54 protein-coding genes and 1 pseudogene (2 of these 55 cut by a window edge) are annotated in these 57,671 nt (G+C 39.6%); 21 read left to right on the top strand and 34 right to left on the bottom strand.

The window, feature by feature from the left end:
• The 4 genes from P20429_RS17025 to P20429_RS17010 all read right to left on the bottom strand — a co-directional run.
• Positions 1-479, bottom strand: the 5' portion of a protein-coding gene (locus tag P20429_RS17025) for a cell wall metabolism sensor histidine kinase WalK (protein ID WP_007580487.1). 1,009 nt of this gene lie to the left of the window's left edge; the window shows 479 of its 1,488 coding nt (coding positions 1-479); it begins with the start codon at positions 477-479; the stop codon falls past the left edge of the window.
• Positions 480-489: 10 nt separating this feature from the next.
• Positions 490-1,215 carry a response regulator transcription factor gene (locus tag P20429_RS17020; RefSeq protein WP_007580488.1) on the bottom strand — a complete coding sequence of 242 codons (726 nt, stop codon included), beginning with the start codon at positions 1,213-1,215 and terminating at the stop codon, positions 490-492.
• A 62-nt stretch (positions 1,216-1,277) separates the two neighbouring features.
• Positions 1,278-2,012, bottom strand: a complete 735-nt coding sequence (locus P20429_RS17015) for a spondin domain-containing protein (protein WP_002962335.1) — start codon at positions 2,010-2,012, stop codon at positions 1,278-1,280.
• Positions 2,013-2,022: 10 nt separating this feature from the next.
• Complete coding sequence (locus P20429_RS17010; RefSeq protein WP_007580506.1) at positions 2,023-2,724, bottom strand: spondin domain-containing protein; 702 nt, start codon at positions 2,722-2,724, stop codon at positions 2,023-2,025.
• A 184-nt stretch (positions 2,725-2,908) separates the two neighbouring features.
• Here P20429_RS17010 and P20429_RS17005 point away from each other — a divergent pair, with 184 nt between their 5' ends.
• Both P20429_RS17005 and P20429_RS17000 read left to right on the top strand, forming a co-directional pair.
• Entirely contained in the window at positions 2,909-3,274 is a 366-nt protein-coding gene (locus P20429_RS17005) for a DUF4870 domain-containing protein (protein WP_007580507.1), read from the top strand.
• A gap of 228 nt (positions 3,275-3,502) precedes the next feature.
• On the top strand, positions 3,503-3,937 hold the full coding sequence (locus P20429_RS17000; protein WP_007580508.1) for a YqaA family protein: 435 nt from the start codon (positions 3,503-3,505) through the stop codon (positions 3,935-3,937).
• A gap of 17 nt (positions 3,938-3,954) precedes the next feature.
• On the opposite strand, the gene folX is transcribed toward P20429_RS17000, so the two are convergent.
• The 7 genes from folX to ycaO all read right to left on the bottom strand — a co-directional run bounded on the left by folX (position 3,955) and on the right by ycaO (position 12,648).
• Positions 3,955-4,311: a dihydroneopterin triphosphate 2'-epimerase gene (folX, locus tag P20429_RS16995; protein ID WP_007377309.1), complete on the bottom strand. Its 357-nt coding sequence runs from the start codon at positions 4,309-4,311 to the stop codon at positions 3,955-3,957.
• Between the two features lie 4 nt (positions 4,312-4,315).
• Positions 4,316-4,870 carry a GTP cyclohydrolase I FolE gene (folE, locus tag P20429_RS16990; RefSeq protein WP_002962341.1) on the bottom strand — a complete coding sequence of 185 codons (555 nt, stop codon included), beginning with the start codon at positions 4,868-4,870 and terminating at the stop codon, positions 4,316-4,318.
• A gap of 22 nt (positions 4,871-4,892) precedes the next feature.
• A complete protein-coding gene (gene folM / locus P20429_RS16985) occupies positions 4,893-5,612 on the bottom strand; it encodes a dihydromonapterin reductase (protein ID WP_007580509.1) in 720 nt (239 codons plus the stop codon).
• 225 nt (positions 5,613-5,837) lie between these two features.
• Positions 5,838-6,668, bottom strand: coding sequence for an ammonia-dependent NAD(+) synthetase (nadE, locus tag P20429_RS16980; RefSeq protein ID WP_007580510.1), 831 nt, complete (start codon positions 6,666-6,668; stop codon positions 5,838-5,840).
• Positions 6,669-6,736: 68 nt separating this feature from the next.
• Positions 6,737-7,366, bottom strand: coding sequence for a YceH family protein (locus tag P20429_RS16975; RefSeq protein WP_007580511.1), 630 nt, complete (start codon positions 7,364-7,366; stop codon positions 6,737-6,739).
• A gap of 43 nt (positions 7,367-7,409) precedes the next feature.
• The gene (locus P20429_RS16970) at positions 7,410-10,772 is read right to left on the bottom strand and encodes an ATP-binding protein (RefSeq protein ID WP_007580512.1); all 3,363 of its coding nucleotides are present in this window, start codon (positions 10,770-10,772) and stop codon (positions 7,410-7,412) included.
• A gap of 115 nt (positions 10,773-10,887) precedes the next feature.
• The gene (ycaO, locus tag P20429_RS16965; protein ID WP_007580513.1) at positions 10,888-12,648 is read right to left on the bottom strand and encodes a 30S ribosomal protein S12 methylthiotransferase accessory factor YcaO; all 1,761 of its coding nucleotides are present in this window, start codon (positions 12,646-12,648) and stop codon (positions 10,888-10,890) included.
• A 156-nt stretch (positions 12,649-12,804) separates the two neighbouring features.
• Here ycaO and P20429_RS16960 point away from each other — a divergent pair, with 156 nt between their 5' ends.
• The 4 genes from P20429_RS16960 to P20429_RS16945 all read left to right on the top strand — a co-directional run bounded on the left by P20429_RS16960 (position 12,805) and on the right by P20429_RS16945 (position 17,967).
• The gene (locus P20429_RS16960) at positions 12,805-15,090 is read left to right on the top strand and encodes a penicillin acylase family protein (protein ID WP_007580515.1); all 2,286 of its coding nucleotides are present in this window, start codon (positions 12,805-12,807) and stop codon (positions 15,088-15,090) included.
• 79 nt (positions 15,091-15,169) lie between these two features.
• Positions 15,170-16,018 carry an MBL fold metallo-hydrolase gene (locus P20429_RS16955; RefSeq protein ID WP_007580517.1) on the top strand — a complete coding sequence of 283 codons (849 nt, stop codon included), beginning with the start codon at positions 15,170-15,172 and terminating at the stop codon, positions 16,016-16,018.
• 99 nt (positions 16,019-16,117) lie between these two features.
• Positions 16,118-17,650, top strand: coding sequence for a bifunctional GNAT family N-acetyltransferase/carbon-nitrogen hydrolase family protein (locus P20429_RS16950; RefSeq protein ID WP_007580519.1), 1,533 nt, complete (start codon positions 16,118-16,120; stop codon positions 17,648-17,650).
• Positions 17,650-17,967, top strand: a complete 318-nt coding sequence (locus P20429_RS16945) for a multidrug efflux SMR transporter (protein ID WP_007580521.1) — start codon at positions 17,650-17,652, stop codon at positions 17,965-17,967. The genes P20429_RS16950 and P20429_RS16945 overlap by 1 nt, the downstream gene beginning before the upstream one ends.
• A gap of 70 nt (positions 17,968-18,037) precedes the next feature.
• Here P20429_RS16945 and P20429_RS16940 read toward each other — a convergent pair whose 3' ends face one another.
• On the bottom strand, positions 18,038-18,916 hold the full coding sequence (locus P20429_RS16940) for a DMT family transporter (protein ID WP_193371812.1): 879 nt from the start codon (positions 18,914-18,916) through the stop codon (positions 18,038-18,040).
• 239 nt (positions 18,917-19,155) lie between these two features.
• Between P20429_RS16940 and P20429_RS19130 the strand changes: the two are divergent.
• Positions 19,156-19,538, top strand: a pseudogene (locus P20429_RS19130) (MAPEG family protein).
• Positions 19,539-19,612: 74 nt separating this feature from the next.
• Here the strand turns inward: P20429_RS19130 and P20429_RS16935 are convergent.
• The 3 genes from P20429_RS16935 to P20429_RS16925 form a co-directional block, all read right to left on the bottom strand.
• The gene (locus tag P20429_RS16935; protein ID WP_007580529.1) at positions 19,613-20,824 is read right to left on the bottom strand and encodes a TonB family protein; all 1,212 of its coding nucleotides are present in this window, start codon (positions 20,822-20,824) and stop codon (positions 19,613-19,615) included.
• A 9-nt stretch (positions 20,825-20,833) separates the two neighbouring features.
• Positions 20,834-21,208: a BlaI/MecI/CopY family transcriptional regulator gene (locus P20429_RS16930; protein ID WP_007580531.1), complete on the bottom strand. Its 375-nt coding sequence runs from the start codon at positions 21,206-21,208 to the stop codon at positions 20,834-20,836.
• Between the two features lie 102 nt (positions 21,209-21,310).
• Positions 21,311-22,003, bottom strand: coding sequence for a pseudouridine synthase (locus tag P20429_RS16925; RefSeq protein WP_007580533.1), 693 nt, complete (start codon positions 22,001-22,003; stop codon positions 21,311-21,313).
• A gap of 109 nt (positions 22,004-22,112) precedes the next feature.
• Between P20429_RS16925 and P20429_RS16920 the strand changes: the two genes are divergently transcribed.
• Both P20429_RS16920 and P20429_RS16915 read left to right on the top strand, forming a co-directional pair.
• Positions 22,113-22,418, top strand: coding sequence for a DUF6482 family protein (locus tag P20429_RS16920; RefSeq protein WP_007580535.1), 306 nt, complete (start codon positions 22,113-22,115; stop codon positions 22,416-22,418).
• Between the two features lie 40 nt (positions 22,419-22,458).
• Entirely contained in the window at positions 22,459-22,866 is a 408-nt protein-coding gene (locus P20429_RS16915; RefSeq protein ID WP_007580537.1) for a GNAT family N-acetyltransferase, read from the top strand.
• Positions 22,867-22,876: 10 nt separating this feature from the next.
• Here P20429_RS16915 and P20429_RS16910 read toward each other — a convergent pair whose 3' ends face one another.
• The 8 genes from P20429_RS16910 to P20429_RS16875 all read right to left on the bottom strand — a co-directional run bounded on the left by P20429_RS16910 (position 22,877) and on the right by P20429_RS16875 (position 28,992).
• Complete coding sequence (locus P20429_RS16910) at positions 22,877-23,233, bottom strand: HopJ type III effector protein (protein ID WP_007580539.1); 357 nt, start codon at positions 23,231-23,233, stop codon at positions 22,877-22,879.
• A gap of 21 nt (positions 23,234-23,254) precedes the next feature.
• Positions 23,255-24,358, bottom strand: coding sequence for a retropepsin-like aspartic protease (locus P20429_RS16905; RefSeq protein WP_007580541.1), 1,104 nt, complete (start codon positions 24,356-24,358; stop codon positions 23,255-23,257).
• Between the two features lie 23 nt (positions 24,359-24,381).
• Positions 24,382-25,089 carry an HAD-IA family hydrolase gene (locus P20429_RS16900; RefSeq protein WP_007580543.1) on the bottom strand — a complete coding sequence of 236 codons (708 nt, stop codon included), beginning with the start codon at positions 25,087-25,089 and terminating at the stop codon, positions 24,382-24,384.
• Positions 25,090-25,099: 10 nt separating this feature from the next.
• Positions 25,100-26,044, bottom strand: a complete 945-nt coding sequence (locus P20429_RS16895; protein ID WP_007580545.1) for a tyrosine recombinase XerC — start codon at positions 26,042-26,044, stop codon at positions 25,100-25,102.
• Complete coding sequence (locus tag P20429_RS16890; RefSeq protein ID WP_007580547.1) at positions 26,041-26,652, bottom strand: DUF484 family protein; 612 nt, start codon at positions 26,650-26,652, stop codon at positions 26,041-26,043. The genes P20429_RS16895 and P20429_RS16890 overlap by 4 nt, the downstream gene beginning before the upstream one ends.
• On the bottom strand, positions 26,649-27,479 hold the full coding sequence (dapF, locus tag P20429_RS16885; RefSeq protein WP_007580548.1) for a diaminopimelate epimerase: 831 nt from the start codon (positions 27,477-27,479) through the stop codon (positions 26,649-26,651). Before dapF ends, P20429_RS16890 begins: the two co-directional genes overlap by 4 nt.
• Positions 27,480-27,543: 64 nt before the next feature.
• Positions 27,544-28,797: a diaminopimelate decarboxylase gene (gene lysA, locus P20429_RS16880; protein ID WP_007580550.1), complete on the bottom strand. Its 1,254-nt coding sequence runs from the start codon at positions 28,795-28,797 to the stop codon at positions 27,544-27,546.
• A complete protein-coding gene (locus tag P20429_RS16875) occupies positions 28,798-28,992 on the bottom strand; it encodes a lipoprotein (RefSeq protein WP_007580552.1) in 195 nt (64 codons plus the stop codon).
• A gap of 157 nt (positions 28,993-29,149) precedes the next feature.
• Here P20429_RS16875 and cyaY point away from each other — a divergent pair, with 157 nt between their 5' ends.
• The 8 genes from cyaY (at position 29,150) to add (ending at position 38,915) form a co-directional block, all read left to right on the top strand.
• Positions 29,150-29,473 carry an iron donor protein CyaY gene (gene cyaY / locus P20429_RS16870; RefSeq protein ID WP_002960979.1) on the top strand — a complete coding sequence of 108 codons (324 nt, stop codon included), beginning with the start codon at positions 29,150-29,152 and terminating at the stop codon, positions 29,471-29,473.
• A complete protein-coding gene (locus tag P20429_RS16865; protein ID WP_007580555.1) occupies positions 29,470-30,126 on the top strand; it encodes an alpha/beta hydrolase in 657 nt (218 codons plus the stop codon). The genes cyaY and P20429_RS16865 overlap by 4 nt, the downstream gene beginning before the upstream one ends.
• 22 nt (positions 30,127-30,148) lie before the next feature.
• Positions 30,149-31,126 carry a DUF2914 domain-containing protein gene (locus P20429_RS16860; protein ID WP_007580557.1) on the top strand — a complete coding sequence of 326 codons (978 nt, stop codon included), beginning with the start codon at positions 30,149-30,151 and terminating at the stop codon, positions 31,124-31,126.
• Positions 31,127-31,161: 35 nt separating this feature from the next.
• Positions 31,162-32,100, top strand: a complete 939-nt coding sequence (gene hemC, locus P20429_RS16855; RefSeq protein WP_007580559.1) for a hydroxymethylbilane synthase — start codon at positions 31,162-31,164, stop codon at positions 32,098-32,100.
• Complete coding sequence (locus tag P20429_RS16850; RefSeq protein ID WP_007580560.1) at positions 32,101-33,942, top strand: uroporphyrinogen-III C-methyltransferase; 1,842 nt, start codon at positions 32,101-32,103, stop codon at positions 33,940-33,942.
• Positions 33,939-35,048 (top strand): heme biosynthesis HemY N-terminal domain-containing protein, encoded by a 1,110-nt coding sequence (locus P20429_RS16845; protein WP_007580562.1) that lies wholly within the window; start codon positions 33,939-33,941, stop codon positions 35,046-35,048. The genes P20429_RS16850 and P20429_RS16845 overlap by 4 nt, the downstream gene beginning before the upstream one ends.
• A gap of 51 nt (positions 35,049-35,099) precedes the next feature.
• Positions 35,100-37,787, top strand: a complete 2,688-nt coding sequence (locus tag P20429_RS16840) for a CHASE domain-containing protein (protein WP_007580565.1) — start codon at positions 35,100-35,102, stop codon at positions 37,785-37,787.
• Between the two features lie 126 nt (positions 37,788-37,913).
• Positions 37,914-38,915: an adenosine deaminase gene (gene add, locus P20429_RS16835; protein ID WP_007580566.1), complete on the top strand. Its 1,002-nt coding sequence runs from the start codon at positions 37,914-37,916 to the stop codon at positions 38,913-38,915.
• Between the two features lie 58 nt (positions 38,916-38,973).
• Here add and P20429_RS16830 read toward each other — a convergent pair whose 3' ends face one another.
• From P20429_RS16830 to P20429_RS16810, 5 genes are all read right to left on the bottom strand, one after another.
• Positions 38,974-39,384: a CBS domain-containing protein gene (locus tag P20429_RS16830; RefSeq protein ID WP_007580571.1), complete on the bottom strand. Its 411-nt coding sequence runs from the start codon at positions 39,382-39,384 to the stop codon at positions 38,974-38,976.
• 168 nt (positions 39,385-39,552) lie between these two features.
• Positions 39,553-40,266 (bottom strand): NAD(P)H-flavin reductase, encoded by a 714-nt coding sequence (gene fre / locus P20429_RS16825; RefSeq protein ID WP_007580573.1) that lies wholly within the window; start codon positions 40,264-40,266, stop codon positions 39,553-39,555.
• A 109-nt stretch (positions 40,267-40,375) separates the two neighbouring features.
• Entirely contained in the window at positions 40,376-41,842 is a 1,467-nt protein-coding gene (ubiD, locus tag P20429_RS16820) for a 4-hydroxy-3-polyprenylbenzoate decarboxylase (RefSeq protein WP_007580574.1), read from the bottom strand.
• Positions 41,843-41,913: 71 nt separating this feature from the next.
• Positions 41,914-43,944: a methyl-accepting chemotaxis protein gene (locus P20429_RS16815; protein ID WP_007580575.1), complete on the bottom strand. Its 2,031-nt coding sequence runs from the start codon at positions 43,942-43,944 to the stop codon at positions 41,914-41,916.
• Positions 43,945-44,010: 66 nt separating this feature from the next.
• Entirely contained in the window at positions 44,011-44,292 is a 282-nt protein-coding gene (locus P20429_RS16810) for an MliC family protein (RefSeq protein ID WP_007580576.1), read from the bottom strand.
• 145 nt (positions 44,293-44,437) lie between these two features.
• Here P20429_RS16810 and P20429_RS16805 point away from each other — a divergent pair, with 145 nt between their 5' ends.
• Complete coding sequence (locus tag P20429_RS16805; RefSeq protein ID WP_033026274.1) at positions 44,438-45,343, top strand: DUF808 domain-containing protein; 906 nt, start codon at positions 44,438-44,440, stop codon at positions 45,341-45,343.
• 44 nt (positions 45,344-45,387) lie between these two features.
• On the opposite strand, the gene P20429_RS16800 is transcribed toward P20429_RS16805, so the two are convergent.
• From P20429_RS16800 to P20429_RS16790, 3 genes are all read right to left on the bottom strand, one after another.
• Entirely contained in the window at positions 45,388-46,329 is a 942-nt protein-coding gene (locus P20429_RS16800) for a tetratricopeptide repeat protein (RefSeq protein ID WP_007580578.1), read from the bottom strand.
• A gap of 86 nt (positions 46,330-46,415) precedes the next feature.
• Complete coding sequence (locus tag P20429_RS16795; protein ID WP_007580579.1) at positions 46,416-47,816, bottom strand: M20/M25/M40 family metallo-hydrolase; 1,401 nt, start codon at positions 47,814-47,816, stop codon at positions 46,416-46,418.
• Positions 47,817-47,996: 180 nt separating this feature from the next.
• Positions 47,997-50,075: a TonB-dependent siderophore receptor gene (locus tag P20429_RS16790; protein ID WP_007580580.1), complete on the bottom strand. Its 2,079-nt coding sequence runs from the start codon at positions 50,073-50,075 to the stop codon at positions 47,997-47,999.
• Positions 50,076-50,266: 191 nt separating this feature from the next.
• Between P20429_RS16790 and dbpA the strand changes: the two genes are divergently transcribed.
• Entirely contained in the window at positions 50,267-51,655 is a 1,389-nt protein-coding gene (dbpA, locus tag P20429_RS16785; RefSeq protein ID WP_007580581.1) for an ATP-dependent RNA helicase DbpA, read from the top strand.
• A gap of 22 nt (positions 51,656-51,677) precedes the next feature.
• Here the strand turns inward: dbpA and P20429_RS16780 are convergent, their stop codons facing one another.
• On the bottom strand, positions 51,678-52,250 hold the full coding sequence (locus P20429_RS16780) for a DNA-J related domain-containing protein (RefSeq protein WP_007580582.1): 573 nt from the start codon (positions 52,248-52,250) through the stop codon (positions 51,678-51,680).
• 76 nt (positions 52,251-52,326) lie between these two features.
• On the opposite strand from P20429_RS16780, the gene P20429_RS16775 reads away from it, so the two are divergent.
• Positions 52,327-55,146 carry an ATP-binding protein gene (locus P20429_RS16775; protein WP_007580583.1) on the top strand — a complete coding sequence of 940 codons (2,820 nt, stop codon included), beginning with the start codon at positions 52,327-52,329 and terminating at the stop codon, positions 55,144-55,146.
• A gap of 64 nt (positions 55,147-55,210) precedes the next feature.
• On the opposite strand, the gene rho is transcribed toward P20429_RS16775, so the two are convergent.
• Positions 55,211-56,470 (bottom strand): transcription termination factor Rho, encoded by a 1,260-nt coding sequence (gene rho, locus P20429_RS16770; protein ID WP_002960945.1) that lies wholly within the window; start codon positions 56,468-56,470, stop codon positions 55,211-55,213.
• Positions 56,471-56,655: 185 nt separating this feature from the next.
• Positions 56,656-56,982, bottom strand: coding sequence for a thioredoxin TrxA (trxA, locus tag P20429_RS16765; RefSeq protein ID WP_002960942.1), 327 nt, complete (start codon positions 56,980-56,982; stop codon positions 56,656-56,658).
• 91 nt (positions 56,983-57,073) lie between these two features.
• Between trxA and rhlB the strand changes: the two genes are divergently transcribed.
• Positions 57,074-57,671: the 5' end (the start) of an ATP-dependent RNA helicase RhlB gene (gene rhlB / locus P20429_RS16760; protein WP_002960940.1), read on the top strand. It continues 680 nt past the right edge of the window; only the first 598 of its 1,278 coding nucleotides appear in the window; it begins with the start codon at positions 57,074-57,076; its stop codon lies off the right edge, out of view.

A 57,671-nucleotide genomic window follows, 5' to 3' on the forward strand; every position in this document is an offset into this window, starting at 1 on the left:
CCACCAATAATTACATATAAATAACCTTGTAGCTTATCTTGATTAAATACTGGCGCGGCTGAAAATATTTTTTGTTGCTCTTTATTACGAGGATTATCACCATAAATAGGTGCAGCGCTTGGGTCGTTAATCAGCCTTTTTAAAGGCGTTAAACTAATATGCGTGCGTTTAACTTTACCCGGCTTTGCTGAGTAAGTAAGAATTTTTCCGGTTTCGTCTACAAAATAAAATTCAAACGCAGGACCTAATAACATTAAGGTATGAAAGAGGTTTTCAAGCGCTTTATAGTCGTAAACACCTTCTTTTATTAGTGGGTTATCTTGTACTAAATGTTCCGCTAACGCTAAGTGCAGATTTTGTTCGGCGTGGTGTTTTGAAGTCAGTTCTAATTGCTTGCTCCAGCCGTAAACTAGGGCGCAAATAAAACAAAAAATCACGACTAGCGATATAGCTAATTTTTGATACAAAGATAATTTCATAATAGGTGTCTTAATTGAGTTGGCTAGGGTTTAGTTTGTAACCAACACCCCAAACTGTTTCGATGATAGGCGCTTGTTGGTGTTCTTCTAGCTTGGCACGTAAGCGGTTTATATGTGAATTAACCGTGTGCTCGTAGCCACTGTGTTGGTAACCCCATACTTTATCGAGTAACTGCTGGCGGCTAAAAACATGATTAGGATGGCGTGCAAAGTAAACGAGTAAATCAAATTCGGTGGCGGTAAGGTTGAGGGCTTGCTTGCCTAAATACACTTGGTGCGAACTAAATTCTATATTGAGTGAGCCTACATTTAGTGTTTGTTCGCTATCAACGGGGGAGTTGTCGTTGTTTTGGCTAGCGAGTAGTTGTGCTCTGTGGCGTAATTGGGTTTTTACTCTGGCTTGTAATTCGCGTGCAAAAAAGGGTTTACAAATATAATCGTCGGCGCCCATTTCAAGGCCAATAACTCTGTCCATATCGCTACTAAGCGCGGTGAGTAAAATAACGGAGGTAGTAGGGTAATGCTCTTTTATTTTTCGGCATAAGCTTAAACCATCCATTTGGGGTAAGTTTATATCGAGTAAAATAAGTCCGTAGGGATGCTTAGCTATTTTTTTTAAGGCAAGTTCTGCGCTTACAACATGATCAACATGTAAGTTAAGCGACGTTAGCTGCGTGGTAATTAACTTACCTATTTCTCTGTCATCTTCTACTACTAATATTTTTTCGTGACGCATGTATTACCTCGTAAAAAGGGGGGCATCCGTGCTCCCTTACTTCCCCATTACAAGCTGGAACGTTACTGCGTGCGCGTAATTACTATTTTCGATACTGGGTTATCAAACTTATGTTCAACACCAAGTGCTGATGTAGATAATCCATCTTGATTTGAAACAATGCCTGGATGCATCGTTATTATATCGGCTGTATCGTCACGTATTTCGTTGAACCCTTCACCGCTAGCGGCAGGACCTGGCACAGTTTCAGCTGTTTCTGTATTTGCTTCCGTACCCGCATCATAAGCAGTCGTAGTGCGTGATAACGAACCGCCAACTTCTAATGTTGATACATCTAAAGAACTAAGACCGGTAAAAGCATCATTTGTATTCCCAAGCATGGCAGCAAATGACAAATTAAGCGTTTCTTGCTCTTCAACAGTAATTATTACTGTGGTGGTTTCACCAGGGCCAATAGCGCCTTCAGCTGAAACTGCAGCAAGTGCACTTTCGTAGCTGAGGTATTCTTCGTTTGCACCGCTTTCTGCAAGCATTTCTAAACCAACAGAAGCTGTGGTACCGAATGACCAAGGTGCTTCATCTTCAAAAGCAATGACAGAGAGTGGTGACAAAGGCTGTCCTGCAGTTAAGTTACTAAAAGTAATAGTAAACTCACTGATCACAGGTTCTACAACAATTGGCTCAACAACGACCGGCTCTTCAACAACTGGGTCGTTATCATTATCGCTACACGCTGCAAGTGTGGTTGCAAGTGCAAGCACTAGTAGACTTTTTTTAAGGTTGTTAGCAGATGACATAATCATGCTCCTACTTAACTGTAACGGTTAATTGCGCTACTGGGTTTAACCATCTGTGTACTGTATTACTTAAATCGCTATTTCCCGCTTCTAAATCGTCATCACCTAAGCTACCTGGGTGAATATGGATGCTTGTATTTGTATCACCACTTAATATACCTGTACCGCCAGTGCCAGCGTCGCCACCTGGAGCCGCAGGAATACCCGGAGTACCTGGAGCGCCAGAGCCTTCAACTACAAGCTCATTGTTTTGTTCTGTGCCTGCATCGTAAGCATTTAAATTAATTGTGTAAGTACCCGCTTCTGTTGGGATTTTCCAGCTGTTTAAGCCTACAAAGCCATCATTAGTTGGTAGCATCATTGCAGTTAAAGATAGGTACTCGTTACCGTCGGTAGTGGTAAGTGTTGCCGTTGTAGATGCGGCTGGTGCAAGTAAGCCTTCAGCTGGATTTGCAGCCATATCACTGCCCGCTGCAGTTGCTTGTGCAACTAGCTCTGCAATATTGCCGCCTTCAGCCATTGTTTGTAATGCTGTAGATGCTTGCGTTGCTACTTCAAATAGTGTGTCTTCGCTGTTGTGTGCTGTAATTAACAGTGGAGTGAAGTGAATACCCTTGGTTAGGTTAGTAACTTTTAGGTCTAATTCTGCGGCCATAGTCGATTGGCTAGCTGCCGCTAAAAGAATTGCAATTGTTAATGTAGAAGTTTTCATTATTATTCCTGTAAGTGATGATTCGAGTTAAGTATTGAATAATCGTCTCCAGAAACTCTCACAAACTTATCACTTTTTTATCACAAGACTTTACGCTGTGATTTTTAAATACAAATACGTTGGTTGATTTGTAGACATTTGTTTAGTTAAGAGGCAACATACATAAAACAAAAAGGAGAGTGTTATGGAAGAAAATCAACAGGTTGAACCAGTTAATAAAGATGACCGTATGTGGGCTATGTTATGCCATTTGAGTGCGCTTGCCGGATTTATTGTGCCGTTTGGCTCAATAATTGGGCCATTAATTGTGTGGTTAATTAAAAGAGATGAGATGCCAGTTGTTGACGTGCACGGTAAAAAGGCGCTTAACTTTCAAATAACGATGGCAATTGCATATGTAGTTTGTTTTTTACTGATGTTTGTAGCAGTAGGCTTAATATTACTACCTATAGTGGCAATTTTTGGGTTTGTAATGGTTGTAATGGCAAGTATTAAAGCTAATGAAGGTAAAGAGTTTAATTACCCGTTTAGTTTAAATTTGATAAAATAAACACACAGTTTATTTTTATACCAATTGCATTAAATTAGTGATCTATTATAGCGATAAGAAAATAGCTCAATAACAAGGCTAAAATTATGATACATAGTTGTTCTATATGAATAATTTTTAACGTAGTTAGTGAGTTATTTAATACGCTAGAATGATCATGCTTTTAATAAAATTGGTATTATAAACCCAGCTATAGGCTGGGTTTTTACGTTTAGCCATAAGGGCATTATGCTTTATCTCACGTTATTTATTAGCGCATTTATATCTGCCACATTACTGCCTAGCTCTTCTGAGGTGATAATGGTGGGGATGATTGCCCAAGGTAAAGTTAATTTATGGCTTATGTGGTGCGTAGCAACACTTGGAAATGTATTGGGAAGCTGCGTTAATTACTGGTTAGGCACGCAGGTACTGCGTTTTAAAGATAAAAAATGGTTTCCGGTATCGCAAAAAGGGCTTGATAGCGCACAAAAGCAATTTAATAAATACGGTGTGTATAGTTTGTTGTTTGCTTGGCTGCCAGTAGTAGGCGATCCGCTAACTGTAATTGGGGGGATATTTAAAGTACGCTTTAGTATGTTTTTATTACTAGTAACACTAGGCAAAGGCGCGCGCTATTTAGCGGTTATCGCCCTTACCGTAGGATTCGAAAAGCTTTTTTAAATAAGTTTTTTAAGACCTTATTTAGCCCAATCAAGCGTTAACGACACCGAGTCGGCAAAACGCAGTGCATGCGGTTTATCAACACGTGCTTTAGCGTAATGAACACTTGGGTGTGAGTGACAAACCGCAAGAATTTCAGCCACTAATTTTTCGAGCAGTAAAAAGTGGCCTTGCTCTACTAAGCTAATTACTTCTTTGGTGATCACTTTATAATTAAGTGCTTGGTCAACTTCATCCGTTTTACATGCGTCATCAGCAGGGTAGTGAATCTCTAGGTTGATCACTACATCTTGCTTTTTTTCACGCTCATCGGGGTTAAAGCCAATAAACGTGCGCAGGCGCAAATTAGTAACGTTAATAATTGCATTAGCCATAGGGTTAACCTTTTATAAGCTGCAAAAATTCGTTGCGTGTTTTAGGGTCGCTTCTAAAGTTACCTAACATTACTGATGTACGCATGCTTGAATTTTGCTTTTCTACACCACGCATCATCATACACATGTGTTTTGCTTCAACAATAACGCCCACACCTTTAGCGCCAGTAACTTCTTCAACTGCTTTAGCGATTTGATGCGTTAGCTGTTCTTGAATTTGAAAACGGCGTGAAAACATATCAACAATACGTGCAAATTTAGACAAGCCCAATACTTTACCGTTTGGAATATAAGCAATATGGCAACGGCCAATAAAAGGTAGTAAATGATGCTCACACATAGAGTAAAGCTCTATGTCTTGCACTAACACCATGTCGTCAGCGTCAGATGTAAATACCGCTTTATTAGTTATTTCATCAAGCGTTTGACGATATCCTTGCGTTAAATATTCCATTGCTTTTGCAGCACGTTTTGGCGTATCAAGTAAGCCTTCGCGGTTAGCATCTTCGCCTACTGCGGTGATGATTTTTTCGTAACTTTCTTTTAATTCATTGTGCATAAATATCTCAGTTTATTTATATTTACTTTAAATGACGGCCGCCATCAACAGGCAAAGAGCGCCCTGTGATGTAGTGGCTTTGTAATAGTAAATCAATGCTATTGATAATTTCTTGGCATCCGGGTTCAATGCCCATTAATGATTTTTTAAGGGTCTTAGCTCGATATTGCTCATCGTCATGTTCATTAAAAATAATGAGTGATGGAGCAACCGAGTTCACTTTTATGTTTGGCGCATATTTAGCGCTAAACGATTTAGTTAAGTTATCGAGAGCTGCTTTACTTGCTGCATAAGCTAAGTGTTTAGGGCTGCCTGTTTCAACTACATAATCAGTAAGGTGAATTATATCAGCAGGTACTTTTTCACTTTGCTGATAGTTTATAAGCAGCTCAGCGCACATTAAATTAATTAAATACGGTGTTTTGGCGTGTATACGCATCATATTATCGAACAGTACTGCAAAGTCAGGATTGTTAGCTTCGCAGTCCCAGCTTGATGCATTGTGAACAATAGCGCGCAGCGATGTTGTATGCTCTTTAAGCGTATTTATAAATGCACTTATACCGTCATCGGTACTAAAATCGGCATAAATACATACAGCGCCTAGTTGCTCTAATTTATCAACAGCGTTGTGGCGAGTACGATACGTAATAATAACAGCCTGCCCTTGGGCTATATAATGCTGAGCGAGCGCTAAACCAATACGTTGGCCTGCGCCGGTAATTAAGATGGGCGATGTCATATAAGGCAGTGTTCTCTTTGGCGGGTAACTTATACCAATATTGTTAAAACATGATCGATCTATCGCTACTTTCTTAGGGCTATAATAGATCACTAATTTAACGCAATTGGTATTATAAAATTTAAAGCGTTAATTTATTAAAATATACGCAGTTTCTTAATCTGTCGATCAAAAAAGCAATTAATCCTCAAAGGCGTTAATTGCTTTATTTTATTTACTAAAACATTAATCGTAAATTGTCGGAATTGGTTGGCGCTTATGTTGTGTACGCATGTAAATACTTACAAGCTTTTGTTCAACGTCTTTAGAAACAGATTTACCTTCTAAAAAGTCATCAATTTGCTCATAACTCAAATCAAGTGCTTCTTCATCGGTAAGCCCCGGGCGATCGCTTTCTAAATCAGCTGTAGGTGCTTTATCTACTAATAAAGCTGGGGCACCGAGTGCAGTAGCAAGTGCACGCACTTGGCGTTTTGATAAACCAAATAGCGGAGCTAAATCGCACGCGCCGTCACCAAATTTAGTATAAAAACCAGTAATGTTTTCAGCACTATGATCGGTACCCACTACTAAGCCTTGGCAAAAGCCTGCAATTTCGTACTGAGCAACCATACGTTGGCGTGCTTTAACATTACCTTTAATAAAATCTATCTGAGCTTGCTCAGGCAGTGCTTCACCACAGCCAACTACAGCAGCTATCGCTTGCTCATGCAATGCATCAGCCGCAGGTTGTACGTTTACGGTCATACGTTTACTTGGCTGGATAAAATCAACCGCCATTTGCGCTTCGTCTTCATCGGCTTGTACGCCATAAGGTAAGCGCACAGCAATAAATTGGTATTTGTTAGTATCGTGTTCTTTATTTAGCTCGTTTACGGCAAGTTGACATAAGCGGCCGCAAGTTGATGAGTCAACACCACCACTAATACCCAATATTAGTGATCGTGAGTGAGCTGCTACTAAACGTGCTTTAATAAAAGCAACCCGGCGAGTTATCTCAGCATTTACATCAATAGTTGGCTGAACCTTCATTTCAGCCATAATTTCGGCGCGCATTGCCAGCTCCTTATAAAATTTAATATGTGATACGCAATAAACTTATTATGTGATTTAGTCTTAATTAATTAAAGTTTTAAATGAGCTTTTATTTTGCGAAGCTCTACTTTTAATTCTTCTACTTCTGCCAGTAAATCACTTAATTCTTTATCTTTAATTACTTCGCTTGGTAGAGCAACAAAGGCATCGGCGGGATTATTTTGTTGTTCGCCAAATAAATGAATGTATCGGCTGTCGCGTTTACCTGCTTCTCGTTCTAATTTACGGGCGTAATCGCTTTCAATCAGTTTATTGAGCGCTGTTTCTACTTCATTTACGTTATTAAAATCAGCAAGCCTAGCACTGCGAGTTCTTAATTCACCTGGGGTTTGGGCACCACGTAAAAGTAATAAACAAACAATGGCACGTTGCTGAGCAGAAAATTGCAGATTACTAAACTCAGTGTTGCAAAAGCGGTGGTCGTATTTATTTACGCGACCAGAAAGCCCTTCATCTATAGTTACCAAACGCATGTCTATTAGTTCATCAAGTGCGTTTTGCACGTCACTATCTGTAAGATTTAACACAGGATCGCGATTAGACTTTTGATTACATGCGTTCACTAGAGCGTTTAACGATAGCGGATAATGTTCTGGCGTTGTGCTTTGTTTTTCTAGTAAGCAACCAAGAATACGTTGTTGATTTGCTGATAACTGCATAAATAATCTCAAATTAGTAAGCGTATTTTATTAGCTTACACCTTTATTGGATACCAAGCCATTGCTGGAGTTTAGGTTTTAGAGCGGCTAAATCGAGCGGCTTACTTAAATAGTCGTTCATGCCTGCTGCTAGGCATTTTTCTTTATCGCCCTGCATGGCATTGGCTGTAAGTGCAATAATAGTAATATTTTCATTACCCTTACCTGCATCGCCTTCTCTAATGGCTTTAGTGGCTTGGTAGCCATCCATTTCAGGCATTTGGCAATCCATTAAAACTAGTTTATATGGCTTACCTTGTTTTGCATTGAGTTTTACAATTGCCTCAAGCCCATTTTCAGCAATATCAAAAGTCACACCTGCTTGCTTTAATAGCGCCGAGGCAACTACTTGGTTTATTTTATTGTCTTCAACGAGCAGTAGTTGTGGCTCTGATGAATCGAGTACTGGTGCTTTAGTTAGTTTATTTTGTAGTTGTGCTTGTTGCTGCTGTTGTTCAATGTATTTATCGTTAGTGAGTGAGTCAAACAAATCAGAAGGTGTGAGTGGTTTGAAAATCATACAGTCGACTTCCATACCTACTTTAGACTCCTCTGGTGAATAACTCATTGGCGCCATAAGAACTAACTTGCAACTATGCATATTTATAAAGTTTTTAAGCGCAGTTATATGCGTTTGCGGCGCTTTTTCAAAAAAGTAGTAATCAACTAAAATAGCTTCAGGGTGGGTGGTTACATTATTTAAATAATCATCAACCTCAAGATAGTCATGTATGCAATTAACCTTTGCACCCCATACCGTGAGTTGTTTGCTGGCTGTATTTGCATTTAACGAGCACTCATCAATAATTAAAATATGTTTGTTTTTAATTAAATGACTCGGTAAATCTTGTTCTTTACTTAAGCGAGGCTGTATTTGTATTGTGAAAGAAAATGTACTTCCTTCACCTTGCATGCTGTTTACACTTACTTCACCGTTCATCAGCTCACACAGTTGTTTTACTATGGCAAGGCCAAGCCCTGTGCCCCCAAACTGGCGTGTAGTTGAGGTATCTGCTTGTGTGAATGAGTCAAATAACGACGCTTGTTTTTTAGGGTCAATACCAATGCCAGTATCAATAATCGAACATTGTAGGAACGAGCCATCCGTTGTTTCATCCACTTTGGCGGTAATAACTACTTCGCCATCAATAGTAAATTTAACGGCGTTGCCAATTAAGTTATTCAAAATTTGGCGTAAGCGGTTCGGATCACTAATTATTTCGCTAACTGTAATTTGAGTGGCATCTAAAATAAGTTTTGTATTGTTTTGCTCTACTTTTAAAGCAAACGACTCAACCACTTCTCCTAATAACCGAGGTAGGTTAAATTGCACGTTTTCAATATCGAGCTTACCGGCTTCAATTTTAGAAAAGTCTAATATGTCGTTAATTATATTAAGTAAAGATTGAGCTGATGACTGAGCAAGTTCAATATGATGCTTTTGCTGTAGGTCTAGTTGCGTTTGCTTAATTATATTAAGCATGCCTAAAACACCATTCATTGGTGTGCGAATTTCGTGGCTCATACTTGCTAAAAATTCACTTTTAGCTTCAACAGCTTGTTCTGCAGTTTCTTTGGCGGCAACCAGCTTTTGTTCAGTTTCAATTCGTTGCTGGCTCGAGTGCAAGCTGCCTATTAACGCTGCAACGGCAATTAAAAAGCTTTCTTCGTTTTTAGACCAGTGGCGCTTGGATTGACATTGCTCGGCGCAAACAACGCCTATAGCACCACTTCCCGCAGGAATAATTATGCACAGCATTGATTTAATCTCGAGTGGCATTAAATACTGCTCTTTAATTGGTGCGAGTATTGGGTGTTCTAGTGCATCGGGTGCATTAAATACTGCTTGATGATCTATTGCATTAAAAAAGCCGGGGTTGTTTTTTCTTAGCCAAATAGAGTCAATTTTGTCACTAGACGAATGTTTGCTATGTATGGCAAAGGGGCTTAGTTGAGACTTGTCTTCATTAAAAAACCAAATACTGGCACGTTTAATATCGAATGCTTGGCAGATTGCTTCAGTGATAATATCTTTCGATTGGCTAAGTTGCCCATTTAATATTAATTTATTAACGGTAAGAGAAGCTAAAATTTCGTTATGTAATGCGGTTTTATTATTTTCTAATTCAATTTTTTTACGGGTATCAATATTCTGTAGTGAGCCAAAAATGCGTGTGCATCGTCCATTCTTTCGTTCTGCTTCACCATGTACGAGTACCCAAACAGATTCACCTTCTGCATCCATTACTTCTAATTCAACTTCGTAGCTTTCACCATATTTTATGGCTCGTTCAATTAAAGGTTTAATTGTTTCTCTGCTAGTGCCTTTTCTAAAGTAGTTTAAATCTTTAGGCCATTCTGGTTGGTTATTTAATGGGTATTTAAATAGTTTTTTGGTCATATCAGACCAATACACTTGTTTAGTTTCTAAGTTAAATGACCATGCGCCTATTTGAGCTAGATCACTCATTGCTTCAAGCATTTTTTCGTTTTGTTGCTGACGATTAAGCATTTTCAAAAAGAATAAAAAGGCCCAAATTAATAATCCGCAAATAATAATAATCGATAACCGAAGTGGCCATATTGATGAAATAGGAGGGCTCCAACCGATTTTTGGCGCTACATATAACTGCCAGCTGCCGCCTTGAAAATTTAGAGTGAACTCAAGAGGATCTTGCTGAATAATATTTTGATTGCCGAAAAAAAACTCGCCTTTTTTACCTAAACCATTACGCCCTTGAATGGCAACGTTGTACTGTTTTTCTAATTCGTAAACACCAGAGTTGATATAAACCTTGTCAATATCGAGTACAACCGACAACAACCCCCAAAACTCATTATTAGGAGGGGTATACACCGGAACCCTGGCGATTAATGCTTCCCCCCCCTGAACTAATGTTAGCGGTCCTGCCATAATAATTGTGTTGGTATCGCGGGCTCTAAGTGCATCAGTACGCTGATTTTTATTATCTAAAAAATTAAGGCCAATTGCTTTTTCGTTCCCTTTTAAAGGATAGGTCATTTGAATGACCATATTGGGAGCGCCACCAATATTACGAAGTTCATTTGATGTATCAAAAAGAGGGGCTGCGATTTGTTCAAAGCGTTCTTGTTCTAAACCCGGTTCTGCGGCAACGGCAACACCTAAACCCCGTACTAGTTGAATATTAGAAACTAAGGTTGATTCGAGTTGAGCTCTATAAGTACTTACTTCTGAAAGAATTTGTAGGCGGTGAGCATCTTTTACACGATTATAGTTAATACGATCAAGAACAACACCAACTAGTACAGTTAGCGTAAGCGATAACCAAAAGGTCAGCTTAAAGTTATGAACATTCGTTTTTTTGTTATTACTAGACGGTGGCATTAGCTACATCGTGGCGTTAATTTAGGCAAATTAACTATAGCTAATTTATGACATAAATGAAAACGGCGCATTAACAAATGCGCCGTTTATTTTTTATAATTAGTAGTTTAGCGAGTTACGAATCGCTAACTTCACGCGCCCAATGATTTTGCTTTGCTACGTGTAGCTTGCGGTAACCATCAAGTAGTGCCGCATGCTTTTTAAAGCCTTCAAGCGATAAACCTGGAAAAGTTAAACCGTTAAACTGCTTTTTACCTTCGGCAATTTCTATAGCCAGCGCTACATTATTAGCACCAAACATTAAGCCTAATGCATCTTGGTAATCAGCGTATTCGCGCTCGTCATCGTATTTAATTTCAAGAATCGCTTTTAAACAGCGGAAGTGGCGCATTGCATCTTCGTTTACTTGGCCCGTATGAAGTATCCAATCAACCCAATCAATGGCTTCTTCGCTGCCTGCGGCTAAGCATAGGTGCGCTTTAAGCTCACCTATACGCAGTGTGTGCCATGGTGTGTCGGCATCAGTTGCTAAGCCAATAAATTCTGCGGCGCGGATAATATCGCTATGACCGGCTTCTTCTAGGCTGTCGTAAATTTCCATCCATTGCTCTGCATCGTACTGATCAAGCGATAGGAATGCTTCGCGAAATTTTGCGCCTTCGTTGTTGTTGCGCCAAATAAGCTCATCAACTGGATAAATGTCTGACATGCCCGGTACTAAAATACGACATGCGTATACGTTTAGGTGCGTGTAATCCATGATGTAGATATCGTGATCCATGCTGTGAATCAGGTCAGTACAGAAGTTATATTCTTGCTCTGTTGTGCCGCTAAAGTCCCAGTGTACAAATTCAAAGTCAGGTTTTGCACGGAAGAAATCATGCGAAATCAAACCGCTTGAATCAATAAAGTGCAGTTCAATGTTTTCTGGTGTTGCTACTTCATCGTTATCAAATGTTGCAGGTTGGAATACATCTAGTTGATCTAAACGACGACCTTGTAGTAACTCGGTAACGGTACGCTCAAGCGCTACTTCAAATGAAGGGTGAGCACCAAAAGAGGCAAATACAGAACCATCAGTTGGGTTAATAAGCGTTACGCTCATTACTGGGTAAATTCCCCCAAGTGATGCATCGGCAATACGTAAATGAAAGCCATGGCTGCGAAGCTCTTCACACGCTTCGTGAATTTTAGGATATTGCTTAACAACATCTTCAGGCACGATTGGTAAACAAATGCCTTCGGCGATGATGCGGTTTTTAATCGCGCGCTCAAATACTTCTGATAAACCTTGTACGCGAGCTTCAAACTTCGTGTTACCTGCGCTCATACCGTTCGATACAAAAATATTACCAATAACGTTTACCGGAATGTATACGTCTTGGTTATCGCGTTGGCGAGTGTAGGGCAGGGTACAAATGCCACGATCAATATTGCCAGAGTTAAAATCAAAAAGGTGTGATGCGGTAAGTTCGCGCTCTGGGTCAAAGTAATCCCATAAGCTTTCATCCATAATACCTTGTGGTACTTCGTCGCCTTCAACTTTAAACCATTTTTCGGTTGGGTAATGAGTAAACTCGCCATTGGCAAATTCTTCACCTAGATAAAAGTCTGCAAAAAAGTAGTTACAGCTTAAACGCTCAAAGTATTCACCGAGTGCTGAGGCAATAGAGGCTTTGTCGGTTGCGCCTTTACCATTGGTAAACATAACACCGCAGTCACTGTCTTTTATATGAACCGAATAACAGTTAGCTACAGGGTTAAGCCAAAGCGCTTCTTCAACATTAATGTGTAGGGCTTCAAGCTTGTTTTGCATGGTAGAGATTGACGATTCTAGGTCGCGGTCTTTACCTTTGATAAATGTTTTTTCAGTCATATTGATCTCAACTAGTTCTGCACGATGTGTGGAGCTGACATTATCGTGGATTTTGATGTTTATTTCACCCTTTGCGAGCAAGAACATTATTATTTAATAAAACTGTGGTTATTATATGTGCTTAACGCTTGGTCAAAACGTGCAAAGGAAAGGTTGATGTTTAAAGTAATCAAACGCTTGTTATTATTAATTGTGATTTTAGGGCTGGCAAGTACCGCCGTTGTTTATGGTGTACTTAGTTTAAGTTTACCTGTCCTTGATGGAAACGGACGTAGTAACGCGGTAGTAGAGCCCGTAAAAATTTCGCGCGATGCACTAGGGCAAGCAGTAATAAACGCCAATAGCCGAAACGACGCTGCCTATGGTTTAGGTTATGCGCATGGGCAAGACCGCTTTTTTCAAATGGATTTACTAAGACGTAATGCCGCAGGCGAGCTAAGTGAGTTATTTGGCGAAGCCGCGTTGGGGCTCGATAAAAAGATGCGTTTTCATCAATTGCGTAAACGCAGCCAAATTATTTTACAAACGCTGCCTGAGACCGATAAGCAATTACTTAAACGTTACGCTCAAGGTGTAAACGAAGGTTTAGCGCAAGTAGGGTATTCAAGCTTTGAATATTTACTAACCGGTGCAACACAAAAGCCATGGCAAAGCGAAGACAGCCTACTTGTGATATTTAGCATGTACCTTGATTTACAAAGCGCGACATTTGAACGTGACCAAGCACTCATTCAAATTGAGCAAGCGTACACAAAGCAAATGGTTGATTTTTTAACGCAACCGAGTAAGTACCAAGCCGCACTTAATGGCAGTAAATTAGCGCCTTATAGCGGCGGTATACCTACTTTGCCCACTCAAACAGAGCATACAGTTAAAAGTATTGAAGCCAACCAAGAGCGCGGCAGTAATAACTGGGCTGTTACGGGAACGCTAACTAAAACAGGCGCTGGTATGGTGTCGGATGATATGCATTTATCGATGGCAGTACCTGTAATTTGGTACAGAGCTCAGCTAAATTATATACAAAATGGAAAACCTGCTCAGGTAACCGGTGTATCGCTGCCCGGAGCTCCGGCAATTGTTGTTGGCACTAACAACAATGTTGCATGGGGATTTACTAACGGTTATTTAGATACAGCCGATTGGATTGCATTAAACGATGATAGTAAAACATGGCAAGTAGATGAACCTATTGCATTACCCGATGGGGAGGTTGAAAACTATTCATTACTACTCAGCGAATATGGCCCTGTAAAATACATTAACGAAAAACCTTATGCATTGAGCTGGGCTGCACATCAGCCTTACGCCGTTAATATGCAACTATTAAAGTTAGAGCAAGCCAAAACAGTAGATGATGCACTTGCCGTAGCAAGCGATGTAGGAATACCTGTGCAAAACCTAATGGTGGTAGACAGCCTTGGTAACGCAGCGTGGAAAAATATGGGCGGTATACCGGCGCGTAAAACGCCAAGTGAGCTTGGCGTAAATGCCGATGACTACTCAGCGCTTTGGCAGCAAACCGAATTAGAACGTCCCTTTATTAAAAACCCACAAAGCGGCAGATTATGGACTGGTAATTCTCGCGTGGTATCGGCTGAAGATAACGCGCGTTTTGGCAATGGTGGCTATGCACTCGGTGCACGTTCGAGTCAAATTCGCGATAGATTATTTGAAAAACAAACATTTGCAGAGAGCGACTTTTACGCACTACAGCTCGATAATCAAGCTCGCTTTTTAATGCCTTGGCATGCTCTGCTATTAAAGCAATTAAAAGCCGATCAAACCAAAAATCAGCAATATATAACAGCGCTCGAAGATTGGCAGCAATGTGCGTGTTCAACCTCCATAGGGTATACCTTAGTTAAGCGCTACCGCGATGAAGTGATTAATATTTTATTTAGTAATATTGAAAGCCAATTAAATAAACAACAAGGCACACTTAAATACGTAAAACGAGATTTAGAGCCCGCAGTATGGCAGCTTATTAATAACAAACCCGATACGTGGATAAACCCGCAATTTAAAAGCTGGGATGCACAATTACACGGTGCATTTAACCAAACTATTACTAAGCTTACAGAACAATTTGGCAATAACGTACAAAGCTGGCAGTGGGGCAAGGTAAATGAGTTAGTGATAGAGCATCCATTTGCAAAGCAAATGCCGTTACTTGCTAAGTTATTAAATATGCCTACAGCTACGGGTTTTGGTGATAGTTACATGCCTGCTGTACAAGGGCGTAGTTTTGGCGCATCGCAACGCTTTATTGCTCAACCTGGGCATTTAGAGCATGCAATTATGGCTATTCCTGGTGGGCAATCGGGGCATCCATTATCTGAATTTTATAGAGCGGGTTTTAGTGATTACGTAGAGGGTAAACATACACCTTTATTGCCGCAAACACTTATGCATCAAATAGTCATAAGTCCTATTAAATAACGTTTAAGTGATAAGTGAGTGAGCTTAAATAGTGATAAAAACGTTCTATATTTATTAATTCATACAACAGAGAACAAAAATGAAAAAAATACTACCCGCATTAATAACAGGTTTATTACTAAGTACAGCAGCGCAAGCCGACGAGGGACCAGTAACAGCACAAAAGCTAAGTGAGCATGTATACGTATTATTTGGGCAAGGCGGTAATATTGCAGCAAGTGTAGGTGATGATGGCATTTATATTATTGATGATCAGTTTGCCAAGTTATCAGACGATATTAAAAAAACGATTAGCGATTTAAAACCAGGCAGTGCAGAGTTTGTTATTAATACGCATCATCATGGCGATCATACCGGTGGCAACGAAAACTTTGCTAAAGCGGGTGCGCACGTTATAGCACACGACAATGTACATAAACGTTTAGAAGAGCAGCATGGCGAAGGGTCAGACTTTTTACCGCGCATTAGTTTTGGTCACGATTTAAAACTGCATTTTAATAATGAACATGCCCATGTAGTGCATTACGAACATGCACATACCGATGGAGACTCGGTTGTCTTTTTTAGTAACGACAACATAGTGCACATGGGCGATATTTACTTTAATTTTGGCAGCTTACCGTTTGTTGATGTAGATAGTGGCGGTAGCGTTGATGGTATTTTAGCGGCAGTAGACGATGTAGTTAAACAAATTGACGACAACACTAAAGTAATACCAGGACACGGTAAGGTAAGTGACCGTTCAGGACTGATAGCGTATGGTAAACTAGTTCAAAACGCGAAAGATGTGATGCTAAAAGCAATGCAAAATAATGCAAGCTTAGAGCAAGTACTTAAAGCCGATCCATTGGCAGAACTTGGTCTTGAATACGCAGGCTGGTTACCAAAAGAGAAAGTAACCACACTCTTTTATCGCAGTTTAAAGTAGTACATCTAAAGTAAAAAACATGATACAAAGCTGAGTGTATTCTTGATTTAATCGAGCGTGCATTCGGCTTTTATTTTCTTATGCCTAAAGGAGTTGTGTATGTCGGCAGAAAAAACCCATCTTGAAATTTGTAACTTAACCAGAGAGCAATATCCGCAAATTAAAACCTTGATGGATCAAGCGTATCCCGACTTAGGTGGTGCGTGGCCAAGTCATACCATTTTTAGATTAATAGACCAATTTCCTGAAGGGCAAATCGGTATTGTAGATGACGGCGTGCTGGTGGGCTTAGCGCTGAGCGTACAAGTTGATTACACACGTTTTTCAAACCCGCATACATACGAAGATATTGCAGATGGTCACGACCGTGTATTTAGCGATACCGATGGCGATGCGCTATATGGCTTAGATGTGGCCATTAGCGAAACTCACAGAGGCATGCGCTTAGGTCGTCGCCTTTATGATGCCCGTAAAGAACTGTGCCGCCAATATAACCTACGCGCTATTTTAGCGGGTGGACGTATTCCGCGTTATTACAATCACAGTAATGAAATGACGCCAATGGAATACATTGCAAAAGTAGATCAGAGAGAGCTATACGATCCTATTTTAAGCTTTCAGTTATCTAACGATTTTCAGGTAAAGCGTTTACTTAAAAAGTACCTACCGGAGGATCAAGAGTCAGTTGGTTACGCCACTTTACTTGAGTGGAATAACATTATGTATGAACCAACCGATACGGTACTCGAGTCAACTAAATCAATCGTGCGTGTAGGTGCTGTGCAATGGCAAATGCGTTGTGTTGAATCGGTTGAAGAAATGCTAAAGCAGGTTGAATACTTTGTAGATACCGTATCTGACTACAAAAGCGACTTTATACTATTCCCTGAATTTTTTAACGCGCCATTAATGGGCTTAGGAAATCAAAGCAACCAAACTGAAGCGATTCGTTATTTAGCGGAATATACCGAAACGTTTAAAAACGCGATGTCGCGTATGGCAATAGAATACAACGCCAATATTATTACCGGCTCTATGCCGCTTGCCGAAGACGATAAAATTTATAACGTAAGTTATTTATGCCACCGCAGCGGTAAAATAGACGAGCAACGTAAAATACATATTACCCCGCATGAACAAAACGATTGGGTTATTCAAGGCGGCGACAAAATTGCTGTATTTGAAACCGATGCTGGGCGTGTAGGTATTCAAATTTGTTATGACGTAGAGTTTCCTGAGCTTTCACGCATATTAGCAAAACAAGGGTTAGATATTTTGTTTGTCCCATTTTGGACCGACACTAAAAACAGCTACTTACGTGTGCGCCATTGTGCACAAGCGCGTGCAATAGAAAACGAATGTTATGTGGTTATTGCAGGCTCGGTAGGTAACTTACCACAAGTAGAAAGCCTTGATGTGCAGTACTCACAATCGGCTGTGTTAACGCCATCGGACTTTTCGTTCCCGCACGATGCAACACTTAACGAAGCCACACCTAATACAGAAATGCTGTTATTTAGTGACCTTGATATGGATAAGCTTAAAATCCTTCATAGCGAAGGCACAGTGCGTAACTTAAAAGATCGCCGCGAAGATTTATATGAAGTTATATTGAAAAAGAGAGATGTTTAATGGCGTGGATTTATTTGGTTATTGCCGGTTTACTTGAAATTGGCTGGCCGATAGGTTTAAAAATTTCGCAAAACTCAGATACTCGCTGGCAGGGCATCGCAATAGCGGTGGCATTTTTAGTCGCTAGTGGTTTTATGTTGTGGCTTGCTCAAAGGCAAATATCAATGGGCACCTCATACGCGGTGTGGACAGGTATTGGCGCTGCTGGTACGTTTTTAGTCGGTATATTGTTTTATAACGATGCAGCTACATTTGGTCGTATTGCGGGAGTATTAATGATTATTAGCGGTGTGATAACACTTAAAATAAGCTCTTAATTGGTAATTTGAATAAACGCTTAATTATGAATAGCGCAGGTATAAAAGCCTGCGCTTTTTTATGTTGCCATTAATTCGGCAACATAACCAAAACAGCGGCAATGGCTATGAGTATTAAGCCTGCAGTATCTTGTTTTTTAAGTGGCTGCTTTAACCAAAGTACGGCAATTAGCATGGTAAAAAAGACTTCAATCTGTCCAAGTGTTTTAACATAAGCAACATGTTGTAAGCTCATTGCACTAAACCAGCCAATAGAGCCGACACAACTAAAAACACTAATTGCGGCTGTAGTACCTTTGTATTGCCATAGTTTACTAAGTGTTTGCGGCTCTTTTAATAATAAATAGCCCAGTAGTATTAGTGTTTGAAAGCTAATTACAAACAGCAAAACCCAAGCGGCTGAGTGTGGGAATAATAATCCTGAGTTTAAGCTCGCTTCACGTACCCACAGTGAGGTAAGTGCAAAGCAAGTACCACAAGCAAGGCCTAGTAATGCCGTTTTAGCATTAAAGTGTTTAACGCTTGTTATGCCGCTGAGTAGCAATACGGCAATAGCGCCAAAAAACACACCAAGCCAACCGAGTAAAGAAAGTGCCGAGCCAAAAAATAATACACCTAAAATAGCAGCCACTAACGCCTCGCTTTTGGCAAGCCCAGCACCTACGGCGTAATTATTCATTTTAAATAACTTAACCATTAAACCAGTGGCAAGTATTTGCATCACACTTGCGCCTATAATAAATCCCCAAAAGGCATTATTAAACGTAGGCATGGCGGTATCTTGATATTGATAAAGGCCATATAAATACACGGCAGCAATAGGGCCTGCAATAATAAAGCGGGAGAGAGTTACGCCAGCCACACTCACATCGTTACTTAATTTACTTTGCAGGGCATTACGCCATGCTTGCATAAAGGCGGCTAAAAAAGTGAAAAATATCCAGGTCATGGTCGTCATCGTTAAAATGTAAGGCAGTAAAGTTAACAAGCTTTGTGAAGTAAAGCGATGCATTAACTATGATGTTGAATATTCATCATCTGCGACATTATGTCGCATGGGTTTGAGGATATATTTAGCTATAGTAAGCCTGATGTTATTGTTAGCCGCCAGCGTTTGTCATAAAACGTATCTGGCGGCTTTTTTATTGCGCTTATGCTAAATTATCCGAAACATCAAAAGGATAAATTATGACAACATTAGTTGTATGTGCATTACTTGCGGTATTAATGCCTTACTTTGCAAAAGTGCCGGTTGCTATAGCAATGGCAAAATTAGGTCGATACGACAATAAACATCCAAGGGCGCAACAAAAAAATTAACCGGCTTTGGTGCACGGGCGCTCGCTGCTCATCAAAACTGTTTTGAATCGCTTGCTGTTTTTGCTGTCGCTATTGCAGTTGTACTGGGCACTAACTCTGTAGGTGCAGTGACCGAAACGCTAGCGGTTACGCATATTGTGTCGCGTATTTTGTATTGCGTTTTTTACTATATGAACCTAGATATAATTCGCTCATTAGTGTGGTTTATTGGCTTGGGTACAGCCATTACCATGATTGTGGTGAGTTTGTAGGTTTATACTTTAAAACCACAAAGCAAGCAGCCTAAAAGGGCGCTTGCTTTGTAGTCTTGAAAAATCTAATAAAGTTAGTGCGATACTTTAATTCGCTCTATTAAATCGGTATTAGCAACTTCATTGTTTATTGCAAAATCGAGCTGTACAAGTACGTTTTGATAACCCATTGATGAGGGTTTGTATTGCCACTGTCTTAGCGCCTTTTTAGCTTCACGGTCAAATATGGCTTCAGGCTTTGCACTAACAACAGAAACATTAGCGGTTTCACCATTGGGAGTTATATCGTACTTTAATACAACAGAGCCGCTGATGCCTTGTTGAGCTGCTTGTATTGGATAAGCCGGTTCAATGCGTATTGTTGGTGAAATATGTTCCTCTTGCGTTTTATTTACTTCTGGTTGCTTTGCAATTGCTAATCCGCTTAGCATACTTGCGGCTACAAGTAATAAGCCACCTTTAGCAAGCTTTGAACGCTCCCCGCTGTGTTTTATATTAATTAGTCGTTGTAACATGGTTTTTTTATCTCCGTAGTGTGAATAAGCCATAATTCCTGTGGGCGCATTTGCCGCGCAGTTTATTAAGGCTTTGCTATATAAAATATGTTGTTGTGTGGTTTTATTGCTAAGTACCCGTTCATCACAAGTCAGCTCTTGTAGTCGGCGCATGCTTGCGTAACAAAACCAAGCTAGTGGGTTAAACCAAAGTAAAATAGTAGGTAGTAATATAAGTGCGTTTGTTAGGTTGTCTTTGCGTTTTATGTGTACGTTTTCGTGCTCTAAAATAAGCGCTAATGTGGCTTTATCAAACTGGGTATTGTAGTTACTCGGTAACACCAGCTTGCTGTTTAAAATACCGACAACCATTGGCGTGGCTACATGTTGGCTGGTATAAGTTTTAACATCAGCGGTAAGAGTGCCTTCAAATTGTGTTAACTCAGTTAACTGCAGGCTTTTAACAAAGCGGGTATGCGTAATAAAGCTAGCTATTAATAACCCTGCGGTAATAAGTACATATATGAGCGCCCAGCTAATACCCATTTCATGTGTAAAAGGCTGGTTAGGGGTGATTAAGTAATGGCTAATATTGCTATTTTGCAGTGGTTTAATCGCATTTGGTAAATTAGCAATAACCAATGCCGCAGGTAATAGCCATGCTAATTTATATACAAACCGCGAGCCAAGGGCTTTTAAACCAAATCGCTCGAGTAAAATAAATCCACAAAACAAAATGCTTAATAGTAATTGCTGCTCAATCAACCAATTAAAACCAGTTTGAATAACCATGTTAATCCCTTACTTTTGGTTTTTTTCCCAGTCATCTATAACTTTTTTAAGCTCGTTTATATCTTGCTGAGAAAGCTGCTCCGATTTAGCAAAACCACTTACAAGTGGCGCAATACGCCCACTAAAAAAGCGCTCAATAAAGTTTTGGCTTTCTTTTAAGGTGTAGTCGGCGCGCTCCATACACGGCATATAAATATACTGACGACCTTCTTTTTCAAATGTAAGTGCGCCTTTTTTTACTAGTCGACCTAGTAGGGTTTTAATGGTTTTTTCGTGCCATTGCTTATCGTCGCTTAAGCGCTCAATTATTTGGCTCGCGGTGGCGGGGTAGTTAATCCAAAGTGCGTCGAGCACGTCAAACTCTGCTTTTGATAACTCAATCATGCTATTGCCTACAAATGTAATCTTTAATTAAAGACTACACCTGTAATCTATAATTGCAAGTTTATTTTTTAAATTTTTGAGATGTAATTAAGTGACTTGGTATTAGACTTTTGAAATATCGTTTTTATTAATTTGTATATATTGGTTTTCAGGTAGGTTTAGTTTTGAAAGGGTGAGGTCACTAAATTGCACTCTAAATAAATCAATTACTTTATATCCGCAGTAATGCGCCATTTTACGTATTTGTCTGTTTAGCCCTTGTTTTAAAACAATACTAAACTGATTGCTGGCTATTTTATTTACTTCACAAGGCAGGGTTATGTGTTTATCAACGGGTACGCCTGCTGCCATTTTTTTACAAAAAGCATCGTCTAAAGGCTTATTTACGGTGACTAAATAATGTTTAGGCTGGTGGAAGTCAGGATGTATTAGTTGATTACAAAAATCCCCATCGTTGGTCAAAATAAGCAAACCGCGAGAGTCTTTATCTAATCGACCAATAGGGTAAACGCGGGTGAGTGTGGGCAAATGGTGAATAAGGCTGGCTGGGTCATCAATATTTAATTTACAGTCAATACCTACTGGTTTGTGGTACGCAAAATAAACTAAATCGGCAGCACCTTTAATTTCTTTTTCGTTCACAATTATTGTGTCTTGCTCATCAACGTGATCTATATGATTTGCTGGGCGATTATTTACAGTCACCACACCTTCATCAATTAAACGCGATGCCTGTTTACGAGAACAAATACCTGCATGGGCAATATATTTAGCGAGTCGGATTTTTGTGCTCATAACGTGTGACGCCAGCGGCTAATAAAAATTTGATCGTGATTATAGCAAAGCTGCGTATCGATAATGTTAAATAACCAGAACTCAGGTTAAATATAAAAAGGTAGCCAAGATGGGTATTAAATTTTCACAGTTAAAAAAGCACGAACCGCTACAAAAAGTCATTGTTCACTCGTTAGATATGGCGCTTTATCAAGTATCGGTAATGATTAATAACGTTGAATATTATGTAACAGAAGACAGCGGTGAGTTTTTAAGAGCGCTCAGCCCACTGCATGTTCAAGAGCGTTTTGAAAAAATAGCGTATGCCGAAATGGTACTGCGCCAAACAAGTGCTTACGATGAAATGTGCGGTCAGCCGGATAAAACCAGCAGCAATATGCTTGAAGTACCTTACGGTAAAAATAATCTTTATTGATTGAGCTAATTTGCTAGTATCTACTTTTTAAGGGCGATAAATGTATCAATTAAAAGTAGATAATACCGATGCGTTAAACTCAGCGCTTCGCGCACAAATGGTTGAATTTAACGCCCAGCATTTTGATGCGCAAAGAGTGCCATTAGGCTATAAATTTACTGATGAGCAAGGCGAGCTTGTTGCCGGTATTAGTGGGTGTGTGTTTGGAAATTGGCTGATGATTGGTTGGCTTCGGTGTAGCGATAGTGCACGAGGTAAAGGGCTTGCAGATAAACTGCTAACGGCACTTGAACAAGCTGCTATTGAGCTAGGAGCAACAACTGCTCAGCTTGATACACTTGATTTTCAAGCAAAACCTTTTTACGAAAAGCGCGGTTATAGTGTTAAGTATCAACTTAATAATTACCCACGCTCAGGTACGCGTTACTTTATGGAAAAGCCACTTTAATTTTTGCTGGCTATTTTTCTTTTAGTGGCTCGCCTTCAAAGGTAATACCTAAAAAAGGTGTTGCCTCTGGTGCTAACATAAAAGTGCGAATATTTAGGTGATCATCGCCTTTTGGGTTTTGCAGCACGTCGTCTCGGTAAAACTTACCAAAACAATCCAACGTATTTTGTTTACTTAAATCGTTTAATTTAGCAAACGCAAAAATTTTACATGAGCCGTTGTTCTCACTCGCAGCGCTAAGTAATCCATGGTTATTAAAGCCACATGCAGTAAAGTCGTAATTTGCTTCAATCACCGCCATTGTATCGGTAAATTGAATGCTTTTTGGGTTTTCAGCAAGTGCTTTTAAATAGTTATTTAGTGTCATGTGTTACCTTTGGATTTTTAATTATTTAGCGCTCAACTCTAGCTCATCTGTTTGCTGATTTATATTGAATTTAAATCGCGATAAAAAGTTCATCCCTAGCAAACCTTGTCCGCGTGTGTTTTCAATGCTCAACACTTCAAAACCATAAATAATTTGCGAGCCCACTTTAAACGATTCAATTTGATAACGTTTTACAACAATTTGACCGTTAGCTGTGTTTACCGTTACATCGCCTAAATATAAAGGTTGTGGCGAAATTTGCTCAATTATACTTGTAGGTAGTGAGGTTACGCTTGCGCCTGTATCAATCATTAGTTCGGTCGATAGATTGTTATTTATTTCGGTGTTTATTAAGTAATGCGCGCCGTAAGGCGTTAAAGCAACAAAGTCGTCTTGCGATTGTGCTTTATTGATCATAGCTTGCAGTGTTTGCACTTGGCTTTTTAGATTGTGCTGGTTTGGCATTCGATTAAGGGTTGCTTGTGCACTAATTAAATCGCCTTGCTGAAAGTAGGCGTACGCAAGCGGATATAAAAACTGCGCGTTATCGCTTTTATAATCAAGCCAAATTTGTGTTTGCTCAATAATAGCTTGCCAATTTTGTTGCTCAGTTAATGTGTGTAATTCGTTTTGAGTGAGCGTATTTAAACGTGTATTTACGTTGTTTTGCTGATCAGCAGGCAGTAATGAATTCAGCTCAAATAAAGCAATAATGGCGTTTTGTGTTTGCTCGCTATTTATTAAATACTCAACCTGTAAGTTAAGTAATTCTACGTTATAAGGGCTGTTATTTAATAGCGCATTGAGAAATGACTCGCTGAGTAATAAATTGCTATTTAGCCATGTTTTAAGCTGTATCAGCCACGATGAATAAAGGTTTTTTGCACTTTCTGGATTGCTATTTTTGAGTTGTTGATAGCTACTAAGTGCGGCTTCAAATTGGTGTTGTTTAAATTGCTGCTTTGCCGTATTTAGTAACGTATCTTGTTGTTTAGGCGATATGCTTTGCTGGGCACTTTGCGTTTTTTGTGGTGTAGTTAACGCAGGCTGCGGCCATAATAAATAAGCGTTAAGGCTAAGCGAGCCAATTAATAGCAAGGTGATTAGCTTGGTATAGTGGCTCATTGTGACCTCTTATTTTTAATAGGTTATTTAATAAAGTGCGTTAAGGAATGAATATTGGCTATTTCAATATCGGCCAGCCCTTTATAAGCATAATTGGCGCCTTGATCGTTTAACCATACCGATTGGCAACCGGCATTATTTGCGCCTTGTACGTCGGTATCTAGGCTATCGCCAATATGTAAAATATCGCTTTTAGCAACATTTAAATGTGTGGCTGCTTTATCAAATAGGGTGCTGTGAGGTTTTGCTTTACCGTGCATACCTGCTTGCAGTACGAGTTCAAATTTATCGTGTAAGTTAAAGCGTTCAATTTCAACATTGCCGTTAGTAATTGCAACAAGCGTAAAGTGTTTGGCTAGGTTATCTAGTAAGTTAAGTACGTCATCGCTTACGACTATGTTGCTGCGCGCATCGGCAAAGGCGTTATAGGCGGCATTTGCATGGCGCTCTACTTCATCTGCGGTAAAGCCAAGTTTAGAAAGCGCTAAACGTAGGGTGTGTTTGCGCCATTTAGTTACATCATCTGCGAGATCTGGGTTTTGTATTACGGCAAGTTCTCGGCATAGTTGCCAGTACTTTGGACCTTGCTCTTGATAGCCCGGTAGCGCGTTTAAATAATTTTGTTGGGCTTTAACGGCTGCTTTTATAATAGGGTGATTGCTGTATAGCGTGTCGTCTAAGTCAAAGCTCATGACAGAAAATGGCTTAATAGCACGATTAAATCGGATCATATTTATTTTCCTAATCAGTTCGTTTTTTTGCGCGAGGGTGAGTGTTGTCGTACACCTTGGCTAAATGTTGAAAATCTAAATGCGTATACACTTGTGTAGCCGACAAACTGCTGTGCCCTAGTAATTCTTGCACGGCGCGTAAATCACCAGATGATTCTAAAATATGTGACGCAAACGAGTGGCGCAGCTTATGCGGGTGAACCTGCGAGCTAATGCCTTGTTTTATTCCCCACTCTTGCATGCGTAGGCGCACTTGGCGAATCGAAATACGATTTTTTTGGCTACTTAAAAATACTGCTATTTCATCGGGCTTTGTAAATTGAGGGCGTATTGTGAGCCATTTTTTTAATGCGTCTAACGCTTTTTTACCCACCGGAATTAATCGCTCTTTATTGCCTTTACCACGCACTAAAATTTCGCCATTAGCAGCGCTAATATCTTGCATATTAGCGCCAACTAATTCGCTTATACGCAGCCCTGATGAATACATAAGCTCCATCATTGCTTTATCTCTAATTGCGAGAGGCTCGTCGTCGGGTATTTCGAGCAAGCGTGCCATTTGATCCACATCGAGATTTTTAGGTAGGGGCTTTGCAAACTTAGGACCTTTTATACCCACCGCCGGATTATGGTAATGCGATTGCTCGGCAATATTTTTTGCTTTTAAAAACTTATATAAGCTGCGAATACAACTGAGCTTTAAGCTAATTGTACGGCCACTTAATTGTTTTGAGCGTAGTGCCATGCTGTAGCGGCGAATATGCTCGCCTTGCACGCCAAACCAGTCGTCACATAATTTGCTAAAATAAAGTGCTGCAAAGCCAAGCTGGCTTACATATTGGTTTACGGTGTGCGCTGAATATTGTTTTTCAAACTTTAAATAATCGCTAAATAGCGTTATAGGTGTACGCCAATTGTCGCTTAACTGGGTAATATTAGGCGCATCGTCACTCATGCTAGTTTTTGCAACCGCAGGTGTAATGCGTTTATAAAGTCGAGTACAAAGAGGTTATCTTGAGCGGGCTCAAAATGGTTTACGTTACTGCTACCAAACGCCAAAATAGCGATAGGGTGCTTGGTGTCGCCAATTAAATAAATAGCGACAGATTGTGTATCTTCACTAAATAATAATTCGCGCTCTTGCTGATTAATGCGCCCTAAATAATGCTCTGAATGGGTAAGGCGATGGGCAATAAGTTCGTCGTATTCGAGATTATATTTCACTAATTTGCAGTCGTTAACATCTTCACTTGAGCAAATTATATTGCGTAGATTATTTGCAAGGGTGTCAAAATCGTCATGATTCCAAAGCTGGCGATGGCACTGGCTAAACAAACGATATACAAGCTCGTTTTGCGTTGCATGCTTGCTCATAGCGTCTATTTGGCTTTTTAAAAGCGTGTTGTGCTCGCGTAATTGGCGTTGCTGAATATGTACCAGCGACGTTGCACCTTGAGCTTGCTGTTGCAGCTCAAGTTGTGCGAGTAGCTCAGGGTGCTGAACCAAAAAATCAGGATGTTGATGTAAGTAATCAATAACCTGTTCTTTACTTAGCTCGCTCATAGCGCTACTTGCCCGTCGAACACATGCTCTGCGGGGCCAGTCATGCGTACTGGGTGACCTTCGCCACTCCAACGTACTTGTAAGCTACCGCCTGGTAAATCTACTTGAACGGTTGTTGATAATTTATTTTGCATGTGACCAATAACCATTGCTGCACACGCACCTGTGCCACAGGCTAGGGTTTCGTTAACGCCTCGCTCCCACACTCTTAATTTAATGTGTTCATGCGATACAACTTGCATAAAGCCAATGTTCGCTTTTTGCGGAAAACGTTCGTGGTTTTCAAGTAATGGACCCAATATATCAACTTGCGCGGTGGTTACGTCGTCAACTTCTAGCACGCAATGCGGGTTACCCATAGATACCGCGCCACTAAATACAGTGTGTTCTTCGGTTCTAATAATATAAGTAAGCTCACGCTTGCTCGCTTTTAAAGGGATTTTACTTGGCTCAAAATTTGGATGACCCATGTTAACCGTTACTTGACCGTCTTTTTCTATGTAGAGCGTTAAGTTGCCCGACTTGGTCGACACAGTAATTTTATGCTTGTTAGTAAGGCCCTTCATACGTACAAAGCGGGCAAAACAGCGTGCGCCGTTACCGCATTGTTCTACTTCGGTACCATCGGCATTAAATATTCGATAATGAAAGTCGAGATCAGGAGAATATGGCGCTTCAACCATTAGCAATTGGTCAAAGCCAATGCCAAAATGGCGATCTGCCAGTTTTTTGATTTGATCTCGCGACAAAAAAACATTTTGTGTAATGTTATCAATCACAACAAAGTCGTTGCCTAAGCCGTGCATTTTGGAAAAATTAACTAACATAGCGCTCTAATTCGGTTTTGCTCTGTGCTAATCATGCCACAGAGCAGCTAGTAGACAAAAACGTTTATGGTAAAACTTTCTCACCTTGATAAAGGCTTTCAATAGTTTCGCGTTCACGAATAAGATGGTGCTGCTGACCATCTACCATTATTTCTGCAACACGCGGGCGCGAGTTGTAGTTTGAACTCATGGTAAAGCCATATGCACCAGCACTTCGTTGTGCGAGTAAGTCGCCTTGTTTAAGCGCTAGTTCACGATCTTTTCCTAAAAAGTCGCCGGTTTCGCACACCGGACCCACAATATCAAAGTTGTGAGTCGGTGTTTCGTCGTCGCGAACTGATACCGGAATGATTTTTTGCCACGCTTGATAAAGCGCAGGGCGAAGCATGTCGTTCATACCTGCATCTACAATGGCAAAAAATTTGTCTTGGTTTTGTTTAATAAATTCAACTTGAGTAACTAAAATACCTGCGTTAGCTGCAATAGCGCGCCCTGGTTCAAAAATTAGTTCAAGGTGTTTATAGTTAGCTAAGCGCTCGGTAACTTGCGCTGCATATTCACTTGGGTGCGGTGGTTGCTCGTTGTTATATGGCACGCCTAAACCGCCACCAATATCTAAGTGAGTTAGCTCAATACCGTTGGTTTTTAGCTCATCAATAAGCGCCATGAGTTTATCAAGGGCTTCTAAAAAAGGTCTGACTTCAGTTAATTGAGAGCCAATATGGCAATCAACACCAATAATTTTTAAACCAGGTAAAGCCGCTGCTTGTTGATAAACACTTACAGCAGTTTGTATATCAATACCAAATTTATTTTCTTTTAAACCAGTAGAAATATACGGATGTGTTTTTGCATCTATGTCGGGGTTTACGCGAATAGAAATAGGCGCTTCTAGGTTAAGCTCGCAAGCCACTTCAGAAATACGCTCAAGCTCAGAGGCTGATTCAACGTTAAAACATTTAATGCCCAGTTTTAATGCGTAAGCTATTTCGTCAGACGTTTTCGCCACGCCCGAAAAAACCACTTTAGAAGCATCGCCTCCCGCTTTAATTACACGCGCAAGTTCGCCTTTGGATACAATATCGAAGCCCGATCCTAGGCGCGCTAATATATTAAGCACGGCTATATTTGAGTTTGCTTTAACGGCGTAACATACCAAGCTTTTATGATTTTTAGTGGCGTTAGCAAACGCTAAATAATGGCGCTCAAATGTAGCACGCGAGTACACATAACACGGCGTACCGTATTGCTGCGCTATGCTTGCCACACTGACGTCTTCGGCAAATAATTGGTTGTTTTTGTAGTTAAAATAATCCATTTATTGCTCCTGACTTTGCGATATTTTGGCTTGCTCAGCGGTAGTGGCTGGTTTAGCTGTATTTTGAGGTTGGTTTTGCTCTGTTTGTTGCTCTGGTAAATATAACGGACCGCTTTGTCCGCAGCCAGCTAAGGCGCTTAACAGTACAGTGCTTATTAATAGTTTTTTTAATTGTAAGGTATGTGTCGCTTTCATTAGATTAATACGGTTGCTGGCTTTATAATCGCAGAGTAACAGAATATCTAAAAAATGCAGCTATTCGCGGATGATTTTATTCCTGTTACACTAGCTGCACACTTTTAAAGCTAAAACGTACCCAATATTAGGCGGCTCGCCTGCAAAGGAAATAACAATGACTGAACACGAATATCACCAATTAGCCGAAGCTCTTATGTTCACTATTGAAGAGCAGGTTGATGATTGCGAAGCTGATTTAGATTATGAATCGGCACAAGGTATTTTAGAAATTATTTTTCCTGATAAAAGTAAAATAGTGATTAACAAGCAAGCACCTCTTCATCAAGTATGGGTTGCGACTAAGTTTAATGGACATCATTTTGAAATGCGTGATGGGTTATGGATTGATAACCGTTCTGGCGCTGAATTTTGGGCGTTTATAAATGAAGCCTCAACTCGCCAAGCAGGCCAAGAAGTTAAGTGGCAATCATCACTATGAGTTTAGAATTTGTAGAATATGCAGCCCAAAGTGAGCACAAAGCAACGGTTATTTGGTTACATGGTTTAGGTGACTCTGGGGATGGTTTTGCGCCAGTAGCTCCGCAGCTTAATTTACCAAGTGAGCTTGGTATACGGTTTGTTTTTCCGCATGCGCCAGTACAACCGGTCACCATAAATGGTGGTATGGAAATGCGCTCTTGGTACGATATTAAATCTATAGAATTAGATAAGCGTGCCGATGAACAAGGCGTAAGGGATTCGGCTGCAAAGGTAGAAGAGTTAATTAATAAAGAAATTGCTAATGGCATACCTGCTAATAAAATTATTTTAGCTGGTTTTTCTCAAGGTGGTGTTGTGTCTCTGCATTTAGCACCGCGCTTTGAGCAAAAGCTTGGGGGTGTTATGGCGCTTTCTACTTATATGTGTGTGCCGCAAAAATTTGCTGATGAAGCAAAGCATACTGATTTAAACGTATTTATGGCTCATGGTAGCCAAGATAACGTTGTACCGCATAGTGCGGGAAGAAGTGCGTTTGAAGTATTAACAGCACATAACATGGATGTAAGCTGGCAAGAATATCCAATGGCCCACCAAGTTTGCGCAGAAGAATTGCAAGCTATTCGCCAATGGTTAATTGCTCGTTTAAGCTAATTTTGGAACCGCTGAGGTCAATATGAGTCAAAAAATAGTTATTAAAGCAAATGTTAAACGCGAACTACAAGAGAGTGTACCAACGGTAAGCTACGAGTGGAATTGGCGTCGTATTGTGAGTATTGCTATGTTGGTATTAATGACCTCTGCAGCAGTTGTGTATGGCTTAACAACGTCAGCCAGTGCAGAGCAAGGTGAGCATCCAAATGAGCAGGAGCAATTTTTAAGCTTTAGCAGTAACGCTCAAAACCAGACAAACCTTGAAGTAACGGATGTTGAGCCTGAATCATCAGTAAACAATACCCCTAATGAGCCTGCAGAGGTAATGCAAGCTCGGATTGAACCGTTGTCAGCTGAGCAAAATGAGGCTCAACTAAGCATTTCAAGTAATACATCTGATGAAGCTGAGCTTGTAAATAATCCCCCTGTTTTATTGGCTAACAACGATAGTGTTACTGAACAAAGCGAAAGCATTAATATAGAGTTAAACTCAAACCTTGATAATGATGTGCAAGAAGAAACCGCAGAAGCTCAAAACGTAGCTGAGCCAGCCAGTCAAAGCGACTTACTTTTAGAGTTAGAAAGTGATGATGGCGCATTGAGTGGCACTGAAGGTTTTTCGCCGACAGCACAAGTGGCAAGTGTGGCTTTGGGCGCGCAAATAGACACGGGTAAAATTAGCCGTGCAGTACTTACTCGTAAAGTAAGTAAGCGTGAGCCCACTAATGTGTTTGCTGCTGATATTAGATTAAGTCAGTTTGATGAAGGCGTATCGTTTTTTAGTGAGATTAAAAATCTTCAAGGCCAGCAAGTTAAGCATGTTTGGTCGTTTGAAGGTGAAACTATGGCTGAAATTACACTTAATGTTACTTCGCCTCGCTACAGAACGTACTCAACAAAAAATATCATGGACACACAAACAGGCCATTGGCGTGTTGATGTAGTTGATGAGCAAGGCAATTTAATTGCCCAAAAAGAGTTTAGAATTTTAGCTGACTAAAACTAGCTAAACGCAGTAATTAATTGGATACCCCTATGACAGAAAAAACAAAATTAGTACGCATCGCAACGCGCAAAAGCGCCTTAGCACTTTGGCAGGCCGAATTTGTAAAAGCAGAGCTTGAGCGTTTTCATGCAGATGTGCGCGTAGAATTAGTCCCAATGTCGACGCAAGGGGATATAATTTTAGATACGCCATTGGCTAAAATTGGCGGTAAAGGCTTATTTGTTAAAGAGCTAGAGCAAGCTATGTTAGATGGCCGAGCTGATATTGCCGTGCATTCTATGAAGGACGTGCCAGTAGAGTTCCCAGACGGATTAGAGCTTTATACTATTTGTGAGCGTGAAGATCCGCGTGATGCGTTTGTATCAAACAATTTTGCAAATTTAAACGAGCTACCACAGGGCGCCATTGTGGGTACTTCGAGCTTACGCCGCCAGTGCCAAATTAAAGCACTTCGCCCTGATTTAGATATTCGTGATTTGCGCGGTAATGTAAATACGCGTTTAGGTAAATTAGATGATGGCCAATACGATGCTATTATTTTAGCGGCAGCGGGGCTTATTCGTTTAAAAATGAGTAAGCGTATTGCTGACTACATTGAGCCAGAAGTGTCATTACCGGCAAATGGTCAAGGCGCTGTAGGTATTGAATGTCGTATTGATGATGAAGTAACAAAAGCATTACTTGCACCACTTGAGCATACCCAAACACGTATTCGCGTAAATGCAGAGCGTTCTATGAACCGCTATTTAGAAGGTGGTTGCCAAGTTCCTATTGGTGCTTATGCATTAGTTGATGGCGAGCAGGTACATTTGCGTGGTTTAGTGGGTGCTGTTGATGGCAGCGAAATTTTACGTGACGAAGTAACAGGTCATGTAAATGACGCAGAAGAACTAGGTATTGAGCTTGCTAAAAAATTACTAGCTCAAGGCGCAGACAAAATATTAGCTGAAGTTTATAGAGACGCATAAATGACACATATTCTGATAACTCGGCCCGAAGGAAAAGGCGCAGCCCTTGCACAGCAATTAGAGCAAGCGGGTTATCAGGCGTCTTTATTTCCGGTATTAAAAATAACGCATTTAACACCCTCCAGCACTGAGCTTAGTCCGCTGTTAAATGCAGATAAAATAATATTTATATCGCAAGATGCAGTCAGTGCACTTTCGCAATTAAAACCCGATATAAATACCAAAGCGCAGTTTTATGCGGTTGGACAACAAACAGCCGACATTATATATGAGCAATTTGGTGCGCGCGCAGCAGTACCAAAGCAGTATGATTCAGAAGGGTTGCTTGCGCTCAAATCACTCGCCGAGGTTGATGGCAGTAATATAGTGTTGGTTAAGGGGCAAGGTGGCCGCCCTGAGTTAGCTAAAACGCTAAAAGAGCGCGGTGCTTTTTTAAATAATTGCGTTGTGTACAAACGTGAACCCACAGAGAGTATTACCCCTAACTGGACAGACCACTGGAAAAGCCAGAATGTACACGGTATAGTCATAACAAGTAATGCAGCAGTTGATGCTATATTTAAAAGCCTTACTGCACACCAACTACAATGGTTACAACAGTGCCGATTTTATGTTGCAAGCGAGCGGATAGCCGCTTATTTAAAGTTGCAACAGGTAAGTTCGGCTAATATACACATTGCAGCAGGGGCTAGCGATAATGCTATGTTTACCTGCATAAATCAGCAAGGTAGCAACATGAGCGAACAGTCAAAGCCAGTTACGGCAGAAAAAGCCACATCAACAATAGCTAACCCGGCCTCAGCTAAATCAGCTAAGCAAGAGCCAGCAGCTACAAAAAATACGACAGAAAAAAACAAACAAAAGGTAAGTAAGGTTGCAGCACTTGCGCTTCTTATTTCGTTAATTGTGGCCTCTGGTGTTGGATACGAGTTTTATCAAAAGTTAAATGCTGGTAAGGTGCAAAACCTAGCCGTTAATGAGTTAAGCGAGAAAAATAAGTTACTCGTTCAAGAGCTGCAAGCACTTAAATCGGCGCAATCTAATTTGCAGCAAGCGCTGTTTAATAGTGAGAAAAAAGTAGCCGCAACCTTAAGTGAAAGTGCAGCTCAAAATCAGCAAGAGCTAAAAGCAGCCCTGCAAAAAGCGCAGCAACAAGGCTCGTCTTTAAACCCACAAGAAGTAACCAGCTTACAGCGTATGGCTGAATTTAAACTATGGGCTGAAAAAGATTACCAAGGCACTAGTGCTGTTTTAAAGCGCTTAGATGCATTACTTAGCGAACACCCAGGAACAGTTGAAGTTCGCCAAGCTATTATGCAAGACATACAAACACTTGATAGCCTTAAACCTATAGCAACAGAGGCTATTTATTTACAGCTAAACAGTGCACTTAATAGCGTTGATAATTTAGTTTTTAATGCGGTTAACTTGCCAGAAGAAGCGGCTGCAATAGATGAAAATGCTTTAAGTGATGACGTGAGTGATTGGCAGCAAAACCTGAGTAATAGCTGGAATAAAATTGTGGATAGCTTTATTACTATTCGCCAGCACGAAGGTGTTTCCATTGAGCCATTACTTACAGATCAAGAGCGCCATTTAATTAATCAACGAATCAAGCTTAATATAACTCAGGCACAAGATGCACTTATGAGTAAGCAGGCGAGTATTTTCTTTAGCGCCTTAAGTGAAGCAAAACGTTTAGTTGGTGAGTACTTTAAGCAAGACGATGATGCAACCAAAACGGTACTTAAAGCGTTGTCTAAACTCGAAAAAGAGCAGCTTAATTTTAATCCAAAAATAACCTTAAATAGTACACAAAAGGTTAAGGAGTGGGCGCAATGATAGGGCTAATTATTTTAATTGTAGCTATTGTTGTTGTACTAGCGGTTACTCCATTTGTGCTAGATGAAAAAGGTTATGTACTTATTTCATTTAACAATACGACGATAGAAGGCACGATAGTATCGTTTTGTATAATGGCAGTCATTACCGCTGTTGTTTTATATTTAACATATAAGCTAATCCGCTACTTATTATCGATTTATCATAATACTAAACATGGCTTTTTTGCACGTAGCCAAGAGCGCAAACAAGTAGCTATTGAGCAGGCTCTGTGGAGTGCTATTAATGATGATTATGAGCATGTAGAGCAGGCTCTATCGGGTAATAGCGTACCAGATAAGTTTGAAGATATTCGCTTAGCATTACTTGCAAAAGCAGCGCTTGCTAATAATCAAACAGATAAAGCACTTGAGCGTTTATTTGAAATAAGCCCAGAGCATCAATTAAAAGTAGCAAAGCTATGGTTGGCAAGTGGCGACAGTAGCGCGATTGAATCACAAATGCGTATTAGCGCAGAAGCTAAAAAAGCCACCGCACTTGAGTTAAAACTTTATGCAGAAGTATTAGTACAGCAACAACACTTTAGTGCGCTGGAAGATTTTTTGCCGCGTTTATTACGCAAAAAAGCACTTACTGATGCACAGTGGACGCAGTTATTTAGTGCCTACTTTAATGCGTTAGATGCAGACAAACTGAGTGAAAAATATAAACAGCTACCTAAAAAACTGCAAGCTCATGCCCACACCGCATATTTAATGCAAATGGCGCAAGCAGGTCAATTGGCTGTTATCGAAAGTGACTTAATTAAAATGGTTAAGCACAATGAGCAACACTTAGAGCTTGCCAATATATTAAGTAAAGCAACAGCAGCCGATGCGCCTAAGTTGCAAATAAACATACAAGAACGCCTTAAAAAGGATGATTCAAATAATTCACTATTACTTGCGCTGGCTTGCCTTGCTAATGCTAAAGGTGATTATGACTTAGCAGCTAGAATTTTTGATAAAGCACTGAATAGTGACAATAAAAAACAGTTCTCTGAACAAGCTGTTTTAAGTTATAAAAATAGTGCACAAGCAGAAAAGGCGCTCGTTTTATATCAATAAATGACTACACTATAACTACTTAGCATTTTTTGTAGTTCAGGAGTACAAGCATTGAGAAAGTTTTTAATATTAACCCTTAGCTTGGCTTGTGCTTACTTTTTTACTGGGTATTTTAGCAACTCACTTCTTTCTGTAGATGGCTATGCGGTCGCCTCTTGGCCGCCCTCAGGAATTGCTTTAGCGAGCTTTTTAATTTGGGGACGTAAGTCATTTATTGGCCTTATTCTTGGTGCTTTCTGTACTAACTTAATTCATCTTGATAACACCGTAGATATTCTTCATTTTAATGTGCTTTTACAAGCTATTTGCGTCACTTTAGCCTCTGTTTTACAGGCTTGGATTGGTCGTCAAATTATAGTAAATGTTATAAAGGCTCCACTAGATTTATCTTCTTTAAAACACAGTGTGCAGAGCTTAATAGTAGCAGGACCAATATGCTGTGTTATTGCTGCAGGTGTGGGAACTAGTTTATTAGCATTGAATAATGTGATTCCGACCAATGCTATTTTTGATAGCTTTATAGCATGGTGGATTGGCGACAGTATCGGTGTACTTATATTTACTCCACTCATGCTCGCAGCCTTTAATTACACGCAAGTACGCCACCGTATGTTGGTAATTTTACCTTCACTATTAATTTATATACTAATCAGCGTTAGTTTTTATGGCGCTGCCAGTGTTAAAAAAGAAAAAGACATTCAAAAGCAAGAAGCCAAAATACTTACTGTGCAAAATGCTATAAGCCAGAAGCTCGATGGTATTACTGCTCACTTAGGATTGTTAGCTACATTTTTTGCTAGTAGTAATGACGTGAACTTTAAAGAGTTTAAACAATTTACTTCAAAGCAGTTGGACTATAGCCAAGAAATTTTAGCATTTGAATGGATACCTTATGTACCAGCAAATAAACTCGCAGATTTTGAAACACATGAAAATACAGCCACAGGCAAACCTTTATATATAAAAGAAAAGTCACTTGATGGAGGTTGGCAACCTGCAGGTACTCGTAGTAATTACTTTCCTGTAAAATATGTATATCCCTTAAAAGATAATGAAGGTGTTTTAGGGTTTGATTTAGCTTCTAGTAAAGTAAGAGGTGCAGCGCTTAGCAAAGCGAAAGAGCTTAATGAACTTGCACTAAGTGAGCCAATTAATTTAGTCCAAAATACAGCTGAAGACGGTGTACTCTTTTTATATCCTGTTTTTGGAGAGTCGTCTACCGAAGATGATTTTCAAGGTTTTGTGGCTGCGATTGTCAGTCTGAAACGCTTATCGCAAACACTATTATTTGATCACAACAACTCAATTTCAGTCAGTTTTTTTGATACAACGATACCAGGGAAAAAGCAGGCAATTTATATTGCCGATACCGATAACTCGCAAACGCTGTTTAAAGAATATCAATTGTTGATTGGCAAACGCATGTGGCAGGTCGAGTTATATGAACCAATAGTTAGAACGTCTTGGTTAATGTATTGGCTTGCACAAATAGTAGGTATGTTGTTTGTGTGGTTACTGATTACATTTTTGATTTCAGTTACAGGTACAAACATACAAATTCGCGAACAAGTGGCTAAGCAAACGCATACATTACGCAAGGAAAAACAAAAAGCAGATGAAGCGAGTCATATTAAAGGACAGTTTTTAGCAAACATGAGTCACGAAGTCCGCACCCCTATTAACGGTATAAAAGGGCTGCATTATTTAGCGCTGCAACAGAATGATTGGCAACAAGCAAGGAGTTACATTGAACAAGCAGATGGAGCACTGGGTGTTTTACTGCGGGTATTAAACGATGTGCTCGACTTTTCAAAAATGGAAGCAGGCAAGCTAGACTTAATGCAAGAGCCTATTAACGTAGCGAGTTTAGCGGATGAAATGCTTAATTTACTTCAGTTTGAAGCTGACATTAAATCAATAAAGTTAAGTCTCGATTTTGATAAAACATCAAATTTGGTCATTAATACCGATCCAATCCGCTTAAAACAAGTGCTGCTGAATCTGCTCAATAATGCGGTTAAATTTACAGGGCAAGGTGAGATCACTCTGAAAATTTGGCAGTCGAAAAAAATGACTTACTTTAGTATTAACGATACGGGTATTGGTATTAGTAGCGAAGCACAAAAACAATTGTTTAAACCGTTTGCGCAAGCCGATAGCTCAACCTCACGTCAATATGGTGGTACAGGCTTAGGGTTAAGTATTTGCAGAAAGCTGGTTGAGTTAATGGGTGGTGCAATTGATTTAGTTAGTTATGAAGGCAAAGGTTCTACATTTACATTTAGTTTGCCGCTTATATCGCCTTTACCAAAGGCAGAGCAAATTCAACAGCAATACGACGAAATAGATGTAAGTACCTTATCATTCGCAAACTATAAGTTACTTTTAGTCGAAGATAACCCACTTAACCAGCATGTTGCCAGTGCCATTTTAAAAACAAAAGGGTGTATTGCCGACATTGCTAATGATGGTTTTGAAGCCATAGAAAAGCTAACCGAAAATAGCTACGACATTGTTCTTATGGATATTCAGATGCCAAAAATGGATGGACTCCAAGCAACAAAAGTAATTCGTTGTGATTTAGGGTTAATTGATTTACCCATAATAGGGCTATCGGCGAACGCCCATGACGATGACGTTAAAAAGGCATTAGCCTCTGGAATGAATAGTTATATTACCAAACCTATTGATGCAAATACGCTTTTTAAAACTCTTTGGCACTATTTATCAAATAAATAAGTAACGTTATTTTTTGCACAAAAAGCAGACATATGACCGCTTAAACTTAACGCAAACCATATAGACTTGAAAAATAACTATATCTGCGTATCATGCGCGCAAATTTAACTAAACTGGGTTGCTATTATGATCAATAGAAAATTACCTTTGCTAGATATTCACCGTCATTTAGATGGTAATGTACGTGCGCAAACCATATTAGAACTTGGTCGTCAGTTTAATATAGAGTTACCTGCAGATAACGTTGAGGCATTAATTCCTCATGTTCAAGTTATTGACCCTGAGCCAAACCTTATGGCTTTTTTACAAAAGTTAGATTGGGGTGTCACTGTACTTGGCGACTACGATGCGTGTAGACGCATAGCGATTGAAAACATTGAAGATGCACAAGCACAAGGCCTTGATTATGTAGAGCTTCGATTTAGCCCTTACTACATGGCACAAAGCCAAGGTTTACACCCAGAAGGGGTTGTAGAGGCGGTTGTTGATGGTATTAAATCAGCAACAAAGGGTGCAAATATAAAAGCTAACTTGATTGGTATTTTATCGCGTACTTATGGCGTAAAAACATGTCAAAAAGAGCTTGATGCTTTACTCGCATTTAAAAATGATTTAGTCGCTGTTGATTTAGCCGGTGACGAAATTGGCTTTCCTGGTGAGTTGTTTGTAGAGCACTTTAAACAAGTACGAAATGCTTATTTAGCTTCGACTATTCATGCTGGAGAGGCACTCGGTGCTCCAAGTATTTGGCAAGCAATTAATGAGCTAGGTGCAAGCCGAATAGGGCATGGCGTTAAAGCTATTGAAGATCCAAAACTAATGGATTACTTACGCGATAACCGTATTGGTATTGAGTCGTGCTTAACAAGTAATATTCAAACCAGTACAGTAAACGATTTAGCTAAGCACCCACTTAAACAGTTTTTAGATCACGGTATTTTAGCGTGTATTAATACTGATGACCCTGCGGTTGAAGGCATTGAAATTGAGTACGAATATACCGTTGCAGCACCTAAAGCGGGCTTATCTCAAGCTGATATGGAAAAAGCCCAAAAAAATGCATTAGAAATAGCATTTTTAAGCGATGGCGATAAAAAAGAGCTTTCAGCAATAGTTAGCGCACGTTAACTCTATTTAATACACATTAAAAATGCCGCTTTATAAGCGGCATTTTGTTATCTGCAATTTAGTGTGTTTGGCAGCTCATGTAATTATCGTAAAGTGCTTTAAGTACATCTGCTCGGCTGATCATGCCGATTACTTTAACACCCTCTACAACAGGGTAGTTTTTTGGTTTACCGGGCTGCATTTGCTCTGCAAGCTCAATAATATTGGTATCGCCGCTAACGGTCACTACCTTTGTTTGCATAAGTTGCGATACTTTAACCATCCCATCACAAAAATAACTGCTTTGCGTAAGTGGTTTTAATAGTTCTTGCTCAGATATAAATCCGACTAGGCATTTATCTTTATCAAATACTGGTGCGCCAAGTAGTTTAAATTTTTGTAGTTCTGCTATGGCTGTCGTCATTTCTGTATCTGGTGTGATATTTGGCAACTTGCGTTGCATAAAATCTTTTACTTTTGTATTTAGCATTTGGGTCTCTCCCGCTGATGTTCTATACAAAGTATGGTTTATAGATAGGGATTTAGGAAATTGTTTATGTTGATGAGATTGATAGGTTTTAACTATTAAGTATTTGTTGTTATATAAAATAAAAGCACCGATTAGGTGCCTTTATTCATAACTGAAAGTTAATTTCAATTATTTGATAAATGCGAATGCATCTGCGTACATGTTTTCACGAATTGCACCATGAGTAATAAAGTCATCACGGACAATACCTATCATGTCAAAACGACCGGCCATATAAATATCGTATGGTTCAAGTGATACAATATCTTGCATTACCGCTTTATGTACATAGCCAGTGTGACCTTGCCAATTAGCAGATGGATTTTCTACCACAGGGATAAACTCAAAGTTTTTGTGGCTATCGGCCCATGTTTGCATTTCTGTATGTGCGTATAAAGCTGACTCTTCTTTTACACCCCAGTAAAATAATACAGGACGGTCGCACTTAATTTCAGCTAAGTGATCAGCCATTGATTTTGCGTATGAAAAACCAGTGCCACCGGCAAGTAAAATAATAGGGCGCTCACATTGCAGGCGCAACTGTGAAACACCCAAGCCAGCTTCAATGTCTACTAACTGCCCAGTGGTATGGGCGTTTCGTAAATGTTCCAGCGATTGCATTGCATACGAATCGGCACCTGACGCGCCAATATGCAGTTCTATTGCATCGCACTGTGAAGGGCGACTAGCTATAGAAAAAGCACGTTTGTCTTTTTCGCCCAATACGAGTTGCATGTATTGGCCCGCTTCAAAGGTCACAGGTTGTTGTGGCTTTAAAATTACTTTGTGAACAAATTCTGTAAGTGGGCTGATAGCTACAACTTCAGCTTTTAATGTTTGCATTTTTTACCTTTTAGCAGCGCTTTAAACAGCAGATACGCAATCGAATGACTCGATTCTAGCATATCTGCAGGGTTATTTTATAGCCTGTTATGTACTTACATATAAACACTTAAAGAATATTAAGGCTTTCCCAAATATCATCTACGCGGTCTTTGGTGTCTTTATCCATAACAATAGGCTCGCCCCATTCGCGGGTGGTTTCACCAGGCCATTTATTGGTGGCATCCATTCCCATTTTTGAACCAAGGCCAGAGACTGGCGATGCAAAATCGAGATAATCAATAGGTGTGTTTTCTATTAATGTTGTATCGCGAGCAGGATCCATTCGGGTTGTTATAGCCCAAATAACATCTTCCCAATCACGGGCATTAATATCGTCATCGCACACAATTACAAACTTGGTATACATAAACTGACGTAAGAACGACCAAACTCCCATCATCACGCGCTTAGCATGGCCAGGATATTGTTTTTTCATTGTTACAATCGCCATACGGTACGAGCACCCTTCAGGCGGCAGATAAAAGTCGACGATTTCAGGAAATTGCTTTTGTAATATCGGCACAAACACTTCATTAAGCGCTACACCTAAAATTGCAGGCTCATCAGGCGGACGGCCAGTAAATGTGCTGTGATAAATAGGATCTTTACGATGCGTTAAGTGAGTTACCGTCATTACTGGAAAGTCATCTACTTCATTATAGTAACCGGTATGGTCACCATAAGGGCCTTCTGGCGCCATTTCACCTGGCATAATGTAACCTTCAAGTACTATTTCTGCACTGGCAGGGACTTGCAAGTCATTGGAAATAGATTTTACAACTTCGGTTCTGCTACCACGTAATAAACCAGCAAATGCATATTCGCTTAATGTGTCGGGTACAGGCGTTACTGCACCTAATATAGTAGCTGGATCGGCACCTAGTGCTACCGAGACAGGGTAAGGCTGCCCTGGGTTTTCTTTACACCATTCTTGAAAATCAAGCGCGCCACCACGATGCGACAACCAACGCATAATTATTTTATTTTTGCCTAATAATTGCTGGCGATAAATACCTAAATTTTGGCGCTTTTTATAAGGCCCTTTAGTGACTGTAAGGCCCCAAGTAATTAATGGCGCTGCATCACCTGGCCAGCAATGCTGAATAGGTAATTTAGTTAAGTCTACATCATCACCTTCTAAAACTACTTGTTGGCAAGGCGCTTTTTTAACTTCTTTTGCTGGCATATTAAGCACTTGCTTAAAAATAGGTATAGCGCCTAGTGCTTCTTTAATTCCCTTTGGTGGATCAGGTTCTTTTAAAAAAGCGAGTAGCTTACCCACTTCGCGAAGCTCGCTAACGTCTGTTTGGCCCATGCCCATTGCTACGCGTTTTGGTGTACCAAATAAGTTGGTAAGCACCGGCATATCGTAGCCTTTTGGATTTTCGAATAATAACGCAGGACCTTTTGCACGCAATGTGCGATCAGATATTTCGGTCATTTCAAGATACGGGTCGATTTCTTGGGTGATACGTTTAAGTTCGCCTTTTTTTTCAAGCAAATCGATAAAATCACGTAGATCTTTATATTTCATTGTGGGCCGCTATTAAGCAAAAGAGTTGAAGTATTATACCCATTTCATGCAAGCCAAGTCATTACTTGCACTTAAAACTTAAAGCGCTCTACGGCACTTGTTAAGGAGTGTGCAAGTTGATTTACGTCTTCACTTTCGCTTGCTAGGGTTGTCGCGTTTTTGGCATTCAAGGTTGCTTGCTCTGTCACCTTGGCCATTATTTGTTGAATGTCGTTACTGTTAGTCAATTGCTCATGTGATGCATGAGCAATCTGCTCACTCATCTGATTAACAGACAACAATGTGCTTTTAATACGCTCTACGGCTTTATTTAGTTCAGTGCTGTTTTTAACACATTGCTTGGCTTGGTGTTGGCCATCGGTAATGTGCTCTTGAGTTGTTTGAGTGTGCTGTTGCAATGTTTGGATCATGGTGTTTATTTCGCTAGTCGAGGTCTGTGTACGTGCAGCTAATGATCGAACCTCATCAGCAACTACAGCAAACCCGCGTCCGTTTTCACCCGCTCGCGCTGCTTCAATTGCAGCATTGAGTGCCAATAAGTTGGTCTGCTCGGCAATGCTGCTAATTGTTTCAACAATGGCTTCAATAAGCTGAGTGTGTTGGGCTAGTTCCTCAGTGCTGCCTACTGCTTTATCAAGGCGCTGTAATAAAGCTTCTATACTTAGACTATTTTTATTAGCAATCTTGTTTACGTCATTGGCGAATTGCGATGCATTGGTTATTTCACTTGATGTTTTATCTGCTTGTTCATAAACCGCTTGTGAGTTGGTTAGCATATTTTGTGCAAGCGATGTTGCCTGCGCGCTTCGCTCCAACTGCTGTTGTGCAACAACCGTCATTTGCTGACCTTTTTCACTGGTTTTAATAGCGCTGCGGTCTAGTTCATGGGCGTCACTACTAATTGCGCCAATTAACTGGGTAAGGTCTTCACTGAGTTTATTTATGTTATTGAGCAAAGTACCAAATTCATCTTTACTGCGCGGATGGCTTCGCTTTGATAAATCACCTGAGGCGATTCGGGCTAAATCGCGGTTTACTTTTTTAAGCGGTTTTAGCATTGCGCGAGTTGTAAAAATAGAGATAGCGATAATCAATATAATTAAAACAATCGTAATAATTACTACAGAACTAATCCCTGTATTTATGGCGGCCTTTGCATTAGTTTGTAAGGCATTAAAGCGCTCATCAGCCAATTTATTAAGTTCAATAAGCTGACCTTCTGTTGTTATAAATTGCTGTTGAAAGTGTTCAAAATTTTGAGCCGCAGCAATAGTACTTTTGAGTACTTTATTTTGTTGGGCATAAATTCCTGTATCGTTGTTAAGTAACTTTCTTAATTGATTAAATTTAGTCGTTAAATTTTTAGCATTAAACGCATTATTAAAGGGTAGCGCTTGTTGCTCTAAATAGGTGAAATTAGGTTGGATGTTATCTAGTAGAAATAGAGTATCTTGCTGATGACTATTTAAATCATTGATACTTGTAGTTTGAGTAATGCTTTTTATATTATTGCTTAAGTTAAACAATAAATCATCTATACGGGTCGCTGTTCCAAACATAGCATTAAGTAGCGCCAGCTGTTTTGCAGGCACTTCTAAAAGTTCTATATCAAGTAAGTTAGAACTTAAATTGTAAAGTTGCTCGTTAAACGTTGCTGATAATTCTATGGTGGAATTTTGCGCTACAAACTTACTCTCTTTAGCACTAAACATTGCGACACTTACTTTAGTCAGTTGCTCAAAGCCTTCGTTGGTACTGGCGAGTAAATTTTGCATTGTTATTTGTTGATTTAGTTGAGTGCTTAACGAATTGAGCATATCGCTAAATTGTTGTTGCTCAGCTTGCGCCTGTTTTTTATTTTGTTGAAGTAAATCAAGGTTTGCTTGGCTGTAAGCTAAGGCATTAAATTTGGTAATAGACAGTAATGATAGCCTTAAATCTTTACTGAACTGTTGTACCGGAACTGCTAATTTTTCGGTTCGGGTATTGTTAACGCTAATTTTGTTTAATGACCAATAAAAAAACACACTACTTGTTAGCACCAATAAACCAATGGCTGTAAAAGCTAAAATTATTTTATGTTTGATCGCAATTGAACGCATAACTTCATCACAATAATGGGTCTTTAATTATTGTAGCATTTCTGTAATTTATTGGTTATTTTTGTGTTAAACCTTGATGCACTGTCTTTTTTTACCAGCAATGATTAGCATGGCCTCATTTCCCTTACCCCAAAACAGTACCTCTTCACTTATATATTTATTCCCTGATGCACTTTTTTCGTGATTAAGTACATGCACTTTATTGTTAAAGATAAGTTCGGCTTCAGAATTATTAATAATATTGAGTTTTACGCTCTCATCATCGCATTGGTAAGCAGTACTGGTTTGTAAATCACTACATGCGGTTAAGCTTAGTAAAATAGCGATTAATGCTAAATATACTTTCATTTTTCCTCCCATCTTCTTTAAAAGTTAGTTAAAACACAGGGCAAAATTTTAATCTAATGTAAGAATAACAAAGCAAAATTAACCGTTGGTGAAAGTAGCGCTTTACGTTATGTTTATAGCAATATTTTTTGAGCTCGGAAGCTTTATGGCAGGCACTAACCTTTTAACGTTATTAGACGATATAACCACTTTACTTGATGACATTGCGACAATGAGTAAGGTAGCAACAAAAAAAACAGCGGGAGTATTAGGCGATGACTTAGCGCTCAATGCACAGCAGGTTACAGGTGTTGCAGCAGAGCGTGAATTACCGGTTGTTTGGGCTGTGGCAAAGGGCTCATTTTTAAATAAAGCGATACTCGTACCCGCTGCTTTATTAATAAGCGTATGGCTGCCTTGGTTAATAACACCGCTTTTAATGATGGGTGGTTTGTTTTTGTGTTTTGAGGGAGCTGAAAAAGTATTTGCTAAGTTTTTGCCTCATCACAATGAAGTGGTAGATGAAGATGAAAAATTAGATTTAGTTGAGTATGAAAAACAAAAAATAAAAGGGGCAATAAGAACCGACTTTATTCTTTCTGCCGAAATTATTGTTATTACTTTAGGCACTGTGGCAGGCGCTACATTACTTAACCAAGCTTTAGTGCTTTGTGTTATCGCAATTATAATGACGATTGGCGTTTATGGCTTGGTGGCCGGTATTGTAAAGCTGGATGATGCAGGACTTTATTTACTCAACCAATCTAAAGTGTCAGCTAATAAATTTAAAGAGTTACTTGGTAAAGGCTTACTCGCAGCAGCGCCTAGGTTGATGCAGTTTTTAGCATTTGCGGGCACCATTGCAATGTTTTTAGTAGGCGGCGGGATTTTAGTGCATGGTGTTGAGTTACTGCATCATACTCAAGTCGATGTAACAAGCTATGCTCAGTCTGTTGCTGGCGGCACAGGAGAAGTATTAGCGCCTCTCTTGTTTGATGGTTTGCTAGGTGTTATTGCCGGCTTAGTTGTTGTGCTTATACATGTAGGTTATACAAAGTTATTTAAAAAATAGTTTATAGCTGGCGTACTTGTTGCGCCAGCTATATTTAAATTCACTCATTCACAGTTAGCTATTTTACAAAGCGATTCTAATTCAAATTGTGCTTTAGTATTTTTTTGCTCAATGGCCTTTTTATACCAATAAATAGCCTGTTGATAATTTTGAGCTATTCCCTGACCATCACGATACATTTGCGCTAAATTTAATTGCCCCCATTGAGAACCCGCTTCAGCAGCTAGCTTAAAGCTATTAAATGCTTCAAAAAACAACTTATCTTTAAAATAAATAATGCCTTGTTGATTGTTTTTATCGAGTTTTAAACCTTTATATAGTGGCTTAGGTTTGGGAGGAAACATCACAAACCCGCCATAAAGGCTGTTGGCATAAGGTCGCAGCACGTCATAAATAGCTTCGTCTTTATACAAACGCTTTACTTCATCACGAGGGAGAGTGATTGTTTTAGTGGAGAAGTAATTGTCTTGAATTAGTTGGCTGGTACGCATTGCCAAGGTAATACTATTATTACGTTTATAGCTGTAGTTGCTTATCTGAAAGGTAATAAACTGCTTATCAAAACTTAAAACTTGAGCAATTCTTAAATTGGTTAGGGTCCAGGGTTCGTGTGTAAATTTGTCGGCGTGTACTAAGTAGGTGTCATATATTTTAGGTGTATTCAAATAACTTTGCTTTTGAGTCTCGGTATCAAGGTGTTGTTGATAAAAAAACGAAACAATCCAAAGCAATAAAAATACGCCAATAAAGTATTTAGGTAGGCTTAGTTTTTCTATTAACGGTAGTTGCGTTATTTTAACAGGTTCGCTTTTTCCGCATTGATAGCACTCGCGTTTATAGCTTAATTTTAAGGCAAGCATAGGTAAAATGCTAAATCGTAAATAGCGGCTTTTATTTACTAAATGGTAGGCGTCGCTTTGGCAGTGAGGGCAGCGTGTTATTTGTGCAAAATGTGGAAATGATTCACTCGTGTTGAAAAGTAACATAAAGCACGCTCCTTGTTTAATTACCTAAAGGTAAAACAAGAAGCGTGTTAGTTAAAGCTACAAACTGTAAGTAAGTATGTCTGTTATTACTTATTTTGAGCTTTAGGCTTGATAGTGGTTTTTGCATCGGCAGCCATTAGAGCAAATACAGCGTATGCAGCGGTATTTTGACGAAGCTTAGCAGGTGTTACTTTATCAAGCGTATCGTCAGCTGTATGGTGGTAATCAAAGTAATCTGTTCCATCTTGAGCAAGTTCAAAAATAGGCGCTGACGTTGCTGCTTTAAGTGGAATTAGATCGGGGCCACCATTCGCTTGGTTTTTACCAATGTGCTCAATATTTAACGGCGCAAGTTCTTTTGCTATAGCGCGAACTACAGGAAGTGACTCTGCGCTTACGTTCGATTCAAAAGCATATACAACATCGGCGCCAAAATCAGACTCAGCGGCTGCAACAATATTGCTTAGCTCGTTTTTATGCTCTGCAAAATAAGCTTTTGCCCCCCAAAGACCTAGCTCTTCAGCTGCAAAAAGTACCACACGAATACTGCGCTTAGGGCGTTTTACATCGCTAATATGTTTAGCGGCTGCCATTGTTAGTGCAACGCCTGCGCCGTCATCTAATGCGCCAGTCCCTAAGTCCCAAGAATCTAAATGCCCCCCAATTAATACATATTGCTCAGGGTTTTCGGTACCATTAAATTGGCCAATAACGTTATAACCAGTGCCTTCACCAAGGCTTTCGGTTTGCACATTAATATTTACCGACACTTCTTTATTTAAAGCAACTAAGCGTGCTATTTGATCTGCATCTGGGTTAGCAATTGTTACGTTAGGTATTTTTGTAACACCTTCTTTGTAGTAACTACCGCCAGTGTGTGCAAAGCGATGATGACCGGTACTAACCGAGCGCATCATGTAGGCAACAGCGCCTTTTTTAGATGCTTCTATAGCGCCTGTACCGCGTGCTTTTACAGCAGGTCCGTAACCATTCCCGTCGATGTCACGGTTCATACGGTAATTAATATACGCAATTTTGCCTTTTAAGCTGTTATCAGGTGCCGCAATTAGCTCATCGAGCGTTTCGAACAAGACTACCGATGCTGTGATCCCATCTTTTGGTGTGCTAATACTGTTACCTAACGCGGTTAAGTGCAACGGTTGCTCGCTTGGTGTTAGTATTTTTCCGCTTTCGCTATAACGACGCCATTCAGGAAACGTGGCTTTTTCTAGCCATACTTTATCAAAGCCCAGTTCATTAAATTTGGCTTGAGCCCATGCCACTGCTTTTTTATCGTTTTCAGTGCCGGGTAAGCGAGGACCAACTTCAGTTGTTAATGACTCTAGCAATTTATAGCTTAAATCACTATTTAGTGCAGAGGTGCGCACTTCGTCTACTTGTTGTAATTGCTTTTGGGTAAATTCGGCGCTGTTAGCGTTTGCAGCCATACTGCTAGTAAGCAGCAGTGCGGTAATTAATTTTTTCATTTTGGTAGGCCTTTTTAATAATTAGCGCTATTAGAGCATGTAACAAACATGATAAAAAATAGATGAGATGAATAGGCTTTGTAATAGGTTTAATGCTGTTAGGTGTAAATATTTAGATATAAAAAAGCCCGCGTAAATGTACGCGGGCTATATTTTAAAGCTGTTATTTAAGGCATTTATTTAAAAGCTAAATTGCGCTGCTAAACGAAGATTTGTACCCTCGCCAACAGTTACATTACTCGTGCCGCCACCACCTAAATAGCTTTTATCAAATAAGTTTTCGATGTTAAGGCGTAAGTTAATATCGGTATTACTTAAGTTAAACTTATAAGTTGCACCTACATCAACACGTGTATATGCATCTTTAGTAATTGTATTGGCGCTATCGGCAAAGCGCTCACCTTCGTAAAAAGCACCAGCATTAAGTGCAATGGCGTCGTTTAATTCATAACGCGTCCAAAGTGATGCCGACCATTTTGGTGCATCGGTAGGGCGTTTACCTTCCAATACTTCATCGCGTTCAAAGTTAGCATCTAGATACATAGTTGATGCCATAACAAATAAGCGGTCAGTAGCGGCACCTTGTGCGCTTACTTCAACACCTTTGTGGCGTTGTTCACCCACTTGGTTTGTTTCACTTGTGAATGAGCCAATAGGCGTCTCAAGTTGTTCGCTAACAAGAGTACCTTCTTTGCTAATATCAAAAATAGCACTGGTAAGCATTAGGCGGTCATCAAATAACTGCCATTTAATACCAATCTCTCTTTGCTTAGATGTAACAGCATCTAATTTCATGCCGTTATTTACATCTGTTTCATCAATCAGTGTTTCACTACCTTGAGGCTCAAAACCTTCTGAGTAACTAGCGTATATAGTTGCAGAAGCATTTGGGTGATAAAGCACACCTACTTTTGGTACAAATGACTCGTTATCATTTCCTGTGCTATTTTGTTTGTCGTAACGACCACCCAATGATAGTTGCCACTCAGGCGAGAACGAAATTAAGTCTTGAACGTAAATTCCGTAGTAGTCGTATTCAGTTTCGCTTACTGTATCATCTGTTTTATAGCTTACTGATGGACGAGATGGTTCTGCTTGTCCTGCAGAAAAATCAAAATAGTCGGCAGAGGTACGGCGCTGTCCGTAGTAATAATCAAGCGAGTTTGCGCCAATTAAAAATTGGTGCTGTAAGCTACCTGTTTTAAATTCACCAATAAAATCAATAAATGCAGTTTTAAATTGCCAATCGTCAAAGCGATCATAAGGGCGAGATTCATAACTATCGCCTTCAGCAAAGCCACCTGGCATACGCGGTGCTGACTCAAAGCGTTGGCGTTCAAATGTTTGTTCGTTATAGCCAAGCTTTACTTGCCAGTTATCGGTTAAAAATACTTCTAGGTCTACGCCTAGGTTTTCTACGGTTATATCGGTAAACGCCCAAGACATATCACGGATTGTTTTATCATCACCAATTACATTGGCATTGTCGTCTATCCATGCACCAGTATCTAAACCTGCTTCGTCGTCTGTGCGGTCGTAATGCACACGTACTAATGCGTTGTCGCTAATATCGTAATCTACAACTAAAGCACCTAAAAAACGGTCACGCTCGCGGTTTTCACCGTTTTGGTATTCACGCCAGTAATCAACATCTTGTTTAACTAAAATCCCGCGAGCACGTAAATCTTCAGATTCAGTCAAGGCGCCTGCAGCATCTACCATAAAGCGAGTTGAACCATGCTGATCTACATCGGCACTGGCATTAAATAATGTTTGTGCTGTAGGCTTTTTAGTAACCATGTTCACCAAGCCACCCGGACCTGATTGACCATATAAAATGCTCGATGGGCCTTTAATTACTTCAACTTGTTGTAAAATTTCGATTGGTTGTTGGTAGTGCGACCAATGCTGATGCCCATCACGTAAATAACCTGTTGATGAGCTTAGCTCAAAGCCGCGCAAGTTAAATACCTCACGATTTCGTTGTTGTGAGCCTGCAGTTAAGCTTGCGTCATTTGTAAGTACTTCGCCAAGGGTAGTGGCAAGTTGCTCACTAATAATAGTGTCGGTTATTACGGTTACAGATTGTGCGGTTTCAAGTAATGAAGCTGATGTTCTCATTGCGCCATTAGCGTTATCTACTTTGTAATCGTTAAAGTAGCTACCTTTTACTTCTATACGCTCAAGGTCAGTAGTGTTTGCGTATGTGTTTGTTGTAATGCTTGCTAATAGTGCTATGTAAAGAGAATTCAGTTTCATTGTTTGCTTCCAGCAGTGATATGTAAAAAACAATCGCGATCTTAATGCAAACTACTATCATTTTCAACACCTTTTGTTAACGTACTTTATTATGTGTTTGTTAATGGTTGCTAATTACGAATTCTGCTATTATTAGCAGCATATTTAGTGGGGCTTTCCCCCACGTTATTTTTATTGCTATGGAACTTACTGTGACTTCAACTGCTTTTTCATCTTTGGCTTTACCAGCTGGACTCGTTGATAATTTATCAACACTTGGTTATGCGCATATGACACCTGTACAAGCGCAAAGTTTACCGCCTGTACTTGCTGGTAAAGACATCATTGCTCAGGCAAAAACCGGTTCAGGTAAAACTGCTGCGTTTAGCTTGGGTGTGTTAGCTAAATTAAACGTAAAACGCTTTCGTATTCAATCTTTAGTCTTGTGTCCTACTCGTGAGCTTGCCGAGCAGGTTGCGGTTGAAATGCGTAAATTAGCGCGCGGTATCCATAACATTAAAATATTAACGTTATGTGGCGGTGTATCAATTGGCCCACAAATAGGCTCGCTTGAACATGGCGCGCATATTATTGTTGGCACACCTGGGCGTGTTGATGACCATATTCGTAAAGGTACTTTACGTTTAGATGATGTTGAAACATTGGTACTTGATGAAGCCGATCAAATGCTTGATATGGGTTTTCAAGATACACTTGATGCAATTATTGAGCGCATTCCACAAAATCGTCAAACATTGTTATTTAGTGCAACATTCCCAAGAGCTATTGAAGCAATTGCTAAGCGTGTACTTAAAAATCCAGAAATGGTTAAAGTAGAAGAAGAGCAAGCCAAAAGCACAATTAAGCAGTACTTCTACAAAATGGATAATAATAAGCAGCGCTATCCAACGCTAAAATTATTATTACTTAAATTTACACCACAAAGCTGTGTTGTGTTTTGTAATACTAAAGTAGAAACACAACAAGTGTGTGACGATTTAGCTGATGAAGGCTTTAGTGCTGTTTCGCTACACGGTGATTTAGAACAGCGCGATCGTGAACGTACGTTAATTCACTTTTCAAATAAAAGTGCTTCAATACTTGTTGCAACCGATGTTGCTGCACGTGGTTTAGATATTGACGACATGGATATGGTGATTAACTACCATTTAGCACATGACACGCAAACACATGTGCATCGTGTTGGTCGTACAGGTCGCGCTGGTAAAAAGGGCATTGCATGTTCTATTTACGGTGAAGCAGAAGCGTTTAAAATTGCTCAAATAGGCGAACATTACGAACGCGATATTACTCCAGAGCAAATGCCACCATTTAATTTATTAGACAAGCCGCCATACCGCCCTGAAATGGTTACTTTGATGATTGATTCAGGTAAAAAACAAAAAGTACGTGCAGGTGATATTTTAGGTGCTTTAACGGGTAAAGATGGGGTTGCAGGTCGTCAGGTGGGTAAAATTAACGTACTTGATAACGTAGCGTTTGTTGCTGTTGAGCGTAACTCATTAAAACCTGCGCTTCGTAAATTAACCGAAGGCAATATTAAAGGGCGTAAAATACGCGCACGCCGCCTTACTCGTTAATTTAAACTTCTAAATTAATAGATTAACGAGCAGCTACCTTTAGCTGCTCGTATTGTATTTTTATTTTTTTAAACTCAACTTCACAGCCATTTGGTTTATCTGGGTGCACTTGTAATGCAAGTTGTCTCCAGCGCTTTTGAACATTTTTAAGAGTGAAATTTTCAGGCAACTTCCATTCTAAAGCCAACGCTTTAAATTCATTTTCATTTAAAGCCTGTTGTGGTGATGTCGTTTTAAACTGACGCCAAAAGCTATTTAAAAGCTCATCAATCTGCTCTTCACTGGTATCGTAATTATGCCAATCTAAATAATAATCTCGCAAATTTTCGCTTGTTGTTACTAAACTATTATCTCCTTTTTCTAAAAGCTCGATATGCAGAGCTGAAATGAGTAAACTCTGAGGGCGTAATTGTGCCTGCAGTTGGTACAGTGCATTCATAATTAAAAAGTTACGTTTAAATAAATCACGTTCAGGACTTTTATCGAGAGTGGTCATAGCGCTGCGGTTTGTCAGTTCTGCTGCTAAAGTATGAACTTGCCAAACCTGCTTTGTTAGTATTAGCTCAAAAATCTCATCAATCAGTGGGTTAAGCATTGTTTAGGCCCTAGTAGTTGGTGTATCTTCAATAAAGATTACACTGATATAAGTAACGGTTTGAAGGATTAAAATTATGCTGGGCAAGTTAAAATGCCTCTTATTTACTATATGCTGTGTACTAATAGCTCCTAGCTATGCCCAAAATAATGATTCGTTATTTGAGCAATTCAAAAACGAAGTGCAGTGGGAGCCTAAATTACAATTAGCAAACATGCTACTTGCTAATAAAAATGCCTCCAAAAAAGAGCGTGTCGCTGTTTATTCGGCATTGGGTAATACTGCGTTATCGGTTGATAATTTTAAAGACTCATTACATTACTTTAAATTACTTGAACAACATACTTCGGATACTTTCTTCCCTGATGAGCACTTTCGTGCAATTAAAATGCAAGGTGTTGTACTTTTTTATCAAGGCTTATTTCAAAAAGCGATTATTGAATATACCCGTACCCTAGCATTAGCAGAAAAGAATAAGCAATTACTAGAGCAGGCAAACTTATTAAATAATATTGGTTTGGCCTATTTTAATATGAATAAGCTAGGCGATACCCTAGAGTTTTATTTAAAAGCAAAAGCTATCTACGAGGCGTACGGTAGTGAGCAAGATAAAACCGATATACTACTTAATATAGCAGGCGTTTATATACGCTTATCACGCTACGATAGTGCGTTTGGTCTTTATCAAGATGTACTTAAGGTTTATCAACGATTAGATGATAAAAGCGGTATTGCGCAGGTATATAACAATATGGGTGTTGCCCATATGGAGAGTAATCAATTTGACTTAGCACTGCACTATTATCAGCTAGCGCTGCGCTATTATATTTCAGCTAATGATTACAATAAGTTATCTACACAATATACAAATTTAGCAAATACTAATTTAGTATTAAAAAAAGTGGATGAAGCGTACGAGCAAGCTAAATTAGGTGAGTACTACGCCCTTAAAATAGATAACCATAATTTAGAGCTTAATGCGCTTCATGCACTGGCTAAAATTCAGTTTGTTAAGGGTAACTTAGAAGAGGCGCAAATAAATTTAGATAGAGCTATTTTACTTGCCCATGAATACGGCAGTGAACGAATAATTAGAGAGAGCTTAGGGGCCAAAGCACTTCTTGAAGCCAGTAAAGGCGATTATTCAAGCGCAATGGCTTTGCAACAAAAATATATTAGTGAGTTGCGAAAGCTCAGAAGTACGGCAATTATAAATGCACTCGCGGTACTTCAGCATCAATTTAAAGCAACGCAATTAAACCAAGAGATAGAAAAACTTAAACAAGATCGCCGTGTGCAAGAGCTAAAAATGTCGCAGCGTTCTCAGCTTACTTTATTCTCTTTTTTACTATTACTTTTAGTTGTCGTAACTGGTATTGCGCTTTATCGCCGTGGTGCAGAAAAACGCGCTAAGCAGCAGTTAACAGAACAAGTTACGCAACGTACCGCAGAATTGCAGGCAATTGCACAAGAGCTGAGAGAAGCCAACGATGTTAAAAGCCAGTTTTTGGCTAATATTAGTCACGAAATTCGCACTCCACTAACGGCTATTTTAGGGCAAACAGATGCTTTGATTAATGAATTATATGAGCCTGAGTCACTTAAAGATGAATTAAGAGTAATTCAGCGTCACAGTGACCATTTAAAAAGCTTAATAAATGATGTACTCGATTTAAGTAAAATTGAAGCCAATAGATTAGAGTTAAATATTTCGTGCTTTGATATTGTAGAGCTCGTAAATGATGTGCACGCAATGTTTATCACCCAAGCAAAAGCAAAAAATCTACATCTTATTTTAGACAATCAAGTGGGTAATGAGTTTTACACTAAGCTGGATTTAATACGCGTAAAGCAGATTCTTATAAACTTATGTGCAAATGCTATTAAGTTTACTCATTCAGGGCAGATCATTATTGCATTAAATAAGAGTGAGCAAGGACTAGTTATTATTGTAAAAGATACCGGTATTGGTATGAGCTCTAAACAGTTAAAGCTTATTTTTGAATGCTTTAGCCAAGCTGATAACAGCATTAGCCGTCGCTTTGGTGGTACAGGGTTAGGCCTTAGCTTATCGCAACAATTAGCTGCGATGATGGGTGGTTATATCAGCGTACAAAGCGAATACAAAAAGGGCAGTCAGTTTTCGTTCTTTTTACCGTGCGCAGAAGTAAATAAATCTCAAAGCATGATTGAAACTCAAAGTGCTCCTAAGGCAAATAAGCAATTAGCAGGGCGTGTTGTACTTGCGGAGGATCATCCTGATAATCGTAGGTTAATAAGTCGTTATTTACGCTCAATGGGACTCGAGGTTATTGCTGTTGAAAATGGTGAGCAAGCGGTAGAGCAGTGCTTAAAAGAATATCCAGATTTGGTATTGCTCGATATTCAAATGCCAGTAATGGATGGGCGTTCTGCTTTTCAGCTATTAAAACAATGTGGTTTTGAGCGACCTATTTTTGCTTTAACAGCAAATGCTATGAGTCATGAAGTGGATGGTTATTTAGAGTTAGGGTTTACTGGTTACTTAGGTAAACCGATAGACAAAGAGTCATTTTATAAAGCGCTTTCTAGTCACCTACATAATGCAGAAGATCAGCCAATTACAAAGCAAAATGAAGTTGATATGAGCGATCTTGTGATTAGTTTCAAGCAGAGCTTTGCTTTGGAGAGTGAAACGATTACGCAGCATTTTATAAGCGAAGATTTAGATGCGCTACAAAAAGATAGCCATCGCATTTTAGGGGCTGCACAAATGTTTGGTTTGGATGAAATTGCGCAATCGGCTAAAAATTTAGACAGAGCACTTCTACGCAGAAGCCAAAAAAGCAGTGCAAATGATTTTAAAGCGCTCGTTGATACGCTGCAGGGTGTACTTAAAAAGTATAATGAAAGTTAAACTGTATTTAATCCAGACACAAAAAAAGCGCCTAAGGCGCTTTTTTTATTCAATTAAAACGCTTTTATTGGCGTCTCATCGAATCAAAAAATTCATCATTGGTTTTGCTCATCGATAGTTTATCGATTAAGAATTCCATTGCATCAATTTCTGACATGTCATGAACAATTTTACGTAAAATCCAAAGCTTTTGAAGTTCATCTGGTTTTGTTAGTAATTCTTCACGACGAGTACCTGAGCGGTTAAAGTCGATAGCTGGGAATACACGTCTTTCCGCAATTTTACGGTTAAGGTGAAGTTCCATGTTACCAGTACCTTTAAACTCTTCGTAGATAACTTCATCCATTTTAGAGCCAGTATCGATAAGAGCTGTAGCTATGATTGTTAAGCTACCACCTTCCTCAACGTTACGTGCAGCACCAAAGAAGCGCTTAGGTTTATGTAATGCGTTAGCGTCAACACCACCAGTAAGTACTTTACCTGATGAAGGAATAACGGTGTTATAAGCACGTGCTAAACGAGTGATTGAATCCAATAAGATAACAACATCTTTTTTATGTTCAACTAGGCGTTTTGCTTTTTCGATAACCATTTCGGCAACTTGTACGTGACGAGAAGCTGGTTCATCAAACGTTGATGCAATAACTTCACCTTTAACTAGGCGTTGCATCTCTGTTACTTCTTCCGGACGTTCATCAATAAGTAAAACCATTAATGTTACATCAGGATGATTGTGCGTAATTGATTGTGCAATATTTTGAAGTAGCATTGTTTTACCCGCTTTTGGCGGAGCTACTAACAAACCACGTTGGCCGCGGCCAATAGGAGATGCTAAATCAAGTACACGGGCTGTAATATCTTCTTTACTGCCGTTACCACGTTCCATGCGAAAACGTTCGTTTGCATGTAATGGAGTAAGGTTTTCAAAAAGAATTTTAGTTCGAGAGTTTTCAGGTTTATCAAAGTTAACTTCATTTACTTTAAGTAAAGCAAAGTAACGTTCACCGTCTTTAGGTGGACGAATAAGACCTGAAATTGAATCGCCAGTACGCATGCTGAAACGGCGAATTTGGCTAGGTGAAACATAAATGTCATCTGGGCCAGCTAAGTAAGAGGCTTCTGATGATCTTAAGAAGCCGAAACCATCTTGTAAAATCTCTAATACACCGCCGCCGAAGATATTCTCTCCGCCTTTAGCATGGGATTTAAGAATGGCAAAAATGATATCTTGCTTTCTTAAGCGGGCTACGTTTTCGAGCCCCATGGACTCAGCTAAGTCTACAAGCTCTTTAATGGACTTGTCTTTTAATTCGCGTAAATGCATATTGGTGGGTTCTTTATTACAGTTGTCATACTCAAAATCGCTTTGATCGTTGAGTGAGGTTTGTTGAATATAACTAAGGATTAGTTGGCTTTATAAACTAGCAGTTCACTGGCAAAGCGTCCAGTCTTTATACAAAATAAATTTAAAAAAGGGCAAAAAGCCCTTTTTATTGTTCTAGCTTACAGTTAGATGTTGTTTTCTAAAAACTCAATAAGTTGAGTTTTTGAAAGAGCACCTACTTTCGTTGCAGCTACTTGACCATCTTTAAAAAGAAGTAAAGTAGGGATACCACGAATACCAAATTTTGGCGGTGTGCCAGCATTTTGGTCAATGTTTAATTTAGCAACAGTCACACGGCTGTCGTATTCATCAGCAACTTCGTGAAGAATAGGGGCGATCATTTTACAAGGTCCACACCATTCAGCCCAGAAATCTACTAGTACTGGTTTGTCAGATTGTAATACGTCAGCTTCAAAGCTATCGTCAGTAATTTGGATTATTTTCTCGCTCATTGCGCTCTCCGATTTAGTTAGGCGAAATATTTAGTGCGTATTTAAACACTCTTGTTTCTTATTGCAAGTTTAAACGTTATGCTTAAACGCTATGACTAAGACACATTTAACCGATAAAAAGTTTTCAGACTTTGCTATCGCACCGGAAGTGGTTGCCGGTTTAACCGAGAATGGGTTTGAATATTGCACACCTATTCAAGCAAAATGCCTACCTTTTATTTGTGATGGACGCGATATCGCGGGCCAAGCTCAAACAGGTACAGGCAAAACGTTGGCGTTTTTAACTGCCACGTGCCATCGGTTATTACAATCTAGCAAAGCACCTAGTAAACATCCAAGAGCCCTGATCATGGCCCCTACTCGGGAGCTTGCGATTCAGATACACAAAGATGCTAAAATTTTAGCGCCGCACTGTAATCTTAACTTAGGTTTAGTATATGGTGGCGAAGATTACGAAAAACAACGTGCACAACTAGAAAAAGGCGTTGATATTTTAATTGGTACTACAGGTCGTCTAATTGATCTGTATAAGCAAGGCTGTTACACCCTTAATGAAATTGAGGTAGTCGTGCTTGACGAAGCTGATCGTATGTTCGATTTAGGTTTTATCAAAGATATTCGCTATATGTTCGATCGTATGCCAGATACATCAAAGCGTTTAAACTTATTATTTTCTGCCACATTATCGT

The sequence above is a fragment of the Pseudoalteromonas sp. BSi20429 genome, assembly GCF_000238895.1.
In the GTDB taxonomy this organism is placed as follows: domain Bacteria; phylum Pseudomonadota; class Gammaproteobacteria; order Enterobacterales; family Alteromonadaceae; genus Pseudoalteromonas; species Pseudoalteromonas arctica.

Coding starts and splice junctions, on each gene's coding strand:
- P20429_RS17020 (WP_007580488.1), bottom strand. CDS start 1,215: ATGCGTCACGAAAAAATATTAGTAGTAGAAGATGACAGAGAAATAGGT.
- P20429_RS17015 (WP_002962335.1), bottom strand. CDS start 2,012: ATGTCATCTGCTAACAACCTTAAAAAAAGTCTACTAGTGCTTGCACTT.
- P20429_RS17010 (WP_007580506.1), bottom strand. CDS start 2,724: ATGAAAACTTCTACATTAACAATTGCAATTCTTTTAGCGGCAGCTAGC.
- P20429_RS17005 (WP_007580507.1), top strand. CDS start 2,909: ATGGAAGAAAATCAACAGGTTGAACCAGTTAATAAAGATGACCGTATG.
- P20429_RS17000 (WP_007580508.1), top strand. CDS start 3,503: ATGCTTTATCTCACGTTATTTATTAGCGCATTTATATCTGCCACATTA.
- folX (WP_007377309.1), bottom strand. CDS start 4,311: ATGGCTAATGCAATTATTAACGTTACTAATTTGCGCCTGCGCACGTTT.
- folE (WP_002962341.1), bottom strand. CDS start 4,870: ATGCACAATGAATTAAAAGAAAGTTACGAAAAAATCATCACCGCAGTA.
- folM (WP_007580509.1), bottom strand. CDS start 5,612: ATGACATCGCCCATCTTAATTACCGGCGCAGGCCAACGTATTGGTTTA.
- nadE (WP_007580510.1), bottom strand. CDS start 6,668: ATGCGCGCCGAAATTATGGCTGAAATGAAGGTTCAGCCAACTATTGAT.
- P20429_RS16975 (WP_007580511.1), bottom strand. CDS start 7,366: ATGCAGTTATCAGCAAATCAACAACGTATTCTTGGTTGCTTACTAGAA.
- P20429_RS16970 (WP_007580512.1), bottom strand. CDS start 10,772: ATGCCACCGTCTAGTAATAACAAAAAAACGAATGTTCATAACTTTAAG.
- ycaO (WP_007580513.1), bottom strand. CDS start 12,648: ATGACTGAAAAAACATTTATCAAAGGTAAAGACCGCGACCTAGAATCG.
- P20429_RS16960 (WP_007580515.1), top strand. CDS start 12,805: ATGTTTAAAGTAATCAAACGCTTGTTATTATTAATTGTGATTTTAGGG.
- P20429_RS16955 (WP_007580517.1), top strand. CDS start 15,170: ATGAAAAAAATACTACCCGCATTAATAACAGGTTTATTACTAAGTACA.
- P20429_RS16950 (WP_007580519.1), top strand. CDS start 16,118: ATGTCGGCAGAAAAAACCCATCTTGAAATTTGTAACTTAACCAGAGAG.
- P20429_RS16945 (WP_007580521.1), top strand. CDS start 17,650: ATGGCGTGGATTTATTTGGTTATTGCCGGTTTACTTGAAATTGGCTGG.
- P20429_RS16940 (WP_193371812.1), bottom strand. CDS start 18,916: ATGACCTGGATATTTTTCACTTTTTTAGCCGCCTTTATGCAAGCATGG.
- P20429_RS16935 (WP_007580529.1), bottom strand. CDS start 20,824: ATGGTTATTCAAACTGGTTTTAATTGGTTGATTGAGCAGCAATTACTA.
- P20429_RS16930 (WP_007580531.1), bottom strand. CDS start 21,208: ATGATTGAGTTATCAAAAGCAGAGTTTGACGTGCTCGACGCACTTTGG.
- P20429_RS16925 (WP_007580533.1), bottom strand. CDS start 22,003: ATGAGCACAAAAATCCGACTCGCTAAATATATTGCCCATGCAGGTATT.
- P20429_RS16920 (WP_007580535.1), top strand. CDS start 22,113: ATGGGTATTAAATTTTCACAGTTAAAAAAGCACGAACCGCTACAAAAA.
- P20429_RS16915 (WP_007580537.1), top strand. CDS start 22,459: ATGTATCAATTAAAAGTAGATAATACCGATGCGTTAAACTCAGCGCTT.
- P20429_RS16910 (WP_007580539.1), bottom strand. CDS start 23,233: ATGACACTAAATAACTATTTAAAAGCACTTGCTGAAAACCCAAAAAGC.
- P20429_RS16905 (WP_007580541.1), bottom strand. CDS start 24,358: ATGAGCCACTATACCAAGCTAATCACCTTGCTATTAATTGGCTCGCTT.
- P20429_RS16900 (WP_007580543.1), bottom strand. CDS start 25,089: ATGATCCGATTTAATCGTGCTATTAAGCCATTTTCTGTCATGAGCTTT.
- P20429_RS16895 (WP_007580545.1), bottom strand. CDS start 26,044: ATGAGTGACGATGCGCCTAATATTACCCAGTTAAGCGACAATTGGCGT.
- P20429_RS16890 (WP_007580547.1), bottom strand. CDS start 26,652: ATGAGCGAGCTAAGTAAAGAACAGGTTATTGATTACTTACATCAACAT.
- dapF (WP_007580548.1), bottom strand. CDS start 27,479: ATGTTAGTTAATTTTTCCAAAATGCACGGCTTAGGCAACGACTTTGTT.
- lysA (WP_007580550.1), bottom strand. CDS start 28,797: ATGGATTATTTTAACTACAAAAACAACCAATTATTTGCCGAAGACGTC.
- P20429_RS16875 (WP_007580552.1), bottom strand. CDS start 28,992: ATGAAAGCGACACATACCTTACAATTAAAAAAACTATTAATAAGCACT.
- cyaY (WP_002960979.1), top strand. CDS start 29,150: ATGACTGAACACGAATATCACCAATTAGCCGAAGCTCTTATGTTCACT.
- P20429_RS16865 (WP_007580555.1), top strand. CDS start 29,470: ATGAGTTTAGAATTTGTAGAATATGCAGCCCAAAGTGAGCACAAAGCA.
- P20429_RS16860 (WP_007580557.1), top strand. CDS start 30,149: ATGAGTCAAAAAATAGTTATTAAAGCAAATGTTAAACGCGAACTACAA.
- hemC (WP_007580559.1), top strand. CDS start 31,162: ATGACAGAAAAAACAAAATTAGTACGCATCGCAACGCGCAAAAGCGCC.
- P20429_RS16850 (WP_007580560.1), top strand. CDS start 32,101: ATGACACATATTCTGATAACTCGGCCCGAAGGAAAAGGCGCAGCCCTT.
- P20429_RS16845 (WP_007580562.1), top strand. CDS start 33,939: ATGATAGGGCTAATTATTTTAATTGTAGCTATTGTTGTTGTACTAGCG.
- add (WP_007580566.1), top strand. CDS start 37,914: ATGATCAATAGAAAATTACCTTTGCTAGATATTCACCGTCATTTAGAT.
- P20429_RS16830 (WP_007580571.1), bottom strand. CDS start 39,384: ATGCTAAATACAAAAGTAAAAGATTTTATGCAACGCAAGTTGCCAAAT.
- fre (WP_007580573.1), bottom strand. CDS start 40,266: ATGCAAACATTAAAAGCTGAAGTTGTAGCTATCAGCCCACTTACAGAA.
- ubiD (WP_007580574.1), bottom strand. CDS start 41,842: ATGAAATATAAAGATCTACGTGATTTTATCGATTTGCTTGAAAAAAAA.
- P20429_RS16815 (WP_007580575.1), bottom strand. CDS start 43,944: ATGCGTTCAATTGCGATCAAACATAAAATAATTTTAGCTTTTACAGCC.
- P20429_RS16810 (WP_007580576.1), bottom strand. CDS start 44,292: ATGAAAGTATATTTAGCATTAATCGCTATTTTACTAAGCTTAACCGCA.
- P20429_RS16805 (WP_033026274.1), top strand. CDS start 44,438: ATGGCAGGCACTAACCTTTTAACGTTATTAGACGATATAACCACTTTA.
- P20429_RS16800 (WP_007580578.1), bottom strand. CDS start 46,329: ATGTTACTTTTCAACACGAGTGAATCATTTCCACATTTTGCACAAATA.
- P20429_RS16795 (WP_007580579.1), bottom strand. CDS start 47,816: ATGAAAAAATTAATTACCGCACTGCTGCTTACTAGCAGTATGGCTGCA.
- P20429_RS16790 (WP_007580580.1), bottom strand. CDS start 50,075: ATGAAACTGAATTCTCTTTACATAGCACTATTAGCAAGCATTACAACA.
- P20429_RS16780 (WP_007580582.1), bottom strand. CDS start 52,250: ATGCTTAACCCACTGATTGATGAGATTTTTGAGCTAATACTAACAAAG.
- P20429_RS16775 (WP_007580583.1), top strand. CDS start 52,327: ATGCTGGGCAAGTTAAAATGCCTCTTATTTACTATATGCTGTGTACTA.
- rho (WP_002960945.1), bottom strand. CDS start 56,470: ATGCATTTACGCGAATTAAAAGACAAGTCCATTAAAGAGCTTGTAGAC.
- trxA (WP_002960942.1), bottom strand. CDS start 56,982: ATGAGCGAGAAAATAATCCAAATTACTGACGATAGCTTTGAAGCTGAC.